The organism is Sulfurimonas sp. NWX79 (genome assembly GCF_039667035.1).
GTDB lineage: Bacteria > Campylobacterota > Campylobacteria > Campylobacterales > Sulfurimonadaceae > Sulfurimonas > Sulfurimonas indica.
The window spans coordinates 1-57,214 of sequence record NZ_JALCZL010000005.1 but is presented as its reverse complement, the minus strand read 5'-3'; the positions used below and the strand labels follow the sequence as shown (position 1 = coordinate 57,214).

Annotated in this window: 62 protein-coding genes (1 of these 62 cut by a window edge); 24 read left to right on the top strand and 38 right to left on the bottom strand. The window is 37.2% G+C overall.

Annotated features, from left to right (window positions below; genetic code table 11):
• The 17 genes from fliH to ilvC form a co-directional block, all read right to left on the bottom strand.
• Positions 1-454 carry the 5' portion of a flagellar assembly protein FliH gene (fliH, locus tag MNY27_RS03630; RefSeq protein ID WP_152183966.1) on the bottom strand. It extends 332 nt beyond the left edge of the window, so only the first 454 of its 786 coding nucleotides appear in the window; the start codon lies at positions 452-454; its stop codon lies off the left edge, out of view.
• A gap of 4 nt (positions 455-458) precedes the next feature.
• Positions 459-1,487 carry a flagellar motor switch protein FliG gene (gene fliG / locus MNY27_RS03625; protein WP_346391889.1) on the bottom strand — a complete coding sequence of 343 codons (1,029 nt, stop codon included), beginning with the start codon at positions 1,485-1,487 and terminating at the stop codon, positions 459-461.
• A 3-nt stretch (positions 1,488-1,490) separates the two neighbouring features.
• Positions 1,491-3,200, bottom strand: a complete 1,710-nt coding sequence (gene fliF / locus MNY27_RS03620; protein ID WP_152183964.1) for a flagellar basal-body MS-ring/collar protein FliF — start codon at positions 3,198-3,200, stop codon at positions 1,491-1,493.
• 22 nt (positions 3,201-3,222) lie between these two features.
• Positions 3,223-4,317, bottom strand: coding sequence for a histidinol-phosphate transaminase (hisC, locus tag MNY27_RS03615; protein WP_346391888.1), 1,095 nt, complete (start codon positions 4,315-4,317; stop codon positions 3,223-3,225).
• On the bottom strand, positions 4,314-5,396 hold the full coding sequence (gene pheA / locus MNY27_RS03610) for a prephenate dehydratase (RefSeq protein ID WP_152183962.1): 1,083 nt from the start codon (positions 5,394-5,396) through the stop codon (positions 4,314-4,316). Before pheA ends, hisC begins: the two co-directional genes overlap by 4 nt.
• Positions 5,393-6,184, bottom strand: a complete 792-nt coding sequence (locus MNY27_RS03605) for an HAD-IIA family hydrolase (protein WP_152183961.1) — start codon at positions 6,182-6,184, stop codon at positions 5,393-5,395. The genes pheA and MNY27_RS03605 overlap by 4 nt, the downstream gene beginning before the upstream one ends.
• Position 6,185: 1 nt before the next feature.
• Positions 6,186-7,397 carry a diaminopimelate decarboxylase gene (gene lysA, locus MNY27_RS03600; protein ID WP_188109456.1) on the bottom strand — a complete coding sequence of 404 codons (1,212 nt, stop codon included), beginning with the start codon at positions 7,395-7,397 and terminating at the stop codon, positions 6,186-6,188.
• Positions 7,398-7,450: 53 nt separating this feature from the next.
• Complete coding sequence (locus tag MNY27_RS03595; protein WP_346391887.1) at positions 7,451-8,521, bottom strand: LptF/LptG family permease; 1,071 nt, start codon at positions 8,519-8,521, stop codon at positions 7,451-7,453.
• Positions 8,515-9,090, bottom strand: coding sequence for an aminoacyl-tRNA hydrolase (pth, locus tag MNY27_RS03590; RefSeq protein ID WP_152183959.1), 576 nt, complete (start codon positions 9,088-9,090; stop codon positions 8,515-8,517). Before pth ends, MNY27_RS03595 begins: the two co-directional genes overlap by 7 nt.
• Positions 9,091-9,092: 2 nt before the next feature.
• The gene (locus MNY27_RS03585; protein ID WP_152183958.1) at positions 9,093-9,629 is read right to left on the bottom strand and encodes a 50S ribosomal protein L25/general stress protein Ctc; all 537 of its coding nucleotides are present in this window, start codon (positions 9,627-9,629) and stop codon (positions 9,093-9,095) included.
• Between the two features lie 54 nt (positions 9,630-9,683).
• Positions 9,684-10,877: a PilT/PilU family type 4a pilus ATPase gene (locus MNY27_RS03580; protein ID WP_152183957.1), complete on the bottom strand. Its 1,194-nt coding sequence runs from the start codon at positions 10,875-10,877 to the stop codon at positions 9,684-9,686.
• Complete coding sequence (locus tag MNY27_RS03575) at positions 10,874-11,854, bottom strand: transaldolase (RefSeq protein ID WP_152183956.1); 981 nt, start codon at positions 11,852-11,854, stop codon at positions 10,874-10,876. The genes MNY27_RS03580 and MNY27_RS03575 overlap by 4 nt, the downstream gene beginning before the upstream one ends.
• A gap of 52 nt (positions 11,855-11,906) precedes the next feature.
• On the bottom strand, positions 11,907-13,226 hold the full coding sequence (locus MNY27_RS03570; protein WP_346391886.1) for a HAMP domain-containing sensor histidine kinase: 1,320 nt from the start codon (positions 13,224-13,226) through the stop codon (positions 11,907-11,909).
• Positions 13,227-14,165 carry an aminodeoxychorismate synthase component I gene (locus tag MNY27_RS03565; protein WP_152183955.1) on the bottom strand — a complete coding sequence of 313 codons (939 nt, stop codon included), beginning with the start codon at positions 14,163-14,165 and terminating at the stop codon, positions 13,227-13,229.
• 6 nt (positions 14,166-14,171) lie between these two features.
• Positions 14,172-15,041, bottom strand: a complete 870-nt coding sequence (locus MNY27_RS03560; RefSeq protein WP_152183954.1) for an aspartate carbamoyltransferase catalytic subunit — start codon at positions 15,039-15,041, stop codon at positions 14,172-14,174.
• A gap of 20 nt (positions 15,042-15,061) precedes the next feature.
• Positions 15,062-15,709: a dethiobiotin synthase gene (bioD, locus tag MNY27_RS03555; RefSeq protein ID WP_152183953.1), complete on the bottom strand. Its 648-nt coding sequence runs from the start codon at positions 15,707-15,709 to the stop codon at positions 15,062-15,064.
• A gap of 173 nt (positions 15,710-15,882) precedes the next feature.
• Positions 15,883-16,905, bottom strand: coding sequence for a ketol-acid reductoisomerase (gene ilvC, locus MNY27_RS03550; protein WP_152183952.1), 1,023 nt, complete (start codon positions 16,903-16,905; stop codon positions 15,883-15,885).
• Positions 16,906-17,200: 295 nt separating this feature from the next.
• Here ilvC and MNY27_RS03545 point away from each other — a divergent pair, with 295 nt between their 5' ends.
• A complete protein-coding gene (locus MNY27_RS03545) occupies positions 17,201-17,854 on the top strand; it encodes a hypothetical protein (RefSeq protein ID WP_152183951.1) in 654 nt (217 codons plus the stop codon).
• Positions 17,855-18,592 (top strand): hypothetical protein, encoded by a 738-nt coding sequence (locus MNY27_RS03540; protein WP_346391885.1) that lies wholly within the window; start codon positions 17,855-17,857, stop codon positions 18,590-18,592. It begins immediately after the preceding gene.
• Between the two features lies 1 nt (position 18,593).
• On the opposite strand, the gene ruvX is transcribed toward MNY27_RS03540, so the two are convergent.
• From ruvX to rpmH, 7 genes are read right to left on the bottom strand one after another with little or no spacing between them, the layout of a single operon-like run.
• Positions 18,594-18,983, bottom strand: a complete 390-nt coding sequence (gene ruvX, locus MNY27_RS03535; protein ID WP_152183949.1) for a Holliday junction resolvase RuvX — start codon at positions 18,981-18,983, stop codon at positions 18,594-18,596.
• Between the two features lies 1 nt (position 18,984).
• Complete coding sequence (gene mnmE / locus MNY27_RS03530; RefSeq protein WP_346391895.1) at positions 18,985-20,328, bottom strand: tRNA uridine-5-carboxymethylaminomethyl(34) synthesis GTPase MnmE; 1,344 nt, start codon at positions 20,326-20,328, stop codon at positions 18,985-18,987.
• Positions 20,328-21,182, bottom strand: coding sequence for a Jag N-terminal domain-containing protein (locus tag MNY27_RS03525; RefSeq protein ID WP_152183947.1), 855 nt, complete (start codon positions 21,180-21,182; stop codon positions 20,328-20,330). Before MNY27_RS03525 ends, mnmE begins: the two co-directional genes overlap by 1 nt.
• A gap of 2 nt (positions 21,183-21,184) precedes the next feature.
• On the bottom strand, positions 21,185-22,786 hold the full coding sequence (yidC, locus tag MNY27_RS03520; protein WP_152183946.1) for a membrane protein insertase YidC: 1,602 nt from the start codon (positions 22,784-22,786) through the stop codon (positions 21,185-21,187).
• Positions 22,787-22,789: 3 nt separating this feature from the next.
• The gene (yidD, locus tag MNY27_RS03515) at positions 22,790-23,140 is read right to left on the bottom strand and encodes a membrane protein insertion efficiency factor YidD (RefSeq protein WP_246153825.1); all 351 of its coding nucleotides are present in this window, start codon (positions 23,138-23,140) and stop codon (positions 22,790-22,792) included.
• A complete protein-coding gene (gene rnpA, locus MNY27_RS03510; RefSeq protein WP_246153829.1) occupies positions 23,094-23,381 on the bottom strand; it encodes a ribonuclease P protein component in 288 nt (95 codons plus the stop codon). Before rnpA ends, yidD begins: the two co-directional genes overlap by 47 nt.
• A gap of 41 nt (positions 23,382-23,422) precedes the next feature.
• On the bottom strand, positions 23,423-23,557 hold the full coding sequence (rpmH, locus tag MNY27_RS03505) for a 50S ribosomal protein L34 (protein WP_152183943.1): 135 nt from the start codon (positions 23,555-23,557) through the stop codon (positions 23,423-23,425).
• Between the two features lie 173 nt (positions 23,558-23,730).
• Here rpmH and MNY27_RS03500 point away from each other — a divergent pair, with 173 nt between their 5' ends.
• The 3 genes from MNY27_RS03500 to MNY27_RS03490 are packed head-to-tail and all read left to right on the top strand — an operon-like array spanning position 23,731 to position 27,440.
• The gene (locus MNY27_RS03500) at positions 23,731-23,997 is read left to right on the top strand and encodes a hypothetical protein (RefSeq protein WP_346391884.1); all 267 of its coding nucleotides are present in this window, start codon (positions 23,731-23,733) and stop codon (positions 23,995-23,997) included.
• A gap of 3 nt (positions 23,998-24,000) precedes the next feature.
• A complete protein-coding gene (locus MNY27_RS03495; RefSeq protein ID WP_152183941.1) occupies positions 24,001-25,443 on the top strand; it encodes a DUF3373 family protein in 1,443 nt (480 codons plus the stop codon).
• An 8-nt stretch (positions 25,444-25,451) separates the two neighbouring features.
• Positions 25,452-27,440 (top strand): bifunctional diguanylate cyclase/phosphodiesterase, encoded by a 1,989-nt coding sequence (locus tag MNY27_RS03490; RefSeq protein ID WP_152183940.1) that lies wholly within the window; start codon positions 25,452-25,454, stop codon positions 27,438-27,440.
• Here the strand turns inward: MNY27_RS03490 and MNY27_RS03485 are convergent.
• From MNY27_RS03485 to MNY27_RS03470, 4 genes are all read right to left on the bottom strand, one after another.
• Positions 27,437-30,016 (bottom strand): AAA family ATPase, encoded by a 2,580-nt coding sequence (locus tag MNY27_RS03485; RefSeq protein ID WP_346391883.1) that lies wholly within the window; start codon positions 30,014-30,016, stop codon positions 27,437-27,439. The two genes, MNY27_RS03490 and MNY27_RS03485, sit on opposite strands and share 4 nt — an antisense overlap.
• Positions 30,017-30,146: 130 nt before the next feature.
• Positions 30,147-31,010, bottom strand: a complete 864-nt coding sequence (locus MNY27_RS03480; protein ID WP_152183938.1) for a pyridoxal-phosphate dependent enzyme — start codon at positions 31,008-31,010, stop codon at positions 30,147-30,149.
• Positions 31,011-31,016: 6 nt separating this feature from the next.
• A complete protein-coding gene (locus tag MNY27_RS03475; RefSeq protein WP_152183937.1) occupies positions 31,017-31,847 on the bottom strand; it encodes a peptidyl-prolyl cis-trans isomerase in 831 nt (276 codons plus the stop codon).
• A gap of 69 nt (positions 31,848-31,916) precedes the next feature.
• Positions 31,917-33,866, bottom strand: coding sequence for a response regulator (locus tag MNY27_RS03470; protein ID WP_346391882.1), 1,950 nt, complete (start codon positions 33,864-33,866; stop codon positions 31,917-31,919).
• Positions 33,867-33,932: 66 nt separating this feature from the next.
• Between MNY27_RS03470 and nth the strand changes: the two genes are divergently transcribed.
• Positions 33,933-34,574, top strand: coding sequence for an endonuclease III (nth, locus tag MNY27_RS03465; RefSeq protein ID WP_152183935.1), 642 nt, complete (start codon positions 33,933-33,935; stop codon positions 34,572-34,574).
• A 25-nt stretch (positions 34,575-34,599) separates the two neighbouring features.
• Positions 34,600-34,827, top strand: a complete 228-nt coding sequence (locus MNY27_RS03460) for a hypothetical protein (RefSeq protein WP_152183934.1) — start codon at positions 34,600-34,602, stop codon at positions 34,825-34,827.
• A gap of 11 nt (positions 34,828-34,838) precedes the next feature.
• On the opposite strand, the gene MNY27_RS03455 is transcribed toward MNY27_RS03460, so the two are convergent.
• A complete protein-coding gene (locus tag MNY27_RS03455; protein WP_346391881.1) occupies positions 34,839-36,179 on the bottom strand; it encodes a hypothetical protein in 1,341 nt (446 codons plus the stop codon).
• Positions 36,180-36,187: 8 nt separating this feature from the next.
• Positions 36,188-36,904 carry a carboxy-S-adenosyl-L-methionine synthase CmoA gene (cmoA, locus tag MNY27_RS03450; RefSeq protein WP_152183932.1) on the bottom strand — a complete coding sequence of 239 codons (717 nt, stop codon included), beginning with the start codon at positions 36,902-36,904 and terminating at the stop codon, positions 36,188-36,190.
• Between the two features lie 65 nt (positions 36,905-36,969).
• On the opposite strand from cmoA, the gene MNY27_RS03445 reads away from it, so the two are divergent.
• Positions 36,970-37,323 (top strand): hypothetical protein, encoded by a 354-nt coding sequence (locus tag MNY27_RS03445; protein ID WP_152183931.1) that lies wholly within the window; start codon positions 36,970-36,972, stop codon positions 37,321-37,323.
• A 2-nt stretch (positions 37,324-37,325) separates the two neighbouring features.
• Here the strand turns inward: MNY27_RS03445 and fbaA are convergent, their stop codons facing one another.
• Positions 37,326-38,405 carry a class II fructose-bisphosphate aldolase gene (gene fbaA, locus MNY27_RS03440; protein ID WP_152183930.1) on the bottom strand — a complete coding sequence of 360 codons (1,080 nt, stop codon included), beginning with the start codon at positions 38,403-38,405 and terminating at the stop codon, positions 37,326-37,328.
• A gap of 121 nt (positions 38,406-38,526) precedes the next feature.
• Between fbaA and MNY27_RS03435 the strand changes: the two genes are divergently transcribed.
• From MNY27_RS03435 to MNY27_RS03390, 10 genes are all read left to right on the top strand, one after another.
• Complete coding sequence (locus MNY27_RS03435) at positions 38,527-39,177, top strand: hypothetical protein (protein ID WP_246153824.1); 651 nt, start codon at positions 38,527-38,529, stop codon at positions 39,175-39,177.
• Between the two features lie 27 nt (positions 39,178-39,204).
• Entirely contained in the window at positions 39,205-39,909 is a 705-nt protein-coding gene (locus tag MNY27_RS03430) for a hypothetical protein (RefSeq protein WP_152183929.1), read from the top strand.
• Between the two features lie 4 nt (positions 39,910-39,913).
• Positions 39,914-41,578: a flagellar assembly protein A gene (locus MNY27_RS03425; protein WP_152183928.1), complete on the top strand. Its 1,665-nt coding sequence runs from the start codon at positions 39,914-39,916 to the stop codon at positions 41,576-41,578.
• Positions 41,579-41,787: 209 nt separating this feature from the next.
• Positions 41,788-42,030: an XRE family transcriptional regulator gene (locus tag MNY27_RS03420; RefSeq protein ID WP_152183927.1), complete on the top strand. Its 243-nt coding sequence runs from the start codon at positions 41,788-41,790 to the stop codon at positions 42,028-42,030.
• Positions 42,030-42,260: a hypothetical protein gene (locus MNY27_RS03415; protein WP_152183926.1), complete on the top strand. Its 231-nt coding sequence runs from the start codon at positions 42,030-42,032 to the stop codon at positions 42,258-42,260. Before MNY27_RS03420 ends, MNY27_RS03415 begins: the two co-directional genes overlap by 1 nt.
• A gap of 61 nt (positions 42,261-42,321) precedes the next feature.
• Positions 42,322-42,606 carry an HU family DNA-binding protein gene (locus tag MNY27_RS03410; protein WP_152183925.1) on the top strand — a complete coding sequence of 95 codons (285 nt, stop codon included), beginning with the start codon at positions 42,322-42,324 and terminating at the stop codon, positions 42,604-42,606.
• 51 nt (positions 42,607-42,657) lie between these two features.
• Entirely contained in the window at positions 42,658-44,163 is a 1,506-nt protein-coding gene (locus tag MNY27_RS03405) for a hypothetical protein (RefSeq protein ID WP_152183924.1), read from the top strand.
• Positions 44,144-44,533, top strand: a complete 390-nt coding sequence (gene msrB / locus MNY27_RS03400) for a peptide-methionine (R)-S-oxide reductase MsrB (RefSeq protein WP_152183923.1) — start codon at positions 44,144-44,146, stop codon at positions 44,531-44,533. The genes MNY27_RS03405 and msrB overlap by 20 nt, the downstream gene beginning before the upstream one ends.
• Before the next feature lie 5 nt (positions 44,534-44,538).
• Complete coding sequence (locus tag MNY27_RS03395) at positions 44,539-45,081, top strand: peptidylprolyl isomerase (RefSeq protein WP_152183922.1); 543 nt, start codon at positions 44,539-44,541, stop codon at positions 45,079-45,081.
• Positions 45,082-45,123: 42 nt separating this feature from the next.
• Entirely contained in the window at positions 45,124-46,767 is a 1,644-nt protein-coding gene (locus MNY27_RS03390; protein ID WP_152183921.1) for an inorganic phosphate transporter, read from the top strand.
• On the opposite strand, the gene folP is transcribed toward MNY27_RS03390, so the two are convergent.
• Genes folP through MNY27_RS03365 form a run of 5 tightly spaced genes read right to left on the bottom strand, consistent with a single transcriptional unit; the run spans position 46,762 to position 50,746 of the window.
• Entirely contained in the window at positions 46,762-47,904 is a 1,143-nt protein-coding gene (gene folP / locus MNY27_RS03385) for a dihydropteroate synthase (RefSeq protein WP_152183920.1), read from the bottom strand. The two genes, MNY27_RS03390 and folP, sit on opposite strands and share 6 nt — an antisense overlap.
• The gene (locus MNY27_RS03380; protein WP_152183919.1) at positions 47,901-48,521 is read right to left on the bottom strand and encodes a DNA polymerase III subunit delta'; all 621 of its coding nucleotides are present in this window, start codon (positions 48,519-48,521) and stop codon (positions 47,901-47,903) included. Before MNY27_RS03380 ends, folP begins: the two co-directional genes overlap by 4 nt.
• Positions 48,508-49,059: a HobA family DNA replication regulator gene (locus MNY27_RS03375; protein WP_152183918.1), complete on the bottom strand. Its 552-nt coding sequence runs from the start codon at positions 49,057-49,059 to the stop codon at positions 48,508-48,510. Before MNY27_RS03375 ends, MNY27_RS03380 begins: the two co-directional genes overlap by 14 nt.
• A gap of 4 nt (positions 49,060-49,063) precedes the next feature.
• Positions 49,064-50,275, bottom strand: a complete 1,212-nt coding sequence (locus MNY27_RS03370) for an aspartate kinase (protein WP_152183917.1) — start codon at positions 50,273-50,275, stop codon at positions 49,064-49,066.
• Positions 50,276-50,746: an RNA pyrophosphohydrolase gene (locus MNY27_RS03365; protein ID WP_152183916.1), complete on the bottom strand. Its 471-nt coding sequence runs from the start codon at positions 50,744-50,746 to the stop codon at positions 50,276-50,278. It lies immediately after the preceding gene.
• Positions 50,747-50,822: 76 nt separating this feature from the next.
• On the opposite strand from MNY27_RS03365, the gene hemW reads away from it, so the two are divergent.
• From hemW to queA, 4 genes are read left to right on the top strand one after another with little or no spacing between them, the layout of a single operon-like run.
• Entirely contained in the window at positions 50,823-51,878 is a 1,056-nt protein-coding gene (hemW, locus tag MNY27_RS03360; RefSeq protein WP_346391880.1) for a radical SAM family heme chaperone HemW, read from the top strand.
• Between the two features lie 60 nt (positions 51,879-51,938).
• Entirely contained in the window at positions 51,939-52,370 is a 432-nt protein-coding gene (gene tatB, locus MNY27_RS03355; protein WP_152183914.1) for a Sec-independent protein translocase protein TatB, read from the top strand.
• Positions 52,363-53,178 carry a twin-arginine translocase subunit TatC gene (gene tatC / locus MNY27_RS03350; RefSeq protein WP_152183913.1) on the top strand — a complete coding sequence of 272 codons (816 nt, stop codon included), beginning with the start codon at positions 52,363-52,365 and terminating at the stop codon, positions 53,176-53,178. Before tatB ends, tatC begins: the two co-directional genes overlap by 8 nt.
• A gap of 2 nt (positions 53,179-53,180) precedes the next feature.
• Positions 53,181-54,212, top strand: coding sequence for a tRNA preQ1(34) S-adenosylmethionine ribosyltransferase-isomerase QueA (queA, locus tag MNY27_RS03345; protein WP_152183912.1), 1,032 nt, complete (start codon positions 53,181-53,183; stop codon positions 54,210-54,212).
• Here queA and MNY27_RS03340 read toward each other — a convergent pair.
• Together MNY27_RS03340 and MNY27_RS03335 are read right to left on the bottom strand one after the other, a co-directional pair.
• Entirely contained in the window at positions 54,196-54,984 is a 789-nt protein-coding gene (locus tag MNY27_RS03340; protein WP_152183911.1) for a DNA-processing protein DprA, read from the bottom strand. The genes queA and MNY27_RS03340 overlap by 17 nt on opposite strands.
• 2 nt (positions 54,985-54,986) lie before the next feature.
• A complete protein-coding gene (locus MNY27_RS03335; protein ID WP_152183910.1) occupies positions 54,987-55,970 on the bottom strand; it encodes a divergent polysaccharide deacetylase family protein in 984 nt (327 codons plus the stop codon).
• Between the two features lie 231 nt (positions 55,971-56,201).
• Here MNY27_RS03335 and rpsF point away from each other — a divergent pair, with 231 nt between their 5' ends.
• A complete protein-coding gene (rpsF, locus tag MNY27_RS03330; RefSeq protein WP_152183909.1) occupies positions 56,202-56,621 on the top strand; it encodes a 30S ribosomal protein S6 in 420 nt (139 codons plus the stop codon).
• Positions 56,622-56,651: 30 nt separating this feature from the next.
• Positions 56,652-57,214, top strand: a 563-nt coding sequence (locus MNY27_RS03325; RefSeq protein ID WP_152183908.1) for a single-stranded DNA-binding protein, incomplete at its 3' end; no start/stop codon positions are given.

Genomic DNA, 57,214 nt, shown 5'->3' with positions numbered 1-57,214 from the left:
CTAAAGAGTGCTCAAACTCTGCTGCACTTGACTCTAACTTTGCAATCGAACTTGTAAAAAGGGAGAGTTTTTCATTGATCTCTTTATCTATCTCTTCAAGAGCCTGTGCCTTGCCGGCTTTCATACCCTCAGCAAAAGCCTCCTCTTTTGCCTTTTGGAGTCCCTCTTTGAACTCCTCTTCTTTTGCTTCAAGCTTCATCTGCAGTTTAATGAAGTTTGAACTCATCTCATCTGTTTTTTTCATCAAAGACTCTATGAGTGACTCTTTGGATTTTGTATCTAAGGCGCTTGAATCTATCTCTTTTGCCTGTTGTAGAGGTGTCTCTTCAAGACTACTCTTATGCTCTTGTGCCTCTTCATTGTTTGAAGAACTTCCACCAAAAGCTATAACTTTAAAATTGTACTTATCTACATGATGTTTTTCAATACTATCACTTGATATTACTGTTGCCATTACCCTACTCTACCATCTCTTCAGATGAGCCCATCTGAATTGTTCCGGCTTCAGCCAACTGATTTACAACCTCGACAATTTTTCTTTGTGCCGCTTCAACATCTTTCATCTTAACGGCACCAAGGAACTGCATCTCTTCTTCGAATGCTTCACGGGCTCTCTCACTCATTGCCGAAAAGAACTTCTCTTTAAGCTCTTCTGGTGAAGATTTCAGTGCAAGCATCAGCTCTGCCTTGTCTACAGCTTTAAGTACTTCTGTAATTGCCATTTTATCTAATGTTACCATATCTTCGAAAGTAAACATCATCTCTTTAATGCGTGTAGCCAACTCCTCATCAACCTGTTCAATAGTAGAAAGTGTTGCTTTAGCACTTTTTGCACCAAGACGATTAAAGATGTCTGCCACAGCGCGTGTTCCACCCACCTCTACTTTGTAAGATGCAAGTGATTCAAGTTTAGACTCTAACACAGCAGATACTCGCTTGATAACTGAAGGTGAGATATCTCCTAGTTTTGCCATACGCATTGCGACTTCACTACGTAGGTCATCTGGAAAGAACTGCAATGTATCTGCTGCTTCCGTTGGATCCATATGTGCTAAAATCAGGGCAATTGTCTGTGGATGTTCATTGATAATAAAGTCTGATAGCTGCTGTGGTTTGATTTTTGAGAGATAGGCAAAATTCTGTGTATTTTGCATACTTTTGGAGAGCTTGTCAAGAACTTTTTTTGCCTCTTCCGGTCCAAGTGTTCTATAAAGAAGTTCTCTTGCGTACTCCATACCACCCGAAGTAAGATACTGACCTGACTGGAAAATGGCATGGAACTCTTCAAGAACTGCTGTTGCGATCGCTCTGTCTATTGTCGTGTTTGTTGCAATATATTTTGATATTTCAGTTATCGCCTCAACATTCATATTAGAAAATATTTCAGCCGTTGCATCTTCACCAAGTTGCAGTAGTAAAATAGCAATCTTTTCAGCCATACTCATTTCATTAAAAACGGCTTGTTGCTGTTGTGTCATATTTGACATATTTTACCCTTTCTCTTGTTGTTTTGGCATCTCGGCCTCTTCAGAAAGCAGAGCTTGAAGGAGTGATGCAACTTCCTCAGGGGCATCATCTGCCATTGTACGTACTTTTTCTAGTATTACCTCATATTTGAGTTCATCTTCATTGAAGTTACTAGTCATTCCAAGCTGCTCTTCAACTTTTTTACGCATCTGCTGTACTTTTTCTACCAAATCTTCGCCCTCATCATCTTCGAGTTCAAGTTTAGGAGCTTCGAGCTCCTCATCCTCACGTGAGACTTCAAGCATTTTTCCTGCAAACGGCGCAATAACTTTTTTGTACAGAATAAGTAAAAGAATAAGTACAAAAATATACTTAAACAAGTCTGCAAATGGTACAATATATGTCTGTGTAAATGTCAGAGCTTGGCTTACACCATCAGGACCATTGCTTACAGCTCTTTCAAACTGTAAATTCTGTACACTTATCTGATCACCTCTTGCATTGTCAATACCAATAGAACGACTAGCAAGTGATGTTAATGCATTCAGATCCGCTGCATCTAAAGCTACATACTCCAACTCATCCGTAGGATTACCATCTTTATCGAGCTTGTGCTTATACTTTCCATCGACGACAACAGCGGCAGTAATTCTTTTGATACGTGCGAACTGACTCTTTGTCGTACTGACAGTCTTACCAACTTCATAGTTGGTTGTTCCTGTGTTTTTTGTATACTTCTCAACTGTTTTTTGAGATTTAAGCCCTTTTACCGGACCGATATTGCTTACAGTTCCCGGAACACCACCAACCTGTTCAGGTGCTACGCCTTCACGTTTCTCTTCACTCACCTGTTCACTTCGTACAACATTTTCAGGATTATACACTTCAGAAGTTGAACTCTTTTGGGAAAAATCAAACTCAACGCTAACCTGTGCGACAACTTTATCATCACCACCAACAAAAGGAGCGATCACATCTACGATTTTATTTTGGAGCTTTCTCTCTTCTTTAAGTTTATAGCGCTGTTGCACAAGTGAGAGTTCACTCATCTGTGCACCCTCTTCATCATCTCCAAGAGTAACACCGTCACTACTTACTAGCATTACATTTGAAGGTTTCAAACGCGGTACTGCAGCAGCTACAAGGTTTTTAATACCTCGGATCTGTTTTGATGAAAGCGCACGTCCTTCAACAAGCTCGACCATCACTGAAGCTGTCGGGTCCACCTGTTTGGAGACAAAAAGTGTCTCTTTTGGAAGTGCAAGACTCACAGTTGCTCTCTCAACCGGAGAGAGTGCTGTAATCGTTCGAGAAAGTTCACCTTCAAGTGCACGGAGATGTTTGATTTGCTGGTCAAAGTTCGTTGCTCCAAACTCCTGCTTGTCAAAAAGTTCAAACCCAACACCACTGTTTTTTGGAATTCCCTGTGCGGCAATGGCAATTCTCTCTTTGTAAACAACATCACGAGGTACTTTTATGACATTATTTGCTTCTATCTCATACTTGATACCATCTTTATCAAGCTGTGTGATAACTTTTGCTGCATCACTGTCACTGAGTGTTTCAAAAAGAACGACATAGGACTCTTTTGCACTTTTGTTTGCAGTATAGACAACAAGAAAAATTAAAAATGCAACAATCCCTACAACCGCTGCTGCGATAATCATTTTTTGTTCTTTATTCAGCTTTGCATACAAAACTGACAACTGCGAAAAAAGCGCCTTAAAATCCATTAATCTCTCATCTTAAAAATTTTTATAATAGCTCAGATATTAGTTCAAAAAAACGATCGTTTTGTTCTTTTGTTCCAACTGTTACACGAATAGCGTTCATCCCGTACCCACTCAAGTTTCTTACAATCATTCCACGTCGCAGTAATGCATCGGAAATCTCTGTTGAATTTCTGTTGCCGTCAAAGCATAAAGTAACAAAGTTTGTATAACTCTCTATTATATCGATTTTTTTCTCTTTTGCAAACTCTTCGTAGCGTTTCATCTCCTCAAAATTCAAAGCGATACATTCATTCACAAATTCTGCATCTTCAAGTGCTACAGAAGCAGCTTCAAGTGAAAGTGTTGTGATATTAAAAGGTGGTCTTAATTTGTAAAGTTCTTTGATGATATCTGCATGTGAGATTCCATATCCAACACGCATACCACCAAGTCCATATGCTTTTGAAAATGTACCAAGATAAATTACATTTTCAAACCTCTCGATTAACTCTTTTGGGGTTACTTTTTTACTTGCATCTTTAAACTGTGCATACTCCATATACGCACCATCAACAACGACTAAGGTTTCACTGTCAATACGTGCAATAAACTCCATTATTTCTTTTGTATCAATAGCATCACCTGTTGGATTGTTTGGTGTACAGAGAAAAATAATATCTGGATTTTGTTCTTTATAGAGTTGATAGAATTCATCCAAATCATGTTCTTGTGAACTTGTTCTGATAATCTCTGCACCTACATGTTTTGCATAGATCTCATACATTGCAAATGTTACAGAGTTTATGAGAATTTTAGAGTTTTCATCTGCTTTTGCATGCATCAAAAACTCAATTATCTGGTCACTTCCACTTCCGATAATCACATTTTCCTCTGCAATGTCAAATCGCTTTATCAGTCCATTTTTGAGTTTCATCATTGAATCATCAGGATACATTGCCATATGTGGCAAAATTTCATTTACTGCATGCTGCACATTGATAGAACATCCGTAAGGATTCTCATTCGATGCCAACTTCACAATATCTTTTGGCTCAATACCAAACTCACGCACAACCAATTCTATTGGTTTTCCCGCCTCATAAGTAGAGATATTTTCTAGTTTTTTATTAAATTTCAATCTTCACCCTTTACATAACTTCCAAGCCACGTTACTTCATCTTTGTGTTTTTCAATAACCTTTTGTACACGCTCTTCATCAATGTGTCCATAAAAGTCGATGTAGAACCAGTATCCAAAACCACCACTCTCTTTTGATGGACGGGACTCGATTTTAGAGAGATTGATCTTAGCTTCATCAAAATCACTTAAGAAATGTACCAAAGAACCAGCTTCATTTGCATCTTTTAATTTCGCCAAGATACTTGTCTTATCATCACCGCTTATAGCGTTTTTAAAATCACTGAGTATTACAAAGCGTGTTGCATTGTCATGAACATCTTCAATGTTCTCAAACATTACAGGTACTCCATAAAGTTTTGCTGCAATGTGCGAACAGATTGCAGCCGATTCTTCATCTTCACTTGCAAGAATTGCTGCCTTTGCAGTTGATTCTACAGGAATATGTTCAACATTGCTTAAATCATACTCATTTAAAAATTCACGGCACTCGCCAAAACCTTTGTCTTTTGAGTATATTTTTTTTATCTTTTTCAGTGAATCAGCCTTCGTTGCAAAAGAAATATGAATCGGCATATAAAGTTCTGCTACAATCTTTACAGAGCTCTTTGAAAGCAGGTCAAGTGTCTCACCGACAACACCGTCACGTGAGTTCTCAATCGGCACAACACCAAACTTCGCACGCTTTGCTTCAAGCTCTTTAAAGACAGACTCAATGGAGTTGAGTGAAAGGTAGTTACTCATAGCACCAAAACGGCTTTCTGCAGCTTGGTGCGTAAAGGTGCCTTCCGGTCCGAGATAGGCGATTTTTTCAGGGAGTTCAAGATTGCGTGAGACTGCAAATATCTCTAAAAAGATAGCTTCAATGGCACTTTTATTTAAAAGTCCATCTTGTTCTTCATTGAATTTGGAGAGTCTCTCAATAATTGCTTTTTCACGTTCAGGACGGTAGATTGCACCACCTGTGTTTTGCTTAATCTCTCCAACTCTCTCAACTACTTTCATTCGTTTGTTCAGAAGGGTCAATATCTCATTATCTATACTGTCAATCGCAACCCTGCACTCATCTAATGTTTTCATAATCCCTCTCCCTTTACACTCTCTAACACCTCTTGCATATCCTTTTTGATGCTGTTCGGCTTTAGATGCTCTTCTAAAAATGGTACTATCTCCTGGGCTGATTTGTACTTTCCGCTTGTCACAAAAACTGTATGCATTCCAAGCTCTTTTGCACCACCAAGGTCCCCTTTTACATCATCACTGATAATTGTCACCTGATCAAAACTTGCACTTTTATCTTGAGCTTGCAATCTTTGCAAAGCCTCATCATAAAAAGCACTGCTTGGTTTGCCAACAACCTCATACGACGTACTTGTTGCAAACTGTAACATTTTTAGAATAGCTCCCACACCAGGATAGCGTTTGTTGTTTTTTGCATAGATGGATGTTTCATGCATACCAACAAGTTTTGCACCCGAGAGTAAAAAGTCAATCATCTGTGCATATTCATCTGCACTAAAATCTTCTTTGATGGCAATCAAAACAGTTTTTGGAGTTTTATAATCAAGCGTATAACCCATATTTTGCAAAGTATTTAAAAACTCCTCTGCTCCATAGGCTGCTACAGCATCTTTACTTACACGAGACTCTAAAAGCATTAAAGGATCTAAATATTTCTCAAAAGAGAATTCAAAACCGATAGATGTCAGGTAGTTATAAAAATCAGATGATGCTTTTTTTGTATTGTTCGTAATCACCATATATGGGAGATTCTCACTGTTTAAATACTCTATAAACTCTCGTGAACCTCTGATAGGAGATTTATCTGCATCACTGATAAGCGTACCCTGAACATCTATGAAGTACATCTTAATCCTCTAAAAATTCTTGCTCTAATGCAATCAAATCTTCAAAACTTTCACGTTTGCGAATGAGTCTTGCTTTACCGTTTTCAACAGCAACTTCAGCACTTCTTCCACGCGTATTATAGTTACTTCCCATACCAAAGCCATAAGCTCCTGCACTCTTAATAACAAGCAGGTCATTATGCTCTAGTGGTGGCAAAGGATAATCCTTTGCAAAAAAGTCACCGCTTTCACATACCGGTCCGACGATATCAACTGCGCGCTTCTCAGCTTTACTCTCTGTAAGGACCTCTATCTCATGATAGGCATTGTAAAGTGATGGACGCAGCAAGTCATTCATCGCACCATCAACGACTACAAATCTTTTCTCACCATTTTGTTTTTCATACAGCACTTTTGTTACAAAATAGCCTGCATTTGCTGTTAGAAAACGCCCCGGTTCACAAAGAATCGTCATATCAAGACCAGTAAGTGTACTTAAAATCGCCTGTGCATAATCGTATGGCTGAATCGTTGTCTCATCATCATACTTGATACCAAGACCACCACCAACATCAAAGAATTTCAACTCAATATCAATCGCTTCAAGTGAGCGAACCAAGTCAGCAACGATAACAGCAGCCTCACGGATAGGTTCAAGTTCTGTAAGTTGTGAGCCGATATGAAAATGGATACCGACAGGGTCTAAATTTTCAGAGTTGTTCGCTCTGATGTACATTCTCTTTGCAGTGGAGAGATCTACTCCAAACTTATTGTCATGCAGTCCTGTTGAGATATATGGGTGCGTTTTTGGATCAATATTTGGGTTTACTCGTATACTGATACGTGCAGCTTTACCTAACTCTTTTGCGATAAGCTCAACACGACCAAGTTCTGCTTCGCTCTCCACATTGATATAGAGAATATCGCGTTCTATCGCTTCACGAATCTCATCATCACTCTTACCAACACCTGAGAAAATGATTTTGTAAGCTGGAATACCTGCTAAAAAAGCACGACGGACTTCACCGATACTTACACAATCAGCTCCGCTTCCAAGCTTTGCAAAGTGTTTAATGACACTTAGGTTTGAGTTTGCTTTTACAGCGTACGCAATAATGGATTTTCTACCGCGAAAAGCACTCTTGAGCTCTTCATACTGCGTAGCCATATAGTCAAAATCATAAACATAAAGAGGTGTACCATACTCTTTTGCCAATTCTTTAAAATCAATCATAAAAATTCCAAATATTTTTTAGATGATTTTACCCTAATAGTGCTTATAAGTGGCTAAGTTGCAAGTCTATACTTTCTCCACTGTCGCAGGGCAATTAAAAGAAGAATGATTACAGGACCAATAATTCCGACTTCACTCGGGATGGTTTTATTATTTGAGAGCTCGATTAACATCATAATGATTCCCCAAACAAGCAGTGTTGCCAATATTGCACCAAAGCTAAAAAGTGATACATTTAAGAAACGTACACTCATAGGAACAAAGAAGAAGATAATGACAATCAGACAAGGTACAAAAAACGGATAGATAAAGATTTTATATAAGGCTCCCCGTATCGTTCGTGTATCAATCCCCTGACTCTCCAAAAGTGATATCGCCTCTAAACCATCGATAATTGTAAAGTTCACTTTCCCTTCATAAACCTGATCAAGCATACGTGGTCGAAAGCCCTCTAAAATCTTCAAATCATCTGCTTCACGCACAGAAATACCGGGAGATGCCAAAGAAAGGTCATCTGGCTTTGTAATTAAATCACCCTTTTTAATATGCCAAAAATCATCTCTGTATTCCGCAGATTTTGCAGTTACAACCTCTTTTAAAGAGTTGTTTTTCACACTAAAAACACGTACCCCCTCAGCTCTCTCTTGCAGTGGTAAAAGCTTGGAAAAATAGACATATTTTCCTTTGTATGTAAAAAAGAGGTCCCTTGTTGGATTAAGATACTGCGCATGCTTTCGAATATTACGCGAGAACTCCTGAGCACGTGCAAAACTTGACCATGTATGAAGTGATATAAAAAGTACAATAATAGTCGTTGCAATAAGAACAAAAGGCTTGAGAATGTCTACACGTGAGTACCCTAGTGAGAAAAATGAGACAAGTGCATTGGAACGAATAAGAAAGATTTTTGTCGATATCATAGCAAAGACCAAAGAGAGCGGTAGAAGCAGATCGATGGCATAAAAAGCCTGATATACAAGGTATATTAGGAGTAAATTCGCTGATTTTGAAAGTTCTGAAGCATGCTCCATATAGTCAAAACCAACAACAAAAAGGACCAATGCACCAAGTATTATAAAAAAATACTTCAAATAGTGCATCGCTATATATCTAAATGCTAACACTCCATCCCTTTTTTAGAATATTTACAACGCGTTTCATCCAAAGAGTGCTCTAGTAAAAAATCCACCGCATCAGCAGCACTCTTTATAAACTTATCTAAGCATTTTTTATTCTCATCACAAAACTCGCTTAAAACATAAGAAGCCACTTCCCCTTTGTGTGTTGGTTTTCCTATGCCCATTCGAACACGGATATACTCTCGACCTATTTTACTGTCTATAGATTTCAGTCCATTATGACCGCCATGTCCACCACCTTTTTTAAAGCGAAGTGCTCCAAAAGGGAGGTCTAAATCATCATGTATTACAACAACATCTTCAAGTTTGTAAAAGTTTTTTACCTTTACAACAGAATCACCTGAGAGATTCATATAGGTCAGCGGTTTTAATAAAAAATGATTTTCTAAAGAAACAGAACTGTTTTGAAATTTATAGAGTTCACCTTGAAATGATGAAGAAGAGAGCTTTGAAGCGTTATGACGAGCACAAAGCTCATCAATAACCATAAAGCCTATATTATGACGTGTTTTTTCATAATCAGATCCTGGATTACCCAGTCCGACTATGAGCATAATTACTTAGCTTTAATGATACTTAGTACTGATACACGATCAGCATCTGTGAATGTAACACCAGCTGGTGCTTCGATGTCACGGATAAGTTTAGAATCACCTAAATCCATCTCAGTTACATCGATAACGATTGCTTTTGGAAGATCTTCGATTTTTGCTTTCACACGTAAACGTCTTTTTGCAATGTTTACAAGACCTTTGTTTTTAAGACCGATTGCTTCACCAACTGCTTCTACAGGGACCATAAAATGTGTAAGAACACCTGGTTGTGCTACCATTAAATCAACGTGTAAAAGTTTACCAGTTACTGGATGAGACTCATATGATTGAACCACAACATTCATTTCTTTGCCCCCAACTTTTACTGGGAATGCTAATGTATCTTTGTTGCGCACAGTACGGATATATTCATTCTCTTTGAATGCAGCATTGATATTTTCAAGCCCTTTTCCGTAAATATTTGCAATTAGATAACCATCGCGGCGTAAAGCTTTTGTAGCTTGTTTGCCAGTACTCTCTCTAACTATACCTTCTAACATATGAAGTCCTTAATTTTAAAATGGGCGCAATTATATCTATTTTTGATTTAAACTTTACTTTAAATCGAAGATATCGTCATCTTGTGAAATATCTACTGCTTTTGGTGCTTCGACCTTTTCATTTGGATTACTTGTAATTTTTCCAGATGTAAGACCAGAGATCTTAAGCTCCAGGTCAGACGCACTTGTTGCATTGTCAAGTGCTTGTTCTTTTGAGATGATTTTTTCATTATAAAGGTCAAAAATCGCCTGGTCAAAACTCTGTGATTTATAATGCTCTTTCCCTGCTTCAATCGCATCACGAATCTCGTAGTCTCGATTCTCCATAATAAGCTTCTCGATTGTAGGTGTTCGAACAAGAATCTCGAGTGCAGCACGACGTCCACCATCAATAGTAGGAACAAGCCTTTGTGAGATGACACCTTGAAGTACTCCTGCAACTGAAAGTCTTACACGGTTTTGCTCCTCTGTTGGAAACTGCGCAATAATACGGTTAATTGTCTCTTTTGCATCAACTGTATGCAGCGTTGAGAATACCAAGTGTCCGGTATCTGCCGCATGAAGAGCCAAGTTAATCGTCTCGCGGTCACGCATCTCTCCAACTAAAATAATATCCGGATCCTCACGCAGTGCCGCACGCAGTGCCGTACCAAAAGAGAGCGTATCTTGCCCCACTGAGCGCTGATTTATAATACACCCTCTATCTTTATGAACAAATTCAATCGGGTCCTCAATTGTAATGATGTGTTTCTTACGATTTATATTTATCTCATTAATCAAGGCTGCTAAAGTCGTTGATTTACCAGATCCCGTAACACCCGTTACCAGTACAAGCCCTCTCTCTTTATAGGCAAAACTTTTTACAATCTCTGGAAGGTGAAGCTCTTCAAGTGATGGGATTTTTATAGGAATAACACGAAATACTGCTGAGACGCCATCCATCTGAAAAAAGATATTGACACGAAAACGGTTGTTTTCATCAAAAGGATAGACCAAGTCAAGTTCTTTTTTCTCAACAAACTCAGCAAAACGACCTTTTAATAGCTCTTTTGCAAAAGTCAGTGCATCCTCTTTTGCAAAAATCCCACCTGAAAATTGTACAATTTTTCCGTTTATACGTGCCCGTATAACAGAATTGGCTTTGATATGAAGGTCAGAACCACCTACTTCAATCATCTTTTTAAGATGGATTCTTACCCTTTTAAGCTGCTCAAAAGTTAATTTACTAACATCTACATCTACATTCATAACGCCTCCAATATCTCTTGAAATGCTTCTTTAAATGCGAGTAGACCATCATCTATCTGCTTTTGCAAAATATCATCAAGATTAATACCAATAGATTTGAGTTTTGCAAAATGTGTTGTTACAAGATCTTGATTGATTGGGAGTGCTTTTTCTTTTTTGCCATCTGCATCAAATGCTTTAATAGTATCTATTGGAGCTGTATTTACACTGTTGTATGCTAAAAGTTTTTCTACATAATAGTGTGCAGGAAGAGAGTCATCTTTGACTCCTGTACTCGCAAAGAGTGCACGACAGCCAGAGACTTTCATCTCTTCAATCGCTTCATATATAACGGAAGAGTTATAAATCCCTGTCAAAGCCACTTCGATGTTATGTTCAGAGAGCATCTTGTCTAAAGCACGATCAACACGTGAGACAAAGATACTAATGACCGTATCTACTTTTTTTCCATACTTATCAGTCCCTCTTTTAAAAGCCTCTGCACATGCAACTGCTTGTGATTTCTTAAAGATAAGTGTAGCATTTACAGGTATTCCCTCTGCACTCAAGGCTTCCATCGCCTCATATCCTGCCTCGGTTGCAGGTACTTTTATCATAACATTTGGTCTATTTATTGTAGAAAAAAGTCTTTTACCTTCAGCTATCGTAGCTTCTGCATCATCACAGTAAAAAGGATCAACCTCGATACTTACATATCCATCATCATCTGCATCATAAAGTGGTCTTAAAATATCTGCTGCTTTTTTTATGTCATAGATAGCTACTGCTTCATACTTCTCTTTTGCACTCATATCTTCGAGTGATTCAAGCTGAGAGATATATGCATCTGAATTTAAAATAGCATTTTTAAATATAGCCGGATTTGAAGTTGCTCCATTGATTATTTTTTTTGTTATCAATGCTTTAAATTCATTGTCAAGATACTCTCTCTCAATAAAATCAGCCCACAGTGAAAACTTCAAATCTTCAATATACATTCTTACTCATCCTCAATTAATTTGACTCTATTATAACCCAATAAATCTGAAACTAAGCTAGTTTCTTTGGAACTACTATTGTAAAAATAGAACCATAATTTGTGCTTTTAACTTCTATTGCCGTCTGAAACTGTTTTTGCATAATCATCTGAGACATATAAAGTCCCAAGCCTGTTCCATTTTTTCCTTTCGTACTAAAGTATGGTTCGAAAATTGAATCAATATACTCAGGAGCGATTCCTCCTGCATTATCTGCGATACTAATAACAACCTCTTTATCTCTGTTAAAAACATTTATTACTACTTTAGGATATTTTATATTTCGTGAAATCAGTTCATCAACAGCATTATTTATAATATTTAGCAATACTTGAATAATTTCATTTGCATATGTATTAACCACAAGACGCTGCTGTGGAAAAAACTTTATTTCAATAGCCGTTTTTTTGAGCCTTGGTTCTACAAATCCTATTGCTTTTTCTATCAACTCATTAATATCAACAGAACTAAACTCTTTATCTGGACGAAAGTAAGTTTGAAAATCATCTATAGTTTGAGAGAGGTAAACAACGGTATTGCTGATATTTTCCAAAGCTTGATCAAACTCTTCCTCTTCTATCTCTTCTCCTAAAAGTTTTTTTACTTGAAGGTTTGAAATGCTTAATGTAACAGTAGAGAGTGGTTGTCGCCACTGATGTGCTATCATACTTATCATCTCACCCATAACAGCTTGCTTAGACTGCACAGTAAGCATCTTATCTTTTTGTGTCAATTCAACAACTTTTTTTGAGAGTATTTTCTCTTGAGTAGAAATAATCTGTGTTGCTTCATCCATCTTTACTTTGTAAAAATATACAATAATACTTACAATACTCAGAACAAAGGAGATATAAAAAAGTTGAAAAAAACTGTATTGTGTTTCAAAAAAAGGTTGAAACGGCGCTATTAAAAGCATGGAAATTAAAAATACAAACCAAGGAATCGCATATTTCTCATTTTTAAAATATAATATAATAATTGGATAAGTAAAGTACCAAGTATGCTTCATCTCCTCTGGTGAACTTATATAAATAAGCAAAATAAGCAAAAAGGTAAATTGTGCAGTAACAGCAATAGAGACAAAATCATAAAATTTTTTTGATCGTCGTAACATATACCATAAAACAATATTTGCAAGAAAAAGCAAAAATTCAAATATTGCCAGAGAAAAAAACTCTTTATAAAGATTAAGCACAGTCCCATAAACAACAGCTGTTGATGAGAGGACAATAGCTATATTCATCATCTGAAATTTACTGCGCAGCTCCCTCTCTTGTTCATTAAAACTCCAGCTACTTGTAAAAAAATCTTTTATCAACATCTCTCTTCTCATTTAAGGTAGATATATCTTATCTTGCAACTCTTCATATTCCATACGGACATTACTGTCAAGCGTGATACCTCCACCACTTTTGTAAAGATATCCATCCGAAGACTTTTCAATAAAACGAATCATAACACCGCTGTCAAAACTCTGACCATCAAAAACACCAAAAATTCCACTGAAAAATCCTCTCTCATACGCTTCTACTCTCTCTATTATATCCAAAGTAGATCTTTTTGGAGCACCGCTGATGCTACCTGCAGGCAGCATTACTTGTAAGATATCTCCTAAATGCTCTCGCCAAGAACTATCTAAAATGCCACTGATATGTGAACTTACCTGCAGCAGCTCTTTTGCACCTGCATTAATCTTTTTGATATAGCGAAACTCTTCAACCTCTACATTTGTTGCAACTATAGAGAGGTCATTACGCAACAGGTCAACTATCATTACATGCTCTGCCATCTCTTTTTGATTTGCCAAAATCTTCTCTTTTGCATTTGGAGTTGCTGCATCAATAGTACCTTTCATCGGAAAAGTATGAATCTTATTCTCTTTTATCTGGATGAATTTTTCTGGAGAAAAACAGACAAATTGATCTTTATAACGCAGTTTATAGTGTGCATTTGCAAGGCTGTATATCTCATCAAGAGAGAGCTCTGTCTCAATAGGTGTTGCCTGCGTGAGGTTTAAAATGTAGGTCTCGCCCGCTTTTATTTTCTCAATTACAGCATCAAATTTTTTTTTATACTCAGAAAAATCAAGAGGAGATTTTTGTAAAAAGTGTTCATGCTCTTTATAACTGTAATCTTCGCAGATACAATACTCAATATCATGTGCTTCAAGCTCACTTAGTGGTATTACTTCGACATTGTCCGCTTTAAAGTCACTGATAATTAAAAAAGGTCTTCCCTCTTTTGCAAGAGCATTTGCTTTGTTAAAACCCATCAATGCCTAAACGATTAACTTCTTAAGAATTGCCATTCGGATATTAACACCGTTACTGACCTGCTGTAGCACTTTACAACGTTCATCTTCAAGCATAGCATCGGTAATGTCAATATTTCTATGGACCGGTCCGGGATGTAAGAGGATGATATCTCTATCACCTATCAACTCTTCGGTAATACAAAAGTCACTTGCATAATCTTTGAGACTTGCATAACTCTGCGATGAATGACGTTCTGTCTGTGTTCGCAGACTCATAATAGCATCAACCTCATCGATAATCTCACGCAGATAATGTGTAGAACGCAGGTCTGTTTTTGGTAAGAAGTGCGGAGGCGCGACTAAAATAACTTCCATTCCAAAACGAGTAAGAAGTTCAATATTTGAGTTTGCCACACGCGAGTTTTTGATATCTCCAATAATGGCTATCTTTTTCCCACTGACATCTCCAAAATGCTCTTGTAAAGTATACAAATCAAGAAGTGCCTGTGATGGATGGGCATGTGCACCATCACCGGCATTTAAAATTGCTGCTTTTGTATGATTGGAGAGTATCTTTGGAACACCTGCATTTTGATGACGTACAATGATTGCATGAGGTCCCATAGCATCAAGGTTCATTGCAGTATCAACTAAGGTTTCACCCTTTTTTGTAGAGCTTTTTGCCACATCAAGATGGACTATCTCAGCACCAAGACGTTTTGCTGCGATCTCAAAAGAGCTTTTAGTCCGTGTAGAGTTTTCAAAAAAGAGAGTAATAATAAGTTTGTCTTGTAAGATTCTCTCAAATCGTCCGTCACTAAAGCTTTTTGCATCAGCCAAAAGTGCTTCAATCTCAGCTTTTGTAAAATCATCTGTTCGTATTAAATGCTGCATACTTACTCTCTTTTTTTAATTTACAAATTATACAAGACATCGCAGAGTGTGTCAATGTCCGAAGATGTTTTTAGGATGGAGAAATCTTTTGCTTGAAAATAGGGTGCGCTTACTTCTTCAAAACTCCCCTCACTCTCTTTAGGGTTAAAAACAACAGCGTGAGCTATCCCTGCATCTTCAAGTGCTTTTTTTGAAAGCAGTGTATCGTTAATACAACCAAGTGAGCAGTGCGTTATAAGTAAGGTTGAAGCCTGCGTGAGCTTTATCAAATCCAAAATCATCAACTCTTCATCAAGTGGTACATAAAGCCCACCAGCACCCTCAATAAGTAAGACATCACAGTAAGTTTCTAGTTTTTCTATAGCTTTTAAAACTTTCTCTGTATCAAATTTTTCTCCACCAGAGGCGATAAAAGGTGCAGCAGGAAGCCCGTAAGAGATGGGAACTATATCACAAACAGACAAATCTTTCATCGCAGGATTCAACTCATGAACAAGCGCTAAAAGAGCATCCCCATCAGGATAAACACCATCAATAACACCCGTCTCAACAGGTTTAATCACACCAACTTTTAAACCTCGAGAAGCATACTCACGCAAGAGCAGTTTTGTTGTATAGGTCTTGCCAATATCTGTGTTTGTTGCAGTAATAAAGATTCGTTTTTTCATAAGATGATTATAACGGATTTTAAAGAGTTTAAGAAGATAATTTAAAAACTATTAGATTTTAGGCATAAAGAACTTTACGAAAACTAAAAGAGCGATGTAAATTCAAGGAGTCTAGAGAGGAAGCGTACTACAGTACGTGACGAACGTAACGACGCAGAAGTTGCGTCGCAATTTTAGTTTTCGTCTTGATTAACGATTTTGTTTGCTGAAATCCACGGCATCATTGCACGAAGTTTCTCACCAGTTTTCGTGATTAACATCTCTTTATCGTTTGCACGCTCAGCGTTCATACGAGGGTAACCTGCTTGACCTTCTAAGATGAAGTCTTTTGCAAATCTACCATCTTGAATCTCTTTTAAGATCTCTTTCATTGCAGCTTTAGATTCAGCATTGATAACACGTTTACCAGAAACATAGTCACCATATTCAGCAGTATTTGAGATTGAGTATCTCATATCTGCGATTCCACCCTCAAACATTAGGTCTACGATAAGTTTAAGTTCATGAAGACACTCGAAGTATGCAAGTTCCGGAGCATAACCAGCTTCTGTTAAAGTTTCAAAACCAGCTTGAACGAGTGCTGCTGTACCACCACAAAGAACCGCTTGCTCACCGAAAAGGTCAGTTTCAGTCTCATCTTTGAATGTTGTCTCGATAATTGCAGTACGTCCACCACCGATTGCAGATGCATATGAAAGTGCTAACTCTTTTGTATTTCCTGAAGGGTTTTGACCAACAGCGATTAAATCAGGAATACCACCACCACGAACAAACTCAGAACGTACTGTGTGACCTGGAGCTTTTGGAGCAATCATAGTAACATTGATGTCTTTACGTGGTTGGATACGACCATAATGAATGTTAAAACCATGACCAAATGCGATAGTTGCACCCTCTTTAAGATTTGGCTCGATTTCATTTTTGTAAATTTCTGCTTGATTTTCATCCGGTAAAAGAATCATTACAACATCAGCTTTAGCACTTGCTTCAGCTACAGTATAAACTTCAAAACCTTTTGCTTCAGCTTTTTTCCAAGATGAACCACCTTTTCTTAAACCAACAACAACTTTTACACCACTGTCTCTTAAGTTTTCTGCGTGAGCGTGTCCTTGAGAACCAAAACCAATCATCGCAACTACTTTGCTCTGAATTAGGTCTAAACTAGTGTCTTTGTCATAATAAACATTTAATGCCATTGTATATTCCTTAATTTTATTTCATAAAATGAAGGCAACCCTTCATCTATTTATCACACCAAAGGGAGTAATCCCTTTGCTTACGCTAACGCTTGGTTTTCTTTAGCAGAAAGCTCATTGCACTAGTGCAATTTTATATAGCTTTCATAAAGATCAACTTCACAAAAGCTAAAAAATTTGTCGCATTATACTCAAAATATTGTAAAACTTTTATTAGAGATAGCTTATAACAAAGCAAAAAACTTTTTGCTTAATCTGCAAACATGTATAATATGAAAAAAATTTAGAGGCAATTATGAAAAAGTTTAACCTGTTTAATGAGATAATTATCGTCAATAAAAAAGAGTTACTAAGTGCTATCAATACCCAAAAAGAGTTTGGTATCAACATTAAAGGAGAGATTGTCACTCCGCCATTCACAAACAAAGAGATACTGATCTACCAAGGGAAACACACACCAGCTCAAACAAATGCTCTCATGCCGAGCAAAGCACCATCACTTACAGAAATACTTGGAGATAAATATCAAATAGTTGAAGATGATGAGAGAGTTTTAATTAAGGCTTTTTCAAACTGGCAGGCACTTATAAAAATAAATACCCCTCGTGCTTCTTATGATGACACGACTGGAGACGGTGTAAGTGAATTTTCAAACACTGAACTCGAAGATATTGGCTGGAATGCGACGGAATTCAACATCACTTACCGTGAACTTGTTGAAGTTTTAGAAGAGAAATGTGAGGGCACACTGCTATGTATCGAGCAAGAAGAGCCCTCATATCAATTTAGCGGACTTGGATTTTTAGCAGATGACAAAGAAGCAAAAGAGACACTCTTTAACTATTGTCAGGAGAAGATCAAAAAAATCATGCAAGAGGACCCACTCTATGCAAAAGAGAAGCTCAGCGACGATGAAGAAGAAGCTGCAGAGTTTTTTGCAGTAATATAGATGGCACACCACAAACAAAAAATTACTATAGAGTACAAATATCGAGGCTCCATTGCCATACCTGATACAAAAGATGCAAAAGATATATTCTTCCGTATCAAGCAGGCTTATGCCAATCATGAAAAGATGGGAGTACACCTGCTTTTTTCAAAAGCAAAGCTCGCACGCCTTAAAAAATATACAAAAGGTGCAGCCCAAGAGGAGTTATTACATCTTGATTTTTATATAGAACTTGGAGAAATTTTAGGTTTTAATACAAACGATGCCAAAAAATTAAAAGCTTCCATACTACTTATTAATGATACAGCTCACAGCAGCTTTAATATTACAAAAAGATTGCAGCTTATCAATAAAAAGAAACCTTCAAAAGCAAAACAGAGCTATCTTTTTTGGGATATTGAGAACTTCTCTTCCATCGCTTCGATTTTCAGTGATGTTATAGAGCCTTATGAGATAGAAGATTCCCATATCTACCTTGGAGCAAATCCTGATTCACTTTACTTAAAACGTGCAGAGTGGGAAGCAAATCTTTATGATTATGGAAAAACACTCCACTCATTTAATTTTATAAAATGCGGGCATGGAAAAGATGTAGCAGATGATATGCTGCTGCAAGAGATGCAAAAACTCAAGCTCAAAAATACCAATATTTTTATATTAACATTTGACAGAGAGCTAAAAGAGCGTTTTGCGCAGGCAGTAGATAAGAGTAATAACCTTTATATTTTAGGAAAATAGTCTATTTGCGTGCCAGATAACGCTGCAAGATTATCATAGCAGAGAGGGAGTCAATTCGTCCGTCACGAATCTGTTTTATCTCCCCTTTCATCAGGTTTTCAGCCTCTTTAGAACTCCCTGCTTCATCCTGAAAAACTATCTCACCGCTAAAATCTACAAGATTCATAAAGTGTGTGATTCTGCGACGCATCTCATCTTCGCTACTACCACCAAGAGGAAGTCCGACAACAACGGTATCTGCTTCCCACTCTTCTAAAACTTTTTTAACCTCACGTGAGGCTTGATCACGGTTTTTACGCAAAACTGCAGGAAGTGGAGTAACTATATCTTTATGCGCAGAGTATGCCAAGCCGATACGTTTGAGTCCCAAATCAATAGCAATATATTTCAAACTATTTTCCCAAGCAAAAAGAGCCAAACATCTTATCCAGCATCTCATCATTCTCAAAAGGTCGGGTAATACTTGCCATCGCTTTTACAGCTTCATTCAAGTGAAAAGAGAAGATCTCTAACTCTTGCATCTCTAATGGCTCGTAAGACTCTTCAATATTTTGCATTGTCTCTTTCACTGCTGTAATTTGACGCTCAGAGATAAGCATAATCTCATCACTGAGATTATTTGCATCCATTATTTCTTGAAGTGCAGTTATAAGCCCACTTACATCTTCTTTTGAGTTAAGTTCCATATCAAAAGGCAGACCTTCCATAGTAAATTTCTGTGGCAGGTCAACTTTGTTTTTAATAATAATCTTGGCTTTATCTTCTGCGTGAGCCTTTAGAAGTGCAAGTATCTCTCTGTCCTCTTCATCTGCCTCACGTGAACCGTCAAAAAGAGCTATTACGATATCGCTCTGCTTAATTGCCTCTAAACTTCTCTCAATCCCGATCTTCTCTATGGCATCTTCTGCCTCACGAATTCCTGCAGTATCTACGATTCGAATCAAGTGTGTACCGATTTTCACCTGTTCTTCTATCGTATCACGGGTAGTTCCTGCTATATCACTCACTATCGCTCGGTTATAGTTTAAGAGGGCATTTAAAAGCGAACTTTTGCCAACATTTGGCTTGCCAACAATCGCAACACGAAATCCTTGCATAAGCCCTGCTCGTGATTCTGAAGCGATAAGTGTCTTTTTAAGCAGTTTATAGAGCCCGTCAAGTTTTGCACGTATCTGTTCAACCAAATCCTCTGGCAAATCCTCTTCTGCATAATCAATAGTTACTTCAGAATATGCCAAGATATGGATGATTTCATCACGTACCTCTTCTATAAACTCTTTGAGTGAGCCTTTCATCTGTGAAGCTAAAATCTTTGCAGCATCTTCACTCTTTGCCTCTATGAGCTGTGCGATGGCTTCTGCCTCACTCAAGTCTATACGGCCGTTAAAAAAGGCACGTTTGGAAAACTCTCCGGCATTTGCAAGTCTCGCCCCTGCTTCCAAACAGGCTTTTAAAACAGATTGTGCAACAATGTAACCACCATGACACTGAATCTCTACAACATCTTCAGCCGTAAAAGAGTGTGGTCCTTGAAAATAGATAACGATAGACTCATCAATAAGCGTGCCACCACTATCATAAATATTTGTCAGGATTGCATATCTGTTTTTGAAATTTTCTTTTTTGGAGAGTTTTTTTGCTATTAAGAGTGCATCATCACCACTTAATCGGATTATTGCGATAGAGCCAATGCCGTTTGCAGTGGCAATGGCTACTATTGTATCATTTTCCATAATTAGTTTGTGTGGTAATCATTTACCAGGATATATTTGAGTCCGTCACGCGTTGAGCGGATAACGACATACTTTTGGGGATAACGCTCACGCAGCTCTTTGAGTGCGATTTGTACCAGTACTCCATCAAGAATTTTTGTCTGTGCACGTCCATCTCTGTCTATACTTTCACAAACACCTTCCAAGTAACGACCTACTGACTCTTCTTGATTTTGCAGAAACTCTGCTATCTCTAAACGTAGCTGTAGATCATACTTTGCATTTATCCAGTTAAAAAGCATATAAGAGAGTGCTTTATATCTATACCCCTCTTTTCCGATAAGTAGTGCTGCATCTTCACCTTTAAACTCTATAAGTAGCGTTTGCTCATCATAGACACTCACTTCAATAGGGTCAATCTCAAAACATATATGCGTAAAAAGTTCATTAATCTCTTTTTGTACCTCTTTAGCTACAGCATAAATATCAATGTTCTTCTCTTCTGCAGTTAACGAATCTTCATCGTATGCATCATCATAATCAGCAGTATAATCCAGTCCGCTTGCCAAATCTTCTTGCAACTCTTCATCCTGATCACTGACAAAAGATGCAGGCAAAATAGTATCATTTAAAAAAGTCTGCTCTACTGTCTCTGCTTCTGTAGTTGTTTGCTCTTTTTTTACACTCTCTTGTTTTTTTGTTGCAACCTTTGATTTATCTATCGTTGCAACAATAATAGCCGGCTTTTTAAACAGACCTAAAAAACCGCTGCTTGGAGCCTGAACTACCTCAACAGCCATCTCTGTAACAGAGCATTTTAGAGTAGCCGCTGCATCTTTGTACGCTTCTTCAAGTGTTACAGCTTCTATCTTGATCATAACTAGTTCTCGCTTTTCTTCTCTAAAGCAGCCTTTGCATCTTTTGCATTTCTAAACTGCTGATTTACAATATACTGCTGTGCGATTGAGAAAAGGTTGTTCACAAACCAGTAGAGTACCAATCCTGACGGGAATGTTACAAAGAAAAATGTAAAAATAATAGGAAGGTATTTAAATACTTTCTCTTGCATTGGATCTGTAAAGTTGTTCGGTGTCATCTTTTGTTGTAAGAACATCGATGCACCCATTAAAATTGGAAGCACATAGTACGGATCCATACGTGAAAGGTCATTGATCCATAAAATCCATGGAGCTCCTTGGAGTTCAACTGCATTTAAAAGTGTACGGTAAAGCGCGAAGAAAACAGGAATCTGCAGTAACATCGGCAGACAACCACCAAGTGGATTTGCCCCGTGTTTTTTGTACATCTCCATCGTCATAGCATTGAGTTTTTGTGGATCTTTTCCATACTTCTCTTTAAGCTCTTTGAGCTTAGGAGCAAGTTCTTTCATCTTCTGCATTGACACCATACCTTTGTATGTCAAAGGATAAAGTACCGCACGGATAATAGCAGTGAGTGCGATGATAGCCCAACCCCAGTTTCCAAAGATACCGTGTAGCCATGAAAGAAGTGCAAAGAGTGGTTTTGCAGCGAAAGTAAACCATCCATACTCTATTGCATTTGTAAGGACAGGGTCAATTGCATGTAAGATCTTATGCTCTTTTGGCCCGATGTAGCCATGCAGTGATTCATTTTGTGCAGCATCAAAATATACAATCGGATTATCATTACGTCCACGCTCAACAATTACGTTTGTATCTTTTTTAAATCCATAAAAGATGATCGCTGTATATTGATCAAATGACGAAGCAAGTTTTACATCAGAAAAAATCTGACGCCCTTCTGCATCACCATCTTCAATGATATGCGCCACATCATCACCTGTATAGATAAGTGCTCCCGCAACGGCCATAAGTTTTTTAGACACCTGTGGACGATCGCCTAAGTAAACATAGTGACGAACATCTTTAGAGAGTGAAATTTTGACATCATAATGCCCATCAGCATAAAAAGTAAGAACTTTTGTCACTGTAACGGCAGAAAGCTTTTGTGTCAGTGTTACTGTTACTGGCTCATCTTTAAGCGTTACTTCACTGACACTTGCACTATATGGTGTGCGAATCGCTTCATCATTGATTGCATCATCTGAAAAACGAATATATAATGGTTTTGTTCCTTGTGCTGGAATAACTTGCGCGTGTAGGTCTTCATCATTTCTAAATTTATCTTCTAAGAGCTCTTTGGAAGCTATACGACCTAAAGTATCTATTTTTAAAATAAACTTCTCGTTTGTAACAGTTACTATGTTTGATGAACTGCTGCTAGAAGCCTTCTCCTCAGCAGCAATGGCATGACCGGAAACTTCTTCAACTTTTTTACTAATATCTTTTGTATTATCTTGTACTGCTTCTTGTTTTGCAGCAGTCTCATTTGGCACATTTGGCTCAGCCGGTGGAAAAATTGCAGTATAACCTACGAAAAAAATAACAGATAACAGTACAGCGACTATCAATCTTTGATTTGGTGACATTTTGTCTAACACAAACTACCCTTTATATGAAAAATTTTTTATAATGTAATAACGGTTTTTTTTATTTGGAACCAACCAATATTTTATAGAATCAACATCAAGTTTTGCGGGTCTATGACAGAGTTTATCTAGGATTGGATAATCTATTCCCCCATCAAAAAGTTGATTGCAACGTAGTATTCTAATAAAAGAGTGGTAAAAAGCACTTGAAATTGAGTTATTTTCAAAATTTAATCGTGCATATTCACTACAAGTTGGGTAATATCGACACGACCCAAAGCCAATGAGTGTAAAAAACTTCTGATATAACCATAAAAGCTTAAGCAGTAATTGTTTTAGCACGTGAGAGAATTTTTTTAAAATCATTGTGAAGTTTTTCATGAGAACTCTCAAAGAGTCCTGCTTTTGCTACAAAAATATAAGAGCCATCTTTGAGAGATTTTGAAAATTCACGAAACATTGCACGCATCCTGCGTTTTGCACGATTACGCTTAACGGCATTACCTATTTTTTTCGTTGCGGTAAAACCTACTTTGTGAATTCCATCTTGAGGAAGGTAAAAAAGGACAACACTACCTGAGTGCTGGTTTTTTCCTTTGTTATAGATATAGCTAAACTCTTTATGAGTCTTTACTATATCAAATCCGCCTATACTGACAATTTTTTACGACCTTTAGCACGACGACGGTTAAGTACGTTACGACCATTAGCAGTAGCCATTCTAGCTCTGAAACCGTGAGTTCTTTTTCTAGGTGTATTATGTGGTTGGTATGTTCTTTTCATTTGACATATCCTTATCTGATTTAAGTCCGGAAGTCTATCCCAACTTTGCTTAAAGAGCGGTTAAGGTTTTTCTTTCTTCCTACGCTATTTCTTTCTTCCTACGCTATTTCTTTCTTCCTACGCTATTAAATATGCTATAATATTAAATAATATAATAAAAGCAAAGAGCACAAATGCATTTTTATTTACTATCTACTCTAATTGGACTCACTGTTATATCTACTTCTCTCTTTGCAGAAGATATTGCAGAAACTGCAAAAAAGTTCAATTTATATGGTGGACAAAAAGCAACTATTCAATGGAAACGCGTTTTTTCTTCACCTCGTCATCTCAAAAGATATAAGCTTGATACCTTGTCTCAAGAGACAAGAACAAAATTACAAGCTTATCTTATTGAGCATGCAGCCGATTCAGACCAACCCATAGTACCAGGACTATAAACAATGAAAAAAACACTTTTACTGACACTCCCTTTACTTTTGTACGCTTCCAATGAAGAACTTTATCAAAGGATTCAACAACTTGAACAAGAAGTCAAAACTCTCAAAGAACAGACAACACTCAATACACAAGACACTCTAGAGAACAGTGAAATTCTCAGTACAGTTGAGACAAAAACCATTTTAGATAAAGTAAACTTTGCACCTGAGCTTCTTTTACGTTTTGATAAATTTGATTATACGACAGGTAAAATAGAAGGAGAGAATACAGAAGTTCATGACTCCACAGGAGCTCCAACAGGTATACAAAGACGTGATGAGTTCTCCAAACACTACAATATTGCAACATCTATTCGTTTTCGTTTAAATATGAGTGCGAATTTTGATAATGTGAAGTTTCACGGAAGACTACTCTACATGAACTCTTCTCAATCAAATCAAAGGTTATGTATTCTCTCCCATGATATTAAAACAGGAATAGCAGGTAGTGCTTTTGATACGGATCGTGCATACATTGACTATAAAGCCACACCGGAGTTTACATTCTCTTTTGGTATCTTACCAACTACTGCCGGAACACCAATGCAGTATGCACAAAATAAAAAAAGAAACTCTCTCTTTCCTGCCTTGGTTTTTAATATGAATACCTACGGAATGATTGCAACACAAAAATTTGCCACGCAGAGCTACATACGTCTTGTTTTAGCCAAACCATATACACTAAGACCACAATTTTACCCCTATCAATGTAACCGAGAAAACATTGACAATGCAGACATTATCGGTCTTTATAGTGATACAAAACTGCATTTTTTTGGAAATGCTCTGCTCTCATATGGTGTCAATGTGCTTGCAAATTTCAAAGCACACCCTTATCTTGGAGCGGATATAGACTCTTCCAATGCACACAATCTTGGGCTAATGGCAACATTTGGACTCGGCATGGATATAGAAAAGTTTTTACAATCACCGGCAACTCTTTTTTTACACGCAGCACTTTCAAATCCACATCCAAACAGTACTGAAGATGATTACAAAATAGTTACATATAATGGGTCCACAGGTCTTACAACCGGAGGATATACTGGATTTACAGAAGCAGATTATGCAAGTGGTACAATGCTGCAAAAAAATGGTTACTCACTCTTTACAGGAATGAAGTATGACAGCAACAGAGATTTCAACTTCGGTGCAGAGTTCAACTATGGAAGTAAATATTGGTTTAGTGCCACACAGGGAGCTGAAGATACTTTTAACAAACTGGCCGTAAGAGGATATGTAGGTGAACTCTATACAACATGGAAATTCCATAGATATCTTAATGCAAAACTCTCCTACCTTTATATTCATGAAAACTATACCGGAAGTGGATGGCATTTTGGTGAACCTGCCAAAAAAGATGCTACGCAAAGTATCTTATCACTGAGTTTAGAAGCTAGATTTTAGGAAAAATTATGAAATTTCAACATAAGGTCTATACTGCTCTTTTTATCAGTTTTACACTGCTGATATTTTCACTTAGTATTAGTTATACGAATATTCAGGACAATAACAAAGTTCTTGATTATTTAAATAAAGAGCATATACAACTGACAGATATAACAAACAAACTTAATTATGACCTTAAAAACAATCAAGCTATTTTATTACAATATCTGCTCTTAAAAGAGAAACTTTCTGACAATAAGATATCTTACTACTTTAAAGATATAGACAAAAGTATTACACAATTAAAAGAGTTTACAAAAACACATAGTGATCTTCCTTTAGAATTTAACAAATTACTCAAAACTGTTGAGAAAAGAGTTTTTGCCTATAAAATAGTTGAACGCTCAGTTATTGAAGCTATTAAAGCCAATGATAAGGAAGATATCTATGATGCTATCATCGGTTTTAATGATGTCACAACAAAATTCTCCCATGACACAGAAATACTAACGAATCTTGCAAATACTCTTTTATACAATAAAATAAACACCCTGGAAAAAAACAATGAAAAAAGTTCAATAACTCTTCTTTTCTCATTTTTTACAGCTTTTTTACTCATTATTTTCTCTATTTACAAGTTTAATAAACTCCGTTATGACTTAAAGTCACAATTAAAACGCGCCCATACTGCTGAAGAACAACTACGTATTGCACAAAAAGAACTTTTACACTATAACGAAAACCTGGAAAAAGAGATCAGTAAAAAAACAGCTGAACTCCATAACAAAATATATACACACCCTATTAGTGGGCTTTCAAACAGAAATAAACTTCGAGAAGACACATCCCTCTATAATTTTACAAGAATGGCTCTGCTTAACATTGACAAATTCCAGTCCTTTAATGATGTCTATGGAGAAGAGGCCGGGAATACAGCTCTGAAACTAACTGCTGAATTTCTTCAAAAAGAGATCCAAGATATGCCGGTTCTCCTGTATCATATCGGAGGCGATGAATTTGTCATTGTCTGTATCAATGCAACACAGCAGAACAATCAGATATTTACAGACATAATAAATACTATTTTGAAAAACTATAAAAATACAAAATTCACCTATAAAAATAAAACTTTCCAATTTATGATGAGTTGTGGTATCACCTTTACAGGAAAAAACAAGATGCTTGCCTATGCGGATATGGCGCTTAAAGATGCTAAAAAGAAAAATATTCAATTTGCAATATTCCATGAGGATAAAACACTTGAGAAAAAATACAAAAATGATATCGAGTGCCATAAAAAACTAAAATCAGCATTTGAAAGAGATGCTATCATCTCTTTTTACCAGCCAATCATTCCTCTTACAGATGACTCTTTAGGTGTCAAATATGAATCTTTGGTTCGTCTTAAAGATGAAGATGGCAAATTCATTCCTCCCTTGCATTTTTTAGAGGTTGCAAAAGCCAATCGTATCTATTACAAGATTACCAAAAGTGTTCTTAAAAATACACTTGCAACAATTGAGAAGTATAAGATTCACTGCTCCCTTAACCTATCACTTACTGATATTCAAAATGAACGAACAATGCAAAACTTTTTTCAAACACTCAATCTCTTTGCATACAATGAACTCTTAACTGTTGAACTTCTCGAGACTGAAGATTTTCAGGATTATGCTGTGGCATATGATTTTTGTATGAAAGTTCGTTCCTATGGAGTCAAAATTGCACTTGATGATTTTGGAGCAGGGTATTCCAACTTTTCACATATCTTAAAGCTTCCTGTTGATTTCATCAAAATTGATGCTTCTCTTATCTCAAATATTGATAGAGATTATAACTCAAGACTTATGGTGGAGACGATTGTCTCTCTTGCAAAACGATTAAATGTACTTACTATTGCAGAGTTTGTCTCTTCAGAGGAGATTTTAGAGGTGATAAAAGAGATTGGCGTAGATTATGGACAAGGCTTCCACTTAGGAAAGCCTCTACAAATAGAAGAGTATCTAGAGTCTTAAGAGACTTTAACTGCTACCTCTCCATTTTCCACTGTAAACTCTACTTTAGAACCCTCTTTTACAGTGCCCTCAAGGATCAAGTCTGCTAAACGATCCTCCACGATTTCATAAAGTGCACGTTTTAGTGGACGAGCCCCATAAACAGGATCAAATCCAGCTTCTGCGATATACGCTTTTGCCTCTTCAGAAAGAGAGAGTTCAATATCACGCTCTTTAACTTTATTTTTAATATCATTAAAGAATATCTCAACGATTCCTTTAATTTGTTCAGCACCAAGTGCATTAAAGATTACAACATCATCAAGTCTATTCAAGAACTCTGGTTTAAATGCCTGTTTCAATTCAGCCATAACCATATTGTCAAGTTCCTCACCTTGAGGGTTGTTAATAATCTTATCACTTGCAATGTTAGACGTTAAGATAATAATAGTGTTCGTAAAATCTACTGTCACACCTTTATTATCAGTCAAGCGTCCATCATCCAGTACTTGCAAGAGGATGTTAAATACATCTGGATGCGCTTTTTCCACCTCATCAAATAAAATTACAGAATATGGTTTACGTCTTACCGCTTCAGTAAGCTGTCCACCCTCTTCATATCCTACATATCCTGGAGCTGCACCCACTAAACGGGATACTGCATGTTTCTCCATATACTCACTCATGTCAATACGAATCATTGCATCTTCAGAGTCAAACAGGAACTTCGCAAGTGTCTTAGCTGTTTGTGTTTTACCAACACCCGTTGGTCCTAAGAATAAGAAGCTACCAATCGGTCTGTTTTTATCACTAAGACCCGCTTTGTTACGTTTAATAGCACGTGATACTGCGTGAGTAGCTCGCTCTTGACCTACAACAGTTTTATTTAACTCATCTTCAACATGTAAGATTTTATCTTTCTCACTTTGAAGCATTTTGTTTACAGGAATTCCTGTCCAACGACTTACAATAGATGCAATAGACTCTTCATCCACTGAGTTTTTAAGCAGTGTTCCAGCCTCTTGCATTCTTGCCCACTGCTCATTAAGTGATTTCTCTTCTTCAAGGAGCTTTGGAATCTCACCATACTCAATCTCTGCAGCACGGTTAAAATCAGACTGCGCTTTTGCAAGCTCTGCTTCACGACGTTTTTGTTCTACTTCACCTTTTATTGAAGAGATTTTCTCAAAGACCTCTTTTTCAGTCTGGAACTGAGACTCTAAAGTTCTTACTTTCTCTTCAATGTCAGCGAGTTCTTTTTCTATCTCTTCAAGACGCTTCTCATTTGAAGGAGTTTTCTCCATCTTAAGCGCCTCTTTTTCAACCATGAGCTCAGATAATTTACGTTTTGCAGCACTGAGCTCATTTGGCTCAGACTCTATCTGCATCTTGAGCTCAGCTGCTGCCTCATCGATAAGGTCAATCGCTTTATCCGGTAGGAATCTGTCTGCAATATATCTGTCAGACAGTTTTGCAGCTGCAACAAGCGCAGAGTCTGTAATGTTAACATTATGGTGCGCTTCGAGTCTCTCTTTAATTCCACGAAGGATTTGCAGAGACTGATTTACTGTCGGCTCATCAACACTGATTGGTAAGAAACGACGTTGCAGTGCCGCATCTTTTTCAAAGTATTTTCTATACTCTTTGAGTGTCGTTGCTCCAATAGTATGCAACTCACCACGGGCAAGTGCCGGTTTTAGGATGTTTGCTGCATCCATTGAACCCTCACTTGCTCCAGCCCCTACGATTGTATGAATTTCATCGATAAAAAGAATGATATTCCCATTCTCTTTTACTTCGTCAATTACTGCTTTGAGTCTGTCCTCAAACTCTCCTCGATACTTTGCACCCGCAATAAGTGCAGACATATCAAGTGCAACCAGACGTTTGTTCTGGAGTGATGTTGGCACATCTCCATTATGAATTCTCTGTGCAAGACCTTCAACGAGTGCAGTTTTACCAACCCCTGGTTCACCAAGTAACATCGGGTTGTTTTTTGTTTTACGAATTAAAATCTGCATCGTACGAGCAATCTCTTCATCACGCCCGATTACTGGTGGAAGCTTTCCTTCTGCTGCCTCTTTTGTAAGGTCAATACCATATTTTGAGAGCGCTTCAAGCGTTTCATCTGCTGTTTGGGAATCAATCTTTGCTCCGCCACGAGCAGCTTCAAGCTCTTTTGCAAGTTCCATTACATCAACATACTTCGGTAAAATCTCTGAAAATGGCACTGTTTGTAAGTTCGCTAAGATATATGTGTCAACTGCTAAATATGCATCACCATTTTTAGCCATTAGACCTTCACCATTTTGTAATGTTCTTACAAATTCGTGAGAGAGTTTAATATTCTCTTTTGTCACAGATGAAGATTTTGGCAGCTTCTCAGCTTGGGATTTGATGTCAAGCTCCATTGCCACTTTATCAACACCCATTTTGTTAAACATCTGATTCAAAACTGACTCAGAGTTTGTTAAAAGTGCCCATAAAAAGTGTATTGGTGTAACTTCTTGATTTTTATTATGAAGTGCTAAAGATACCGCACTTTCAATTGCTTCTGTCATATTATGTGTTAGTTTTTCAAAAATATTATTGCTCATTTGTAAATCCTTTTATTTTTTTCTGGCATAAGTATAGAATTTTTTCACTTTTTGCTTTGCTACTTTAGTTGCAAAAGTCACTAGACTTCTTAGAAGTTTTGTAAGAAGCCTAACTATTATACTCCTTGAGTCACTCTTTGTCAAATTTTCTATAGCGTTCTAACATAGAGCTGTTCCCACTCACGCCACCACTATGAATATAGAGAATTGCTTCATCAGTATGTTCCAAAAGGCTCAGCCACATAGCAGGTGCATAGAGCAGATCAAATGCAACTCCTGCTGCTAGCAGTTTTTTATATATTTCATAAAATTCTTTATAGGGTTTTGCAAAATGATACTTCTTTTTTGGCTTTAAAATCATTAGATTATCTGGTATTTCAGAAAGTGCCAGCATCTGTTCTTTCAGATACACGATATCTCCAACACAAGGTGTAGTATAAATTCTATACTCAGGCAATGCTTTAGCTAAAAAAAGAGCAGTTGTTCCTGTTCCTGATGGAGTAGCCACTGCTTTTATATGAGGGAGTTTCTGTAATTGCTCACGCAACTCAGTAGCTAAAACATCAAGACCTGCTTTTGCTTCTTGCACTGCACCGCCTTGGTCTATTACAAAACTCTTCTCATCTAAGTTCAAGCGCAGTGAAACAATAAAATCTCTATAGAGTTCACTGCTTATCTCTTTGTGCTGCATTCCAAGACGAAGTGCCTCAGCATAGTTTCCAAGCGGATTTTCTTTTTGTCTGTGTGAAAGCTCTTTTGTATAATAGATAAACTGCCACTCTTTGTGTTTACATAAAGCAGCGATTGCAAGCATGGCATTGGATTGTGTTCCACCGTAAGAGATGACTGTAGTATATTTTTCTTTTGGAGTTTGTAAAAGTGTATAGAGTTTTCTGTATTTGTTTCCTGCCAAATAAGGGTCGATCAAATCATCTCGTTTGACAAGGAACTCTCTTCCATCTAAAAAGATTTTAGACAGAGGAGAAGTTTGCATGGCTGCTTACTTGATAGTAGCTTTTTTTTGAAGTTCATCCATTTTTTTCTTCATAACTTCTTTAAACTTTTCCATTTTCAGACGTTGTTCAATAAATGCTTTTACTTCATTGAAACTTCTTGTCATTGATGGTTTTTTATCTTCTAAATAGATTACATGATACCCGAACTGAGTCTTTACAGGTTCTTTTGTAACTGTACCTTTTTTCATAGAAAATACTTTATCATTAAATGCAGGTACCATTTGCCCTTTTGAAAAATAACCTAAATCTCCACCATTTGGGCCACTTGGTCCAGTTGACTCTTTCTTCGCAAGTTCTATAAACTTCTCTTTGAGTTTATTACCGCTTAAAGATTTCAACTGTGCAATGATTTTTTTCGCTTCATCTTCTGTTTTTACTAAAATATGACGTGCATGAACAGACTCTTTTTCTCTAAACTCATCAATATTTTTATTGTAATAATCTTTTAGTTCTTTGTTTGAGATTTTAATACCATCAAGCAGCTTTTTTTGCCAAACTTGGATAGCAAGCTCTTTTTTCATTCTCTGTTCAAGTTTTTTGTACTCTGCTTTATACTCTGCAGATTTCGTGATACCGGATTTTTTGGCATCATCATAAATAAGCTCTTTACCTATAAGCTGTTGAAGAACCTGCTGTCTGAATGCTGCCTGACGATCAGCCGGCACCTGATTAAATCTACCCTGTGTAGCCTGCATTAACTCTTGGTCAACTTCCTCTTGAGTGATTGGTTTTCCGTTAACACTTACTAAAGTTTTTGCTGATGCCACTACACCAGTTAAGAGTAGTGCTGCAAGTAAAATCGTAACTTTATTCATTCTAGTTCCTTGTAATTAGTTATGAAAAGTTTAATAAGTTTATATTAACGGTTATTAAACAACTCTCATTTATACAGGAACTTTCAGATATTTATCTAAGATAGACTCTAACTTTTCACGCGTTAATGGTTTGGAGAGATAATCATCCAAACCTTCACTCAGTAACATCTCACGGTCACCCTCCATCGCCATTGCTGTAAGTGCAACAATTGGAAGTTTCGTTTTTCTTGAGAGTTGATCCTTTATCTGTTTTGTTGCAACAATACCATTCATCTCAGGCATATCAATATCCATAAAGATAATATCAAACTTATTTTTCTTTGTCATATCAACTGCTTCCAAGCCATTTGCCGCTGTTGCAACCATAATATCATACTCCTGCAATAACAACTGAATGAGGCGCTGGTTAATCAAGTTGTCTTCGACAACCAATGCTTTGATTTTCTGTTTTAGATTCAACTCTGGCACTTCTTCTGAAACTGTTTCAAATTTATGAATCGCATAAAGGTGTTTTGCCATACTGCTTGGTAAAAGCGGTTTATGAACCGTCTCATCAACAATGTGTGTCAGTTTTGTCTGTAATCTCTCACCTTCATCTAAAAGAAGTATGATAGGCGCCTTTTTCGAATATGTCCCAAGCTCCAGCATCCAGGATGAATCGTTCTGATTTGCCACTATATAGAGTGCATCTATATCATCATAGAGCGATTCATCTAATAAGTTTGACTTGATAACATCAATAGCAAATGCACGCAGATAAATTGTCAAAAAGTTTGCCTCATCCACCCTACTTTTATCAAGTAGCAGCACTTTTACTTTTCTTTTTGGCATCATTTTAAAATTCTGCCCCTCAGAACGTTTAAAATTAAGCACAAAGTTTACATAGGTACCGCTCTCTTTTTCACTGTTGATACGAAGCTCTGAGCCCATAAGTTTTGCAAGTCCGTAGGAGAGGCTAAGCCCTACTCCCATTCTCTGGTCTGCATGATTTCCTGCAGTAAACGGCTCATACATAAATGCTATCTGTTTTTCTGAGATACCCTTGCCGTTATCTTTAACACCAAAGCCTATACTGCAGTCTCCATTTTGTGCACGTTTGAGCAGTTTCACTTCTATGATTACTTTAGCTCCACGTGGTGTGAACTTGACAGCATTTTGTGTAATGGCACTCATAATCTGTAAGATTTTCTTCATATCACCTGTGAGTACTTTAGGAAGTTTCGGGTCAATAAAAGAGAGAACTTTAACCCCTTTTTCCTCTCCCATTTTATAAAAATTGTATATAAGTTCTTCCATCTCTGGTAGAATATTGAACTCTTCATTTTGTAAAGTGAGACGGCCACCTTGAAGCTGAGAGAGATCTAAAAGTATTTCAATATTGGACATTAGGCTTTTTGATGATTTGGAGATCATATTGATATATTCAAGCTGTTTTTGATCTAAGTTTGTCTCTTTTAAAAGTTCTACAAAGCCTAAAATACCATTCATCGGTGTTCTAAACTCATGTCCGATATTTGCCAAAAATTTCGTTTTAAGCTTCTCGACCTCTTTTGTTTTTAGCTGTGCCTTATGCAGTGCTGTCATATCTTTCAGCTCTAAAATATAAAGATTTTTATTGTGCGGGTAGATACTACAAAATGCATCGATGACAAGTACTTCATTTGTCTCTTTTGAAGTTATACTGACACGGTATCCATCACTCTTGTATTTTTTGATATAGTCAAGCCAGCTTTTATCTGACTCTGTAAATATCTCTTCACTCTCATTTAAAAAGATATCTCTGATACTCTCATTTTCTCTTTTAAAGTCATTGATATCGTGGTAGGACATCGCTTCTAAAAAGTGTTTGTTGGCCCATATCCATCCTTCGCCTCCTAAAAAGCAGAGTGTCATACTCTCATTTGTATCAACGATATGTCGAAAAAAGTTGTTATCTAAATATTCTGACACATCATCTTCTACAATGACCGGCTCACAGCTCTTCTCTTTTAAGCCAAAAAAGATTGAAAAAATACCCATAAGTTTATCCCCAAAAAAAATGTCGTAATTTTGATTATAACACAAAAAAGTGCTAAAATCCATTTTATGAAAAAAGCAACAAAAAAAGAGATAACAGAAATACATAAAAGATTTGTCGAAAGATACAGTGACGCTGTAACAGAGCTGGAATATAAAAATGCCTATGAGCTTGTTATTGCTGTCGCCCTCTCTGCACAGTGTACAGATAAACGGGTAAACCTGATAACACCTGCACTTTTTGAAAAATACCCCACTCCAGAAGCATTGGCAGAGGCCGATATTGAAGATGTCAAAGCACTCATTAACACTTGTTCTTTTTTTAATAACAAAGCAAAGAATATCATTAAGATGGCGCAACGTGTTGTCGAAGTCTATGGCGGAGAGATTCCGATGAATGAAAAAGACCTCCAAACACTTGCAGGTGTCGGACAAAAAACAGCAAATGTCGTGATGATTGAATATACAGGAGCCAATCTTATGGCAGTCGATACTCATGTTTTTCGTGTCTCACACCGTTTAGGTCTTAGTGATGACAAAACTGCCAAAGCCACAGAAGCAACTTTGGTTAAAAAATTTAAAAATGACTTGCATGCTCTACATCAGGGAATGGTACTCTTTGGACGCTATATCTGCAGAGCCAAAAATCCAAAATGCGATGAGTGTTTTTTAACAGACCTCTGCAAAACAAAAGAGAGTTTTAAAGTTTAGGTATAAACCTTGCTTTATAAGTGATATGAAAAAAAGCATCCTACTATTAACACTCTTATTAACGACACTCTTTTTCTCTGCCTGTGTGAACAAACACGGTATATCTATGAAATACTACAGTGATTGTAAAGAGTACTATGACCTGCAAGGATACTATCATAAAGAGTGTGGTGAAGATGATATCATTACCTACAAAGAGATGAAGGAAGCCATTAAGAAAAAAGAGCCTGAGCCTACTTCCAATGTTTGGTAATTTATCTCCTCTTATTTCAGGGCAGAGAGATAAAGCTTTTGATTTTTCACACGAAAGATGGCTTTTGCAACCGTTTTTCTCTTTCTTTTTAAAACTCTGCTAAAATCATTTGATGAAGCATAAAGCTTTCTGCCACTTACTTTAGGATCTCCAAAAATCATATGCATTGCTTTTGATGCCATCATATTTGCAATGTTTTTCACTTTCTGTTTCTTCTTCTGCAGACTCTCTTGAATCAACAGTGTTGTCAAAGCAGCAAGTTTTTGTTCGCCATTGATTCTAGTGTCAAAAATAATCTTGTCATACCTTGTACTAATAGCTCTCACCGGTGTCACAAGTGCGAAATTTTTTGCATGGTTGAGTGCAAAGTAGAGTCCATCCTTTGCATCAATATGCTTAGCCTGATTAATTCTCTTCCCATCATACAATCCTGTTTTTTCATTGTAGGTATAGACAACGCTACAGTTTGAGTAGTACGAGCCTTTTTTAAGTTTTGTACACAAAATTGGCAGATTGAAAGTAACATTTTTATAACGACTGTAGCTTACCTGAAAGTACTTCTGATATTTTGCAAAAGGGTTTGCACGCAGTAGCTCTTTTTCTTTTGGAAGTCTCCAATATTGCACCATTGAATTGACTTCCAGTTTACTTAAATGTGCCACACGCTTTGCTTTTTGCTCTTTTTTCCCTGCCTTGTAAAGTGTTATACTGTTTTTATTTTTAAAAAGAAAGTTCCTTCCTCTGTATCTGAAGTACCCTGTATATATTAAGGTATCTATATTTGTTTCATAGATTTTCGGCCAAGGTGTGCCTTTTGCATAGAGTGTATTTTTGAGAATTCTCTTTGGATATTTCTGCTTTACATAATCGACATATGCACTTTGTAATGCCCATATAAGCTTGTTTTTACTGTCATACTCCAAAGTAAAGAGATCATGATGGCTTTCCCACTCTATCTTTGTTACATACTTGAAGTATTGAGTATCGTAAGGATTTTTGTTTTTCGATAAGGAGATATGTAAAACCAAATCATCTTCAAGGTTAATCCATTTCTTATACTTTTTATATCCTCTTTTTGTAACCTCTATAAGGTACTTACCACTTTTTAGTTGCATACCATCATGATATTTCGGTTTTATATTCAAAATTCTCACACGGGCACCTTCGACACTCTGAACTGTAAGTGTATGCTCTTTTGCTTTTGCAGGCTTTGTATCTTCTGATAGAGAATTATTCGTTTCTATATTTTTAGCAACAGGAGTATCTGTTAGAATTTTTGGAGCAGGCTCTTCTTGCATACATCCGCTAAAACAAGAGAGTAAAATTATTAGTAGTGGTATAAAAAATCTCATATTTATTTCTACTTTATCGCTATAAATGTAGCAAAATTTGCCCATCGAAAAATCACTTCACAATGTGAAAAACCAGCATTTTTCACCATAATGATATTTTCCTCTTCACTGTAAGGAACTAAAACATTCTCCAAGGCTTCCCGTTTTTGCATTATCTCATACTCCGAGTAGCCTTGATCTTTTTTAAAGTCATAATAACACTCTATCAAATCTTTATTTAATTTAGCGTGATGTGAAATGATTTTCTCACTAAAGATAAAAACTCCTGTTTCTGTAAGTGCATCCGCAATTTTTGTAACAAGTTCTTCTCGCACGAGCGGTCTTATAAACTGCAGTGTATAGTTTGAAATAAAAACATCTGCCTTTTTATAATCATACTCCAAAATATCCGCATTTGCGACATGCACATTAGCACCAAAGGCTTCTATCTTTCTTTGTGCACGCTCTAACATTGCTTCTGAGTTATCAAGACCTATGAGTGTTGCAGGAGTGTTTAAATCTCTGTGAATATCAATAAGCAGTGATGCAGTTGAGCATCCTAGGTCATATAAGACCCCATTCTCACGCAGTGCTTTTAGTGCAAAAAACTTTGTGATTTTCTGGCTCTCTTTATAAAAAGGAACACTGCGCTCTAGCATATCATCAAAGACAGCGGCTACCTCTTCATCAAATTCAAACTGTTTTTTTATCGGTTTTGTAAATACTTTATCATTCTTTTCATTCATAGTACGCTATTTTATCAAAATTGTTCTATAATTAAGATTTTAGCAATACAGACAAAAGGTTTTTAATGGAGATAAGTACTTCAACATGGATGATGATAGCTTTTATCATCGCACTGATATTTAGTATTTGGAAGATGTACCCTTTTTTAATCAACCGAACTCTCGAAGATGATGATACCGGAGAGGATTCACACAACTATCTTATAGAACATATGCACAGAGTTTTAAAAGATTTAGAGGAGACCCCTGATGAAAAAGTACTTCATGAGTTAATGACAAATCATGAAGCCTTTGATAAAGAAAGATTTTGGAGATTTAACCTTAATAAATTAAGACAGCTTCTCTTTAGACACTACGGAGAAAACCCTCACCTCAATTCTCTTGAGAATATCCATCAAGAAGCTAAAGAGAGAAACTAAGCTTAGTTTCTATCCATTGCATTGAGATCTTTGTAGGCTTGAAGAACACGCTCTACTAAAGACTCTTGACCTGCACGCAGCCATTTTCTAGGATCGTAGTATTTTTTATTTGGTTTATCTTCACCCTCTGGGTTCCCGATTTGCGCTTGAAGGTAGTCATGATATTTCTCAACATAGTTTTTCACGCCATTCCATGTTGCCCATTGTGTATCAGTATCGATGTTCATTTTAATAACACCGTAAGAAATAGCTTCTGAGATCTCTGAAGGAAGTGAACCCGAACCGCCATGGAAAACAAAGTTTACAGGTTTTTTCTCAGTTGACATCTTCTCTTCAATGTACTTTTGAGAGTTATCTAATATCTTAGGAGTCAGCTGAACATTCCCCGGCTTATAAACACCATGCACATTTCCAAATGATGCAGCAATTGTAAAATTAGGAGAGATCTCACTGAGCTCTTTATATGCAAGTGCTACTTCTTCTGGCTGTGTATAAAGCAGTGCATTATCAATGTTTGTATTGTCAACACCATCTTCTTCTCCGCCTGTTACACCAAGTTCTATCTCAATATGCATACCGATTTTACTCATTCGCTCCAAGTAAGCTTTGGAGATACCAATGTTCTCTGCCAAAGGCTCTTCAGAGAGGTCTAACATATGTGATGAGAAGAGAGGTTTTCCTTGAGTTTTATAATAGTTCTCACCAGCTTCTAAGAGTGCATTTATCCACGGTAGGAGTTTTTTTGCAGCATGGTCTGTATGTAAAATGACAGGTACACCGTAAGCTTCTGCCATCATATGTGTATGAATAGCACCACTGACAGCACCTAAAATGGCAGCTCTTTCATTCTCATTGCTTAGCCCTTTACCTGCATAAAATTGTGCTCCGCCGTTACTAAACTGTACAATAACAGGCGAATTTGCTTTTTTTGCAGCTTCTAACACACCATTCAATGATTCTGTATTTACTACGTTCACTGCTGGAAGTGCATACCCATTCTCTTTTGCGTGATTATAAACTTTTAAAACATCTTCACCAAAAAGTACACCCGGTTTTACAATATCTAAGATACCTTTGCTCATTTTATTCCCTAAAAATTTATTTTACATTATCTTACCGTTTTTTAGTTCTTTGAAACTAATAAAAATTGTGCAAGAAGTCTATTTTTGGAATTATAATCTATAGTTCATTTAAAACAACTTTATGTTAGAATTGATTATGACAACAAAAAGAGAGATCACTACCGATATTGTTTTAATAGACATCATTGACTTTTCCAAACTTGATTCACAACAGCAGCTTGAAATCATCTCGTTTTTAACACGCAGTTACCGTAAGGTTATTGAGAAGATGCTCTCTCATTCTGAGATAGTTTTAGAGAGTTTTATCATGGGTTTTATTCCGACAGGAGACGGTTTTTACTGCATACTCAATCCAAAGTACAAAGGCTACGGTGTAATTCTTGGACTGAGTTTCAACCACTTCTCAGACCAGATTGCAAAGATGTTCCCTTACTTTCATGGTATTCGCATTGCAGTTCATACCGGTGGAGTCAAGCAGTTTCGTGACATTTTAGGACATAAAAACTTTATAGGAGACGGTCTTAACGACTGTGCGAGATATTTAGAGTTAAAAGATTTTACCATCTCAACGGTTATGGTCTCTGACATCGCATATGAACATCTTAAAAAATTTCTCAAAAAAAGAGAAGATTACAATGAACTTTTACAAAGAAGGGAGTTTAAACACTCTGAAGCCTATGTCTTTAAAGACAAACATAACTTAACAAAACGAGGCTATTTAGTATGGATGAGAAAATCAGGTATAATTACTCCTCCAAAATATAAATTTTAAAAGCTGCAGCATAAAGGAGCAAACAAGATGAGACTGACTTTAGATGAGTATTCCAAACACTTTAAAATGTCCAAAGAGATGATAAACTCCAAGCTGCGTGCAAAAAAACTCAACTATATCATAGAAGATGGAGTAACTTACATCATTGTTACAAGAAGCTCACTTGATAAAGAAAAAAGAGAAGCAATTCATAAAGAGAAAAAAGAACAGACACAAGAAGCAAAACAGCAAGACAAAGAGGTGAAACAGATGCCACAAAAACCAAAAACAACAGTTGCCATGGTACTCTCACTCTATCAAAAAGAGAATCAGCAACTTAAAGAAAAAATCATTCAACTTGAAGCAAAAATCGACAAGCTCATTGATGACAAAGAGCAAATGCTACGTGATGAGATGAATAAGATAGAACAGGTTTACTCTAAAAAAGATGAGCAATTAAAAAATATCCTAGAGCTAATGAACAGACAACTGCTTACGCAAAACTCACAGACTATCCACGATGTGGACACTGTGGTCGATACAAAAATAAGTAAAAAAGAGAAAAAAACAGAAGATGAGATTGTAGAGTTAAAAGAGTACCTCAAAAGACTTGATCTTGAACCTTATCAGCGAAAAATCATCAAAAAAAGATTTCTTGCTGTCTATGACAAAGATGTACGCATCATCAAACAAAACGGCAAACTCTATCTGAACTTTTCAAAATATGACTACAGTGATCTTTTAGAGTATTAAGCAGATGCCGACAAAAGAGCTTATCAAAACAAAGCATATAAAAGATGCGCTGAGTCGCTATGCTACAGATAATCTCCTTCCTATTTCAGAGTGTGATTTTACAATAAACAAAGTAGAAACACTTGTTCAGAACAACAGAAGCCATGAGTTTGAGCACTATACAAAAGAGCGCCTTCTTGAATACCTTGATAGAGACAAAATAATCAATGAACATGTCGAGTTTGCTCAGATATATACAATTACAGCTATGCAAAAAGAGAAGCAGGAAGTAGAGTTGCTCTATAGCATTGACTATGGCAGGTATGCAACACACCCTAAACTGATTCTCTCTCCTAAATCAAAAATACCCTACAAACTTTACAAACCTGTAGAGTTGTTACGACTTCTTTACATTGAGATAAATAAAATCAAAGCCTCCAATAAGATCCTCATCCAACTCTTTGATGAGAAAATGAAAAAAACACTCAAAAATTTTGTGAAATATCTCTATGCCAGTAAATTTACAAAAAAAGTAAAGATTCCTCTTTTTGAAGGAATTGAGCCTATTATCTCACGTGAGAGCAAAGTTATATTCTGGTTTAAAGAGAAAGAACATGACAGTATGATCATCGAGGTTGACAAAGATGAGATACTTATCGAGTACAAAAAACCGCTGTATGGGCGAAACGGTCTTAATGCTTATGGTAAAAACATTGATACTGTCTATGCCCAAAACTCTGATATCCATGTAGAGATTGACCCAAAATCTGTACGTATTGAAGAGGACAACAATTCAAAACGCTACATCAGTATCAATCGTGGTTATGTACACTATGATGGAGTAAAACTCTCCGTAGATAATAGACTCCGACTACATGAGATATCACGTAATAAGCATATTATTGACACGGAAGACGAGGGGAACAATATTGATATTATCGTAGCACAGCACGACACGACCAAAGATTCTATCGGTGAAGGTGTAGAGCTTGTCTCAGAGTCCATTCATGTTGAAGGATTTGTCGGTGCGAACTCAAGGCTTGAAGCCATGCAGCTTGAAATCAAAGGCGCGACACACCAAGACTCCAAACAGTATGCAAAATTTGCAAAGATAAACCGGCACAAAGGAACCCTGCGTTGTCATAAGGCAGAAATAGGTCTGCTTGAAGGTGGTATTATCCATGCAACAAAAGTCAATATCGAATCCTCTTTGGGCGGACAGGTTTATGCACAAGATGTAACGATTGGGCATACAAAGAACAACCTCAAGGTTTATGCATCAAACTCGATTACTGTTCGTTTGGCAAGTGGAGAGGACAATCTTTTTAAGATCAGCTATCAAGACATTCCTGTGCTCAAAGCAAAAATAGAGTACATCAAACAAGAGTTGGATGATTTAAAATACAAGTTAGAGCAGGCAAAACGTTTCAAGTACGACAATCTCAAACTTTTAGAAGATGAGATAGCCTCGCTCAAAGCAGAAGAAAAAAGTATTAAGAACTCCTACAAGAACGCAACTATTTCTGTAGAGCAACCTTTTCGAGGTCTCAATCACATAGTCTTTACTATTGATAAAGAGCATGAACTGCACTATAAAACAGATGCCAAAGCCTATCTTCCATTTCACCTAAAAATCGAAGAGAATAAAATCACCCTACTTCCTCCCGCAATTTCTCTGACAATCGAATAATTTTTTCAGCCTTCTTTTTTGAAGGCTATTTTTTTCTTACTTTTTTTTCTTATCAGAATACGGTTTTCCGTATAATATATATATTTTATTATATATTTAACACATTATTATTTGTTTATTATTCTATATTTATACTTTTTAATACAATTTAAACTATTTTATCTTAAATAAAATATATATTTAAGTATTAAAACCGTATAATCTTTTTTATGCAAATTGATGATCTGTTTAATATTCTTCATAACTCGATAGAGTCTCAAAACAACGGCAAGAAAATATCACTCAAAGATATGGCTAATGAGTTGGGTGTCTCTATGCGTACATATCAGGACTGGAAACTCGGCCGTGCAAAACCACAGGCAGCTGCAGTTGTTATGAAGATGTTGGGGAAGTTGGATGACGATGAGATCATTAGAGCAGTGAGAAAAATCAACAGACTAGAGGAAAAATAATGGGTGCGCTTACAAAGAATGAAAGAGATGGTTTAGAGGATGTATTTTTATCAATTCAGAGTGTCGGAAAGTATGAAAAGCTCAAAGATTTATCAGCTTTAATTATCTCTAAGCCTACAACACTCAACTTCAAAAAACTCCTTAAACAGGCACGATATGGACTAAAAGAAACAAAAATATCACATTTTTTACTCAAATATGCCAAAAAGAAGAAAAATTTAAGCAAATAAACTATAAAGTATCTCTAGCTGAATTATTTAATTCGGAAAATTTTAATCCAAGGGTAAATCTATGAATAAAGCGCAATTCGTTGAATTAGTACAAGAGTGCGGTAACTACAAAACTAAAGTAGAGGCTGAAGCAGCAATCAAAGCATTCACAGACGCAGTAACATCTGCATTAGTTAAAAAAGAAGATGTTTCTTTAGTTGGTTTTGGTAGCTTCACTGCTGCTTTACAAAAAGGTAAAAGTGGTAAAGTACCTGGTACTGACAAGACGTACACTACTCAAGATAAAATGGTTCCTAAATTTAAAGCTGGAAAAGGTCTTAAAGACCGCGTTGCAGCTGGTAAATAATTGTTGAAATACCACCGTTACTACCTTTAATGGTGGTATTTTATTCTTACTATGAAACTATCATTCCTACCTTCCTTTTTTAAAACAAAAGAAGAGGCACTTATTGTCCCTGATTCTTTGTTATTAAAAAAAATAAAATCACTTTCTCAAAACAGTAACTTAGTTGTCTTCTCTCACAAAGAGATTTTTCACCATAAAGAGAGCTATCCAATTGCTTTGATGATATATGATGACCTGCGTGGTATCTATATATTTGAGATAAAAGAGTGGTCTTATGATGATCTAAAAAATGCTACAGCAAGCAAAGCAAAGAGTGTAGAAAACTCGAAAAATACACTCGCTTTTGACAAAACGCACGCTATCATCAAAAAGAAGTTTAATGAGCTTTTACATAATGACGGTGTAGAAATTTTCAACTATCTTTTAATGGAAAATTTAAGTTCTGATGAATATGAGCACTTAAATGATTCATTACAGGAGATACTGCCTAAAGAGAAGATCATCTTTAGTGACTCTGATACTTCCGAGATATTTAAAAAACTGCAAAGTGCAGCACCGGAGGATCACACCCTTCCTCCAAAAGATGTTATTTTAGGAACGCTCTTTGTTCAATATGCTATTGTAAAGGCAGATACAGTATCTCTCTGCAATGAAGAACAAAGAGAGTTTATCGATAGAAAAATCTCTAGGTTAGAAAATCTTACAGCAGCACCAAAAAGCGGTAAAAGTTATACACTGCTGCTGAAATCCATAAAAGAACTCTTTAAAGAAGAACGAAAAAAGATCATTCTTATAAAACCGACTATCCTCTCTAAAGAGATCTTACACAAACGTTTCTTGGAGTTAATAGAGCATGCAATTATTGACATTGATTTGATGGCTTTTGAAATTTTAACCCCTGTTGAACTTGTCAACAGACATCTTATGAAATTAAAGATGCCATCACTCGAAGATACGCTTTATATTGATGAAAAACTAATGCAAAAGAGTTTTAATGCTGCAGATTTGATCATCTGTGATGATGCAGATATCATGCCTTCTCACTTTCTTGCATATCTTAAACATATACAAAAAAGGTCCGACTTATTACTTGTGAATGACAGCTCTCAAGAGGCAACATCTACATTTACACAAAGTTACCTGCCAACAGAGAGAGAGGTTCATTTTTATCAAACGAACCCTCACGCAAAAGCCTTACACCTGATCTCTTCACTACTCAAAAGTGCAGATCCAGCTGATATAGTCGTTGTTTGTAGCCAAGAGAGTAGAGAAAAGCTCCAAGAGGATTTAGATTCATTTATCGAAGATGAAACTCTCCTACTTGATGCATCTAAACATCTCACTGAACAAAAATTAGACTCCATACTCCTTACAACTTATGATGATATTGTAGAGTTGGAAGCAAAACATGCCATTTTGATGGACCTCTGTTTTGACGATATACAACGGCTCTTGTATGCATGCAATATTGCAAACCAAACACTCCATATACTTTACGAAGAAGAGTCTCAAGAAATAGAAAACTTAAAGGAAAAATATGAAAGTAATCAAGACTGAACAGGAATGGAGAGAGCAACTCTCCCCTGAAGCTTTTTATGTATGCCGTCAACATGGTACAGAAGCACCATTTTCTGGAAAATATTATGACAATAAAGATAAAGGCACTTACAAGTGCATCTGCTGCAAGACACCTCTCTTTGAATCCAGTACAAAGTTTGACTCAGGAACTGGTTGGCCAAGTTATTATGAAGCTATTGAGGATGCTGTTACTGAAGTAAAAGATATGAGCCACGGAATGATTCGTATTGAAGTGCGTTGTGCAACGTGTGACGCACACTTAGGACATGTCTTTCCGGACGGACCTGAACCAACGGGTCTGCGTTACTGCATAAACTCTGTATGTTTAGATTTTGAAGAAGAGGAGTAATACCAATGAAGAAAATCTTGTTTGCACTGCTTTTAGTGCTCAATATCAATCTTCTTGCAACAGAAAACCCACATGTAGTCTTAGAGACGACGCAGGGAAAAATTGAGCTTGAACTTTTTCCTGATGTAGCACCTTTGGCAGTCGAGAACTTTGTTACCCATATAAAAGAGGGCTATTACAATGGTATTGCATTTCACAGAATCATTCATAACTTTATGATTCAAGGTGGAGATCCAACTGAGACAGGACGAGGTGGAGAGAGTATCTGGCACAAAGAGTTCAAAGATGAGTTCAAACCAAACCTTATCTTTGATAAAGCCGGTATTCTTGCTATGGCAAACCATGGACCAAATACAAATGGCAGCCAATTCTTCATTACAACTGCACCCACTCCTTGGCTCAATGGCGGCTATACTATCTTTGGAAAAGTAGTAGACCAAGCTTCCATGAAAACTTTGATGAAACTGGGCGATGTCGCGACAACAGGAAGATCTGGAGGAGACAGACCACTAGAGCGTCAAGAGATTATAAAAGCATATATCAAGTAAAAAAAGACTATACTTTGCTTATAAAAAAAATGCGGAGCAAGCATGGAAATAGAAACAATAAGCAAACTTGAAAAAGAAGCTCTCAAGAAGAGTGGAACAGATTTAGCGCGTTTAGGGCTCGCTCTCTTTTTTATGATAGGTGTTCTTACCTATACTTTTTTAAGTAATGGCGGTATCTCTAACAACATGTTTTTAGCGATTGCAGCACTTATCGGTGCTTATATGGCTATGAACATTGGTGCAAATGATGTTGCTAACAATGTTGGTCCTGCCGTTGGTAGTCGTGCAATGACACTGACAATGGCCATTGTGATTGCAGCTGTATTTGAAGCAAGTGGAGCACTGATTGCCGGTGGTGAAGTTGTAAAGACCATTAAAAAAGGCATTATTGACATCTCCGCTTTTGGTGGCAATGCAGACCCGTTTATCTGGGCAATGATGGCAGCACTCCTAGCTGCTGCACTTTGGCTTAATTTTGCAACAGCTATGAAAGCCCCAGTATCTACTACCCATTCGATTGTCGGTGGTGTTATGGGGGCTGGTATTGCAGCTGCTGGCTTTAGCATCGTTTCATGGTCAACTATGGCAAAAATCGCTGCCTCATGGGTGATTTCACCACTTTTAGGTGGTGTCATTGCAGCTGCTTTTTTATTCTCTATCAAAAAGACCATCATCTTTAAAGATGATAAAATCAAAGCTGCAAAACAGTATGTCCCTGTTTTTGTTGCTCTCATGTCTTGGGCATTTGTCACTTACCTTGTTTTAAAAGGACTCAAAAAGATCTGGCCTCAAGTCGTAGAAATCCTTAACTTTCTTCCTTTGATCTCTATTGAAATGACAAAAAAACCATCTTTTCTAACAGCACTCATTATTGGTGCCATCGTAGGTGTTATTGTCTATGTTATCCTCAAAGGCAAACTTGCTGCACAGACAAATATCAAAAACTCTAAAGAAGCGGTCAATACACTCTTTACTATCCCTCTTGTCTTTGCTGCAGCACTTCTAAGCTTCGCTCACGGTGCCAATGATGTTGCAAATGCAATCGGTCCACTAGCGGCTATCAATGATGCTGTTGTTAATGGCGGTATCTCTTCAAAAGCGAGTATTCCACTGTGGGTTATGGGTGTTGGTGCTTTTGGTATTGCTATAGGTCTGGCACTCTATGGGCCGAAACTCATCAAAACAGTTGGTTCAGAGATTACCGAACTTGATCAGGTACGTGCATTTTCTATTGCTATGGCAGCTTCTATTACTGTTATCATCGCTTCTCAGCTTGGTCTTCCTGTAAGCTCGACTCATATCGCTATCGGTGGTGTTTTTGGTGTTGGCTTCTTACGTGAGTATCTGCATCTCACTGAAACTACAACAACTATAGAAGAAGATAAAGAACTCATTCAAGATGAGAAACATAATCTCAATAAACTCAAAACTGAACTGAAATCTCTTATTGGGAAAAAAGAGAAAGAGGTAGAAGATTATAAAAGAATCGTAGAGCTTTACAGACTGATAGAAAAAGAAGAAAAAGTCATAAAATCTGCGAAAAAACACATTAAACGGGTACAAAAAGTTCAATACGTAAAACGTGATGCCATTAAAAAAATTGTTGCAGCATGGGTAATTACAGTGCCTGCAGCTGCTGTTTTAGCCGCACTTTTATTCTTTACAATTAGAGGAATAATGCTATAACTTTAAAAGTGCCTCTTGCACTTTTAAAGCCTGTGCATGTTCATAAACATCATGCACACGTAAAACAGATGCTCCGTTTCTTATAGCTTCAAGATGAAGTGTCAATGTTCCAGGCAGTCTCTCTTCTACGCTTGAAGGAAAAATCTTATCTATCATTGACTTGCGTGAGGCACCGACCAGCAGTGGTTTTTGCAACGTTAAAAAATGCTCTAAGTGCTTAAGCAGTAAGAGATTATGCTCTAAGGTTTTCCCAAAACCGATACCAACATCCAAAACAATATTATCAATTCCAAAGCCCTGTGCTTTTTCTATACGCTTCGTAAAAAACTGATAAATATCATCAATGACATCGACATAAGAGGGGTTTTTCTGCATTGTCTGCGGATTTCCCTGCATATGCATGATGACAACTTCAGCTTGATACTCTGCAGCAAGTCTGCATACAGCATCATTTTGCAGACCTGTAATGTCATTGACAATGCTAAAACCTCTCTCTAGTGCATAAAAAATAGCTTTAGGCTCATAGCTGTCTATACTAAAAGTTACTTTTTCATAAAGTTTCTGCTCTTGTATCAAATCCACAATAGGTTTCAGACGCGAAAGTTCTTCTTCTACCGAAACCTCTGCTGCATTTGGACGAGAAGAGACCGCACCGATATCAATAATATCCGCACCCTCTTCGATCATCTTCTCAATACTTCTAATCGCATCAGAGCTTTGAAATCTACTCCCGGCGAAAAAACTGTCATCATTGGCATTTATCACACCCATGATTTTTGTCTGATACGGCTTCTTTGTTTTGGCAATGACCTTTAGCCTTCCTGCTAAATCTTTGAGTCCAAATGGCTGAGCAAGCTCTTTTCTAGCCAAAACTTCAAGTGCTTTTGTACTTGCTATAAGCAGGCAGTCAACTTTTGGCTCTTTTGCTATTACTGTCCCGCGAGGTACTGCCAAGTCTGCCCCTATTGAGAGCGCATCCTGTTTCAAGATATTTGCCGCACCTACATGCAGATCTTTTATCTCTATGAGATGTATCTTTGCCTTTGATGCCAAAATATGGATACCGCCGCCATCAACACCTAAGTTTTTCAGATATCTTTTGATATCGATCTCATTTGAAAGCTGCTTTACTATCATCCTCTCTCTCCCGCAAAGCTCATCAAAAGCATTGCAAAAACACTTTGCGCTCTTGCATTTAAATCTAGTAGACGATATGCCATATCAAAATTTTCCAACTGTTTTTCTGTGAGTATTAACATATCTACTACAGTTGCTCTATAAAAAAGTGCTTCAACTAATGCTTTTGCTTCGTTTTTAGAGACTCTGCTATGCTCTTTTAAAAAACGAAAGACCTCTTTATAATCCAACTTTGCAAGATTAATATCTAAAACTTCTTGCGTATGGTCCCCAGACTGTTTTAAAATAGGTAAACGTGAACGTACGGTAGGAAGTAGATTTGATTTTGTCGGAGAGATAATGATGAATTCAATGTTTTTTGGAGGCTCTTCTAAGAGTTTGAGCAGTGCATTTTGTGCAACTGCAGTGAATTCGATAGCAGCAATAATGATATATTTTGTTTGTGACTCACTGATATATGCCTCCCCAGTCACAAGCTTTGCATGTTCGATTTTAAAGTTCTCTTCAAAGAACTTCACAACCCGCAGCGGTTTTAACTCCTGCTCTAATCTCTCTATCTCACTCTCAATCTCGCTTGTGATAAGGATATGTCCCTTGAGAAGATTAGGAGCTTGCATCTACCTCTCCAAACATCGTTGCACTCAGAGATGCATCAAAAAGACGATAGAGCTGTAAAAGCTTGATGTCCAAGACAGGATCATACGATTTCAATGTAAAAGCATTGTTAAAATCTTCGTCAAATATCCAAAAATAACTCTCATCTTTTCTTTTTGCGATGTCACTTCTTTTGTCATCCCCTTTACCAATGTACCAAAAAAAGTAGTCATTTTTGTAAGAGAGTGCTATCATATCATCAAGCATATCAATCATCTCTCCACCACTGATATTATTGTAATGCGGATAGATACTCTCTATACTGATGATAGGAATGAGTGGACGATCAAAAGAGATAGAGTTGATAGCACTTAAGATGTAGTGCTCCAACCATTTTCGCTTCTCATCGGTAATTAAAATTACGGTTTTACCGTTAAGAATCTGTTCTAATGCAAAAGCGGTAGTTTTGGACCATTCAAAACGGTACTCTTCAAGCCACGAAAGACTCCCACCCTCCGCACGAATTGCATCAAGACTCCATTGGGCAAAATCAGGAAGCATAAACTTACTTATCTAACTCATATGCATTATGCAGACTTCTCACAGCTAGCTCTGCATATTTCTCATCGATTACCATCGATACTTTTATCTCTGATGTTGAGATCATATTGATATTGATGTTCTCTTGTGCCATTGTTGAGAAAGCTTTTGCTGCAACACCTGCGTGAGATTTCATCCCAACACCTACGACAGAGACTTTACATATATCTTCATTGTATGAATCATCTTCAATCTCACCGCTTTGAACAAAAGTATCTACAACTGCTTTTGCATCATGCAGATCACCAACAGCAACAGTAAAGTCAATATTTGTAGCACCGTCATGCGCTTTGTTCTGGATTATCATATCAACATTAACCTCAGCACCTGCTAATGCATTAAAGATATCACTTGCAATGCCTGGTCTGTCTTTTACACCCATCAAAGAGATACGTGCCTGATTACGGTCAAGTGCAATTCCGCTTACGAGTGGTTTTTCCATAATATTTTCTTCCTTTGTAATTAATGTCCCCTCTTCATCTGAGAAGCTACTTCTTGTTACTAAATTTACATTGAGCTTTTTTGCAAGTTCTACAGAACGGTTTTGAAGAACTTTCGCACCAAGTGAAGCCAGTTCAAGCATCTCATCATAAGAGATACGCTCAAGTTTTTTTGCTTTTGGTTCAATACGCGGGTCCGTTGTGAAAATCCCCGTTACATCTGTATATATCTCACACAGATCAGCTTTCAGTGCTCCGGCAATCGCAACCGCAGACAAGTCACTTCCCCCTCGTCCAAGAGTAGTTACATCTCCTTTGACATTCACACCCTGGAAACCTGCAACAACAATGATTTTCCCCTCTTTAAGAGCATTTTGCATTGTTTTTGGGTTAATCTCTTCGATACGTGCTTTTGTATGGTGTGTATCTGTTACAATACCTGCTTTTCTTCCTGTCATAGCCTCTGCTTCAAAACCCATCTCTTGCAGAGCAATAGATAACAGCGAAGCCGTTACACGCTCACCGGAGCTTAGTAGCATATCCATCTCTGCGCGTGCAGGATTTTTTGAAAAATGTTCTGCATATCCTACAAGTTTATTTGTCTCTCCACTCATGGCTGATACTACCACTACCACATCATTGCCTGCTTTTTTTGTTGCAGCTACACGATTTGCGACATTTTGGATGCGTTCCAAATCACCAACACTTGTCCCACCAAATTTTTGAACAATTAACATCTACAGTAATCCCTCTTTTTTAAAATAATTTATCACCGTCTCATACACAGGTTTTTTAAAATGTGCAGTATACCCCAACACTTTGTCAATATCTACAAACTTATAGTTTATAAATTCCGGATGTTTGGTATCTAGATCAATCTTTGCATCTTTACTCAACTGTATTAAAAAATACCGCTGTTTCTGGCCTTTGTAAGGCTTCATCTTCTTTGCTATCTTATCTGGAAAGTCATACGATATCCACTCCGGATACTCAGCAATTATCTTTGCTTCTGCAGTACCTATCTCCTCTTCCATCTCTCGGAAAAGTGCCTCTTTTACCTCTTCACCCTCATCAATCCCACCTTGTGGAAATTGCCAGATGTCGGTCAAGTCGTTACGTTGTGCAATAAATATCTCTTTTTTTTCAGGATAGTTCTCCGACAGAATGATCATTGCTACATTAGGACGATATTGCTCTTTTTTACTCATACCAACACCTATTTTAAATTGATGCGATTATACAGAAAATGCAATTAATATAAGTTTAGAGTGCTATAATTTTCTTATGCTTTTATACATTCATATCCCTTTTTGTGACTCAAAATGCTCCTACTGTGCCTTTAACTCCTATGTGGACAAGTTTCATCTCAAACGTGACTATATGATAGCCTTAGAAAAACAGCTCTCTTTTGAACTTGAACGTTTTGAAGCAAAAGAAAACTCTATTGAAACGCTGTTTATCGGTGGTGGTACACCTTCAACCATTGCACCGCAACTCTACACCTCTATTTTTCAACTTGTCAAACCATATCTGCGTGAGGATGCAGAGATAACAAGTGAAGCAAACCCAAACTCTGCGACAAAAGAGTGGCTAAAAGGGATGCGTGAGCTTGGTGTCAATCGTATCAGTTTTGGAGTACAGAGTTTTCATGAAGAAAAACTCAAACTGCTAAATCGTGCCCATTCCCCAAAAATGGCAGAAGATGCCATAGCGTATGCAAAGGATGTTGGATTTAAAAACATCTCACTTGATTTGATATATGCAACACAGGGAGATACAAAAGAGCTTCTTGCCTACGACATTCAAAAAGCCTTTTCCCTGCCTATCAATCATTTGAGTGCCTATGCATTAACAATTGAAGAAGGAACAGCTTTTGAAAAAAAACCGCAAATGGTCCAGGAGCATCTAGAGATTACTGAATGGATTTTTCAAACAATTGGGGAGCATGGATTTGAACAGTATGAGATAAGTAACTTCGGAAAATACAAATCACGCCACAATCTAGGCTACTGGAAATATAAAGATTATATCGGTGCAGGTGCTGGAGCTGTCGGGAAACTAGATAAGCATCGTTTCTATCCAAACCCTGATATTGAAAACTATATCGATAATCCCCTAAAAATGCGTGTAGAGAGTTTGGGAGATGAAGATATACGACTTGAAAAGATCTTCTTAGGTTTTCGTTCTTGTATAGGCGTAAATAAAGAGTTACTCACAGATGACGAGAAAATCAAGGCCTCTTTTTTGGAAGAAGAAAAAAAACTACTCTATAAAGAGGGGGTTTTTTATAATCCAGACTATCTTTTGGCAGATGAACTTGCTCTCTTTTTGAGTTCTTGAAGATTATTTAATCATTCTTTGGATAAAATTCAACATTAAAAATAAATATGAAGGCTAACTATGTTTGGTATGGGGTTTACCGAGATACTTCTTATCGCCGTTATTGCGATTCTTTTTTTAGGTCCAGACAAGCTGCCAAGCACAATGGTAGAGATTGCAAAATTTTTCAGAAGTGTTAAGAACACTATAGGTTCCGTAAAAGAGTCTCTTGAAGAGGAGATGAATGTTACAGGCATCAAACAAGAGGCACTTGCATATAAAGAAGAACTTTTAAAAGCAAGTGAAGGTCTGCATAAAGCAACAAATGTTCAGGCAGCACTTGGAGCAGAGATAGACAATATTTTAAACGATGATGACGAGCCTGCAAAAAAAGAGGTAGAAGCTCCAAAAACAAAAAAAGCCCCAAAAGAGCCTCAAGAGGTTACCTTCAAAAAAAAGAAAAAGAAAAAAGTACAAAAATTAGAAGATAAAGAAGGCAATACTGATGTTTGATGAACTGCGTCCTCACTTAGTAGAACTTAGAAAAAGGCTTGCAATATCTGCAGGAAGCCTTATCGTTATGTTCTTTGTTATGTTTTTCTTTCATGAACCAATACTCAACTGGATGGTCGAGCCTTTAAATACAGCACTCATTGAAGTAGGTAAAAAGTCTATTCATGCAGCAGACGGGATGATTACCACTTCACAAGTCGGGGGAGCATTCTTTGTCGCTCTAAAAGTCTCATTTTTCGCTGCTATTGTCGGTGCACTTCCTATCATTCTCTCACAAATCTGGCTCTTTATAGCACCAGGGCTGTATGCACATGAGAAAAAGATGATTATCCCTTTTATCGTCGGTGGAACATTTATGTTCTTAGTAGGTGTACTCTTTGCCTACTATGTCGTAACACCGTTTGGTTTTGATTTTCTCATTACCTTTGGTTCTTTTAAATTTACACCGCTTATCAACATTGAAGATTATGTAGGCTTTTTTACAAAGATTATGTTTGGTTTTGGTCTGGCTTTTGAGTTACCAATCTTTGCATACTTTTTAGCACTGCTTGGGCTTGTAGATGACAAACAGATGGCAGCATTTTTCAAGTATGCTATTGTTATTATCTTTGTTGTAGCAGCACTACTTACACCACCGGATGTTCTCACGCAGCTTCTTATGGCAGGACCGCTTATCATTCTTTATGGATTTTCAATCATAATCGTTAAGATTGTCAATCCTGCAAAACCGGAAGATGATGAGGATGAAGACGAGGAAGAAGAAGTAGAGGACGAAGCAGCTGAGCTAGAAGAGCCAAAACAAGAGTAAAAGTGTCAACACAAAAAGAACTCCTCACGCAGAGCTATGACTTCACACTTCCTGATGAACTCATAGCAACCCACCCTGCGCATCCACGTGACCATGCAAAACTTCTAGTCTATGACAGAACAAGCGATACAATTACACATACCTACTTCTATGAACTTGAAAAGTATCTACCAAAAAAGTGTGCACTTATCTTTAATGACACCAAAGTCATTAAAGCTCGTCTTTTTGGTAAAAAATCAAGCGGCGGAAAAATCGAACTGCTTATAAATAGAGCCCTAAATGCACATGATATTAATGTTTATATTCGGGGACGTGTAAAGGCAGGAAGCGAGATTTACTTTGATGCAGATTTAAAGGCAATTGTCAAAGAGCTGCGTGAAGATGGCAGTCGTATTGTAAACTTTTATCAAGATGATACACTTCTACGTTTCGAAAACCTGCTTCCAATCATCGATACTATCGGTCATATCCCTCTTCCACCATACATAAATAGAGAAGACAATGAAGAGGATGCCAATGAGTACCAGAGTGTATTTGCCAAAGAAGAGGGTGCCGTCGCAGCACCGACTGCATCCCTGCACTTTACAGATGAGCAGCACCAAAGAATCACGCAAAACTATAAACACGCCTATGTAACACTCCATGTCGGAAGCGGTACTTTTAAACCTGTTGAAGCAGAGGTCATTACTGAGCACCCTATGCACTCTGAATATTACGCTATTTCAAAAGAGGCTAAAGAGCTTCTTGACTCAGAGACGCCAATTTTATGTGTGGGAACAACATCGACCCGTACGGTAGAATATTATGCAAAACACGGACAGAAAACTTCAGGAGAAGCAAATCTTTTTTTACATCCGCACAACAAACCAAGCCGTGTCAACCATCTGCTGACAAATTTCCACCTGCCAAAATCAACACTGCTGATGCTCGTTGCTTCTTTTGTAGGTTTAGAAAAAACACAAGAGCTTTATGCAGAGGCCATAAAAGAAAAGTATCGCTTCTACTCTTATGGCGATGCTATGTTAATACTCTGACACGCCCGTTTTTTATCTCGACTTCACCAGAGAGTTCTGCTTCAAAAAGACGTGATGCAAATTGTTGTAAAACTTCCTCATACGCTGGATTTGTTCGGCAAAACTCTAAAAAATCATCACTTTTTACACTGCTGTGTTCTATATTTTTTTGGCCACAGATTTTTGTTACAAAAGCATCTATATCATAGATAGCCTCTGCTTTTTTTTCTGCCAAAAGTCTGTTTGTTCCTTCACTCTCTCCAATTCTATGAGGAAGAACATAGATTTTCTTTCCCATCTTAAGAGCATACTCAACACTTCGCATCGTTCCGGAATTCTCATCTGCATAAGCCACTATCAAAATCTCTCCAAGAGCAACGACCAGTTCGTTTCTAAGTACAAAGTTATACCTGTTTGAGGGTGTACCTGCTTGAAACTGACTGAGGATTAGTCCCTCTTGTTCAATATCACAGATAAGATTTTTATTGATTGTGGGATAGCGTTTATCTAATCCTGTTGCTGCTACCATTATGGTGTTTTTTGCACCTGCTGCTTTATGAGCAATGGCATCGATGCCTATGGCTCCGCCACTGACTATACATCTTTTGGCTTGGACTAACTTCTTCACAAGTTGCGTTGTTCTCTCACGTGCATACTGATTTGGTTTGCGTGAGCCTACTATAGCGATCTTTTGCTTCTTTAACAAGCCTACATTGCCAAGATAAAACAGTTCATTTGGATAACTTTTCATAGACTCTAAAGCCTCTATCTGAAAATCTATCTTCTCTATCATAGCTAATATATCTCGTTGATTAAAACCAAATCCACATCTCTAAAGAGTTTTTTTGATTCATAAAGCGCTTGGAGTGTATTTTTATGCGGATGTCCAATGGCTATGGCATGTCCATGTGCTTTTGCTACACTGATAGCCTTTTTGATCTGCTTTTTTATATATGCTTTATCATTATGATGATCCAAAAAGACATCTCGCGCAACATACTTGAGTCCAAAATTTTTCAACACCCTAGGCGCTTGTGTCTGTGCAGTTGTTCGACTATCTACAAAATGAATATGGTTTTTGTTAAATGCAAAAATCAATCTGTTCATCGCCACTTCATTTGAAGTGAACTTGCTTCCTGTGTGGTTATTGATATAAGCCACTTTAGGGAAAAGCTCCTTTATGTCATGAACACGCTTCAGTATTGTCTGCTGAGAATCTCTAACACGCATAGTATAGGGCTCTTCTTTATTAAAATTCATCGCTTCCATCGGAAGGTGCACCATATAAAAACGCTCATGAGCAGCTAACTTTGCAGAGTTAGGACGTGCCGGACTTGGTGGCAGAAAAGACATTGTCAAAGGAATAGCCAAACTTTTGATAGCACGCACTTGTGACTTTGTACTTACATCATCAATGATGATTGCAAGCTTTGGTTTAGAGACATAAAGTTTTGGTTTCTCTATTGGTATTTTTGGTGGATTTGCCAAAGCTTCATTCTCTATCTCATGAGAAGCAGAGTTATAAATTTTCGACTCTTTTTTGAGTACCTCTTTTAAACGCTTTTGAACACTCTTTTTTGCTTGTTTTTCCGGCAGTTTCCGCAATACCCGCTCTTTTTCAGCACTAGCTTCTATCTTCTCTTTTGCACTGCTAAAACCAAAATAATATCCAATCAACAGAGAACTTAAAGCTAATGCAATAAGTGCAAGTGCCCATGCAATATAGCTCAGTAGTTTAGAACTACTATGTTTTTTCTTACTTCTTTTTCGTTTTGCCATCTTAAAACTTTTATCAAATTTTTGAAACTATACCTTAAAAATATTAAATAAATAATTTTATTGCATTTTGTCATTCATTATTGACAGATAAATTTTATGTGCTTATTTTAAGCAATAGTTCTGTATAATTGCGCGTTCCTTTCTCTTTGTAACTTCATTTAGAAGCTATATTTAGATCCGAAAGGGAAACAAAAGCCTGCAAACAGGCATACCAAGAGGAGATCATACTATATGAGAAACTACGAAAACCTAGTAATCGTAAAACCTACATTTACTGCTGAAGAGATTCAAGCAGCTGTAAAAAATGTTGAAGAGATAATAACTTCTAATGGCGGCGAAATCGCAGCTACAGACGCAATGGGAATGAGAAAACTTGCATACCCAATCGAAAAAAGCGAACGTGGTTATTACCATGTAATCTACTACTCAGTAGAACCATCTGCAATCGCTGAAATTGAAAGACGTTTCCGTATCAATGAAGACCTACTTCGTTTTGTAACTATCAAGTATAGCACAAATCGTGAGGTAACTGCATGGAACGGTTTAGTTGAAAAAGCGAAAAAAGCAGCAGCAACTCCGGCAAAAGAAGAGACTCCTGCAGAGGAAGCTCCAAAAGCAGAAGAAGCAGCTACAGAAGCAGCAGCTGAGTAATAGCGTAAGCTATAAAAAGAAGGAAAACCTATGTTTAACAAGATAATTTTAGTTGGCAACTTAACACGCGATATTGAACTACGCTACTCTCAAAGCGGTATGGGGATTGCAAAAACTGCAATCGCAACAAGCCGTAAGTTTACTAGCAATGGTGAAAAAAAAGAGGAAGTATGTTTTGTAGATATCACTTTCTTTGGAAGAAGTGCTGAAGTTGCGAACCAATACCTGCGCAAGGGAAGTAAAATCCTTGTAGAGGGAAGATTAAACTTTGAACAATGGGTTGACCAAAATGGACAAAAAAGATCAAAACACTCTGTAATCGTTGAAACAATGCAGATGCTTGACTCACGCAGTGACTCTCAAGGTGGATATAACAATGCACCGATGAATGGCGGAGACTCCTATGGAGCACCAACGCAAGGTGAGCCACAAAGCTATCAAGCACCACAGCAACAGCCAAGCTATGGACAACCTGCACCGCAACAACAGCAGCAGTCGTCATACGCATCACCAGCACAGGAGCAAAGCCGTCAAATGCCAAGCCCAGCTGATGTACCTGTGATTGACATTGATGAAGATGAAATTCCATTTTA

Excerpts from the sequence above, each read along its gene's own strand:
- fliG (WP_346391889.1), bottom strand. The coding sequence starts at position 1,487 with ATGTCAAATATGACACAACAGCAACAAGCCGTTTTTAATGAAATGAGT.
- fliF (WP_152183964.1), bottom strand. The coding sequence starts at position 3,200 with ATGGATTTTAAGGCGCTTTTTTCGCAGTTGTCAGTTTTGTATGCAAAG.
- pheA (WP_152183962.1), bottom strand. The coding sequence starts at position 5,396 with ATGAAAACATTAGATGAGTGCAGGGTTGCGATTGACAGTATAGATAAT.
- MNY27_RS03605 (WP_152183961.1), bottom strand. The coding sequence starts at position 6,184 with ATGTACTTCATAGATGTTCAGGGTACGCTTATCAGTGATGCAGATAAA.
- lysA (WP_188109456.1), bottom strand. The coding sequence starts at position 7,397 with ATGATTGATTTTAAAGAATTGGCAAAAGAGTATGGTACACCTCTTTAT.
- pth (WP_152183959.1), bottom strand. The coding sequence starts at position 9,090 with ATGCTCATAGTCGGACTGGGTAATCCAGGATCTGATTATGAAAAAACA.
- MNY27_RS03585 (WP_152183958.1), bottom strand. The coding sequence starts at position 9,629 with ATGTTAGAAGGTATAGTTAGAGAGAGTACTGGCAAACAAGCTACAAAA.
- MNY27_RS03580 (WP_152183957.1), bottom strand. The coding sequence starts at position 10,877 with ATGAATGTAGATGTAGATGTTAGTAAATTAACTTTTGAGCAGCTTAAA.
- MNY27_RS03575 (WP_152183956.1), bottom strand. The coding sequence starts at position 11,854 with ATGTATATTGAAGATTTGAAGTTTTCACTGTGGGCTGATTTTATTGAG.
- MNY27_RS03570 (WP_346391886.1), bottom strand. The coding sequence starts at position 13,226 with ATGAGAAGAGAGATGTTGATAAAAGATTTTTTTACAAGTAGCTGGAGT.
- MNY27_RS03565 (WP_152183955.1), bottom strand. The coding sequence starts at position 14,165 with ATGGGTTTTAACAAAGCAAATGCTCTTGCAAAAGAGGGAAGACCTTTT.
- MNY27_RS03560 (WP_152183954.1), bottom strand. The coding sequence starts at position 15,041 with ATGCAGCATTTAATACGAACAGATGATTTTACAAAAGCTGAGATTGAA.
- bioD (WP_152183953.1), bottom strand. The coding sequence starts at position 15,709 with ATGAAAAAACGAATCTTTATTACTGCAACAAACACAGATATTGGCAAG.
- ilvC (WP_152183952.1), bottom strand. The coding sequence starts at position 16,905 with ATGGCATTAAATGTTTATTATGACAAAGACACTAGTTTAGACCTAATT.
- MNY27_RS03545 (WP_152183951.1), top strand. The coding sequence starts at position 17,201 with ATGAAAAAGTTTAACCTGTTTAATGAGATAATTATCGTCAATAAAAAA.
- MNY27_RS03540 (WP_346391885.1), top strand. The coding sequence starts at position 17,855 with ATGGCACACCACAAACAAAAAATTACTATAGAGTACAAATATCGAGGC.
- MNY27_RS03525 (WP_152183947.1), bottom strand. The coding sequence starts at position 21,182 with ATGATCAAGATAGAAGCTGTAACACTTGAAGAAGCGTACAAAGATGCA.
- yidD (WP_246153825.1), bottom strand. The coding sequence starts at position 23,140 with ATGATTTTAAAAAAATTCTCTCACGTGCTAAAACAATTACTGCTTAAG.
- rpmH (WP_152183943.1), bottom strand. The coding sequence starts at position 23,557 with ATGAAAAGAACATACCAACCACATAATACACCTAGAAAAAGAACTCAC.
- MNY27_RS03500 (WP_346391884.1), top strand. The coding sequence starts at position 23,731 with ATGCATTTTTATTTACTATCTACTCTAATTGGACTCACTGTTATATCT.
- MNY27_RS03495 (WP_152183941.1), top strand. The coding sequence starts at position 24,001 with ATGAAAAAAACACTTTTACTGACACTCCCTTTACTTTTGTACGCTTCC.
- MNY27_RS03490 (WP_152183940.1), top strand. The coding sequence starts at position 25,452 with ATGAAATTTCAACATAAGGTCTATACTGCTCTTTTTATCAGTTTTACA.
- MNY27_RS03485 (WP_346391883.1), bottom strand. The coding sequence starts at position 30,016 with ATGAGCAATAATATTTTTGAAAAACTAACACATAATATGACAGAAGCA.
- MNY27_RS03480 (WP_152183938.1), bottom strand. The coding sequence starts at position 31,010 with ATGCAAACTTCTCCTCTGTCTAAAATCTTTTTAGATGGAAGAGAGTTC.
- MNY27_RS03475 (WP_152183937.1), bottom strand. The coding sequence starts at position 31,847 with ATGAATAAAGTTACGATTTTACTTGCAGCACTACTCTTAACTGGTGTA.
- MNY27_RS03470 (WP_346391882.1), bottom strand. The coding sequence starts at position 33,866 with ATGGGTATTTTTTCAATCTTTTTTGGCTTAAAAGAGAAGAGCTGTGAG.
- nth (WP_152183935.1), top strand. The coding sequence starts at position 33,933 with ATGAAAAAAGCAACAAAAAAAGAGATAACAGAAATACATAAAAGATTT.
- MNY27_RS03460 (WP_152183934.1), top strand. The coding sequence starts at position 34,600 with ATGAAAAAAAGCATCCTACTATTAACACTCTTATTAACGACACTCTTT.
- MNY27_RS03455 (WP_346391881.1), bottom strand. The coding sequence starts at position 36,179 with ATGAGATTTTTTATACCACTACTAATAATTTTACTCTCTTGTTTTAGC.
- cmoA (WP_152183932.1), bottom strand. The coding sequence starts at position 36,904 with ATGAATGAAAAGAATGATAAAGTATTTACAAAACCGATAAAAAAACAG.
- MNY27_RS03445 (WP_152183931.1), top strand. The coding sequence starts at position 36,970 with ATGGAGATAAGTACTTCAACATGGATGATGATAGCTTTTATCATCGCA.
- fbaA (WP_152183930.1), bottom strand. The coding sequence starts at position 38,405 with ATGAGCAAAGGTATCTTAGATATTGTAAAACCGGGTGTACTTTTTGGT.
- MNY27_RS03435 (WP_246153824.1), top strand. The coding sequence starts at position 38,527 with ATGTTAGAATTGATTATGACAACAAAAAGAGAGATCACTACCGATATT.
- MNY27_RS03430 (WP_152183929.1), top strand. The coding sequence starts at position 39,205 with ATGAGACTGACTTTAGATGAGTATTCCAAACACTTTAAAATGTCCAAA.
- MNY27_RS03425 (WP_152183928.1), top strand. The coding sequence starts at position 39,914 with ATGCCGACAAAAGAGCTTATCAAAACAAAGCATATAAAAGATGCGCTG.
- MNY27_RS03420 (WP_152183927.1), top strand. The coding sequence starts at position 41,788 with ATGCAAATTGATGATCTGTTTAATATTCTTCATAACTCGATAGAGTCT.
- MNY27_RS03415 (WP_152183926.1), top strand. The coding sequence starts at position 42,030 with ATGGGTGCGCTTACAAAGAATGAAAGAGATGGTTTAGAGGATGTATTT.
- MNY27_RS03410 (WP_152183925.1), top strand. The coding sequence starts at position 42,322 with ATGAATAAAGCGCAATTCGTTGAATTAGTACAAGAGTGCGGTAACTAC.
- MNY27_RS03405 (WP_152183924.1), top strand. The coding sequence starts at position 42,658 with ATGAAACTATCATTCCTACCTTCCTTTTTTAAAACAAAAGAAGAGGCA.
- msrB (WP_152183923.1), top strand. The coding sequence starts at position 44,144 with ATGAAAGTAATCAAGACTGAACAGGAATGGAGAGAGCAACTCTCCCCT.
- MNY27_RS03395 (WP_152183922.1), top strand. The coding sequence starts at position 44,539 with ATGAAGAAAATCTTGTTTGCACTGCTTTTAGTGCTCAATATCAATCTT.
- MNY27_RS03390 (WP_152183921.1), top strand. The coding sequence starts at position 45,124 with ATGGAAATAGAAACAATAAGCAAACTTGAAAAAGAAGCTCTCAAGAAG.
- folP (WP_152183920.1), bottom strand. The coding sequence starts at position 47,904 with ATGATAGTAAAGCAGCTTTCAAATGAGATCGATATCAAAAGATATCTG.
- MNY27_RS03380 (WP_152183919.1), bottom strand. The coding sequence starts at position 48,521 with ATGCAAGCTCCTAATCTTCTCAAGGGACATATCCTTATCACAAGCGAG.
- MNY27_RS03375 (WP_152183918.1), bottom strand. The coding sequence starts at position 49,059 with ATGCTTCCTGATTTTGCCCAATGGAGTCTTGATGCAATTCGTGCGGAG.
- MNY27_RS03370 (WP_152183917.1), bottom strand. The coding sequence starts at position 50,275 with ATGTTAATTGTTCAAAAATTTGGTGGGACAAGTGTTGGTGATTTGGAA.
- MNY27_RS03365 (WP_152183916.1), bottom strand. The coding sequence starts at position 50,746 with ATGAGTAAAAAAGAGCAATATCGTCCTAATGTAGCAATGATCATTCTG.
- hemW (WP_346391880.1), top strand. The coding sequence starts at position 50,823 with ATGCTTTTATACATTCATATCCCTTTTTGTGACTCAAAATGCTCCTAC.
- tatB (WP_152183914.1), top strand. The coding sequence starts at position 51,939 with ATGTTTGGTATGGGGTTTACCGAGATACTTCTTATCGCCGTTATTGCG.
- tatC (WP_152183913.1), top strand. The coding sequence starts at position 52,363 with ATGTTTGATGAACTGCGTCCTCACTTAGTAGAACTTAGAAAAAGGCTT.
- MNY27_RS03340 (WP_152183911.1), bottom strand. The coding sequence starts at position 54,984 with ATGATAGAGAAGATAGATTTTCAGATAGAGGCTTTAGAGTCTATGAAA.
- MNY27_RS03335 (WP_152183910.1), bottom strand. The coding sequence starts at position 55,970 with ATGGCAAAACGAAAAAGAAGTAAGAAAAAACATAGTAGTTCTAAACTA.
- rpsF (WP_152183909.1), top strand. The coding sequence starts at position 56,202 with ATGAGAAACTACGAAAACCTAGTAATCGTAAAACCTACATTTACTGCT.